The organism is Flavobacterium sp. RSP49 (assembly GCF_003968735.1).
Classification (GTDB): domain Bacteria; phylum Bacteroidota; class Bacteroidia; order Flavobacteriales; family Flavobacteriaceae; genus Flavobacterium.
Genome location: NZ_RYDN01000003.1, coordinates 57,672 through 115,342 on the forward strand (window position 1 = coordinate 57,672; position 57,671 = coordinate 115,342).

At 36.2% G+C, this 57,671-nt stretch carries 50 protein-coding genes and 2 tRNA genes (2 of these 52 cut by a window edge); 21 read left to right on the plus strand and 31 right to left on the minus strand.

The genetic code is table 11. The features are described 5' to 3' along the window. Positions 1 to 2,254 carry the 5' portion of an efflux RND transporter permease subunit gene (locus EKM02_RS02795; protein ID WP_126451951.1) on the minus strand. It extends 164 nt beyond the left edge of the window, so 2,254 of the gene's 2,418 nt are visible here — the first part of the coding sequence; it begins with the start codon at positions 2,252 to 2,254; its stop codon lies off the left edge, out of view. A gap of 198 nt (positions 2,255 to 2,452) precedes the next feature. Here EKM02_RS02795 and EKM02_RS02800 point away from each other — a divergent pair, with 198 nt between their 5' ends. Together EKM02_RS02800 and EKM02_RS02805 are read left to right on the plus strand one after the other, a co-directional pair. After that, positions 2,453 to 4,723: a cation:proton antiporter gene (locus tag EKM02_RS02800; RefSeq protein ID WP_126451952.1), complete on the plus strand. Its 2,271-nt coding sequence runs from the start codon at positions 2,453 to 2,455 to the stop codon at positions 4,721 to 4,723. Between the two features lies 1 nt (position 4,724). Continuing rightward, positions 4,725 to 5,054 (plus strand): DMT family transporter, encoded by a 330-nt coding sequence (locus tag EKM02_RS02805; RefSeq protein WP_126451953.1) that lies wholly within the window; start codon positions 4,725 to 4,727, stop codon positions 5,052 to 5,054. Here the strand turns inward: EKM02_RS02805 and EKM02_RS02810 are convergent. The 4 genes from EKM02_RS02810 to EKM02_RS02825 all read right to left on the minus strand — a co-directional run bounded on the left by EKM02_RS02810 (position 5,051) and on the right by EKM02_RS02825 (position 9,850). After that, on the minus strand, positions 5,051 to 7,549 hold the full coding sequence (locus EKM02_RS02810) for a DUF5686 family protein (protein WP_126451954.1): 2,499 nt from the start codon (positions 7,547 to 7,549) through the stop codon (positions 5,051 to 5,053). The genes EKM02_RS02805 and EKM02_RS02810 overlap by 4 nt on opposite strands. A 111-nt stretch (positions 7,550 to 7,660) precedes the next feature. After that, the gene (gene frr, locus EKM02_RS02815) at positions 7,661 to 8,224 is read right to left on the minus strand and encodes a ribosome recycling factor (RefSeq protein ID WP_126451955.1); all 564 of its coding nucleotides are present in this window, start codon (positions 8,222 to 8,224) and stop codon (positions 7,661 to 7,663) included. A 70-nt stretch (positions 8,225 to 8,294) separates the two neighbouring features. Beyond that, complete coding sequence (pyrH, locus tag EKM02_RS02820) at positions 8,295 to 9,002, minus strand: UMP kinase (protein ID WP_126451956.1); 708 nt, start codon at positions 9,000 to 9,002, stop codon at positions 8,295 to 8,297. Positions 9,003 to 9,070: 68 nt separating this feature from the next. Further along, positions 9,071 to 9,850 carry a patatin-like phospholipase family protein gene (locus EKM02_RS02825; RefSeq protein WP_126451957.1) on the minus strand — a complete coding sequence of 260 codons (780 nt, stop codon included), beginning with the start codon at positions 9,848 to 9,850 and terminating at the stop codon, positions 9,071 to 9,073. Positions 9,851 to 9,955: 105 nt separating this feature from the next. Between EKM02_RS02825 and EKM02_RS02830 the strand changes: the two genes are divergently transcribed. Then, on the plus strand, positions 9,956 to 10,561 hold the full coding sequence (locus EKM02_RS02830; protein WP_126451958.1) for a thioredoxin family protein: 606 nt from the start codon (positions 9,956 to 9,958) through the stop codon (positions 10,559 to 10,561). Between the two features lie 420 nt (positions 10,562 to 10,981). Here the strand turns inward: EKM02_RS02830 and EKM02_RS02835 are convergent, their stop codons facing one another. After that, complete coding sequence (locus EKM02_RS02835; RefSeq protein ID WP_126451959.1) at positions 10,982 to 11,572, minus strand: thymidine kinase; 591 nt, start codon at positions 11,570 to 11,572, stop codon at positions 10,982 to 10,984. Positions 11,573 to 11,820: 248 nt separating this feature from the next. Between EKM02_RS02835 and EKM02_RS02840 the strand changes: the two genes are divergently transcribed. From EKM02_RS02840 to EKM02_RS02865, 6 genes are all read left to right on the plus strand, one after another. Next, entirely contained in the window at positions 11,821 to 12,897 is a 1,077-nt protein-coding gene (locus tag EKM02_RS02840; RefSeq protein WP_126451960.1) for a hypothetical protein, read from the plus strand. A gap of 77 nt (positions 12,898 to 12,974) precedes the next feature. Beyond that, entirely contained in the window at positions 12,975 to 13,688 is a 714-nt protein-coding gene (gene rsmI, locus EKM02_RS02845; protein WP_126451961.1) for a 16S rRNA (cytidine(1402)-2'-O)-methyltransferase, read from the plus strand. 13 nt (positions 13,689 to 13,701) lie between these two features. Continuing rightward, positions 13,702 to 14,046 (plus strand): HopJ type III effector protein, encoded by a 345-nt coding sequence (locus tag EKM02_RS02850; RefSeq protein ID WP_126451962.1) that lies wholly within the window; start codon positions 13,702 to 13,704, stop codon positions 14,044 to 14,046. A 106-nt stretch (positions 14,047 to 14,152) separates the two neighbouring features. Next, entirely contained in the window at positions 14,153 to 15,844 is a 1,692-nt protein-coding gene (gene recJ / locus EKM02_RS02855; RefSeq protein ID WP_126451963.1) for a single-stranded-DNA-specific exonuclease RecJ, read from the plus strand. 10 nt (positions 15,845 to 15,854) lie between these two features. Beyond that, a complete protein-coding gene (locus tag EKM02_RS02860; RefSeq protein WP_126451964.1) occupies positions 15,855 to 17,123 on the plus strand; it encodes an MFS transporter in 1,269 nt (422 codons plus the stop codon). Positions 17,124 to 17,378: 255 nt separating this feature from the next. Next, entirely contained in the window at positions 17,379 to 17,735 is a 357-nt protein-coding gene (locus tag EKM02_RS02865; RefSeq protein WP_126451965.1) for a hypothetical protein, read from the plus strand. A gap of 148 nt (positions 17,736 to 17,883) precedes the next feature. Here the strand turns inward: EKM02_RS02865 and EKM02_RS02870 are convergent, their stop codons facing one another. The 4 genes from EKM02_RS02870 to EKM02_RS02885 all read right to left on the minus strand — a co-directional run bounded on the left by EKM02_RS02870 (position 17,884) and on the right by EKM02_RS02885 (position 20,672). Next, on the minus strand, positions 17,884 to 18,189 hold the full coding sequence (locus EKM02_RS02870) for a superinfection immunity protein (protein WP_126452036.1): 306 nt from the start codon (positions 18,187 to 18,189) through the stop codon (positions 17,884 to 17,886). A gap of 231 nt (positions 18,190 to 18,420) precedes the next feature. After that, a complete protein-coding gene (locus EKM02_RS02875) occupies positions 18,421 to 19,173 on the minus strand; it encodes a UDP-2,3-diacylglucosamine diphosphatase (RefSeq protein WP_126451966.1) in 753 nt (250 codons plus the stop codon). Between the two features lie 4 nt (positions 19,174 to 19,177). Beyond that, on the minus strand, positions 19,178 to 19,642 hold the full coding sequence (locus EKM02_RS02880) for a 6-pyruvoyl trahydropterin synthase family protein (protein ID WP_126451967.1): 465 nt from the start codon (positions 19,640 to 19,642) through the stop codon (positions 19,178 to 19,180). 262 nt (positions 19,643 to 19,904) lie between these two features. Then, on the minus strand, positions 19,905 to 20,672 hold the full coding sequence (locus EKM02_RS02885) for an enoyl-CoA hydratase/isomerase family protein (RefSeq protein WP_126451968.1): 768 nt from the start codon (positions 20,670 to 20,672) through the stop codon (positions 19,905 to 19,907). Positions 20,673 to 20,797: 125 nt separating this feature from the next. On the opposite strand from EKM02_RS02885, the gene EKM02_RS02890 reads away from it, so the two are divergent. Then, positions 20,798 to 20,874, plus strand: a tRNA-Ala gene (locus EKM02_RS02890). Positions 20,875 to 21,032: 158 nt separating this feature from the next. On the opposite strand, the gene EKM02_RS02895 is transcribed toward EKM02_RS02890, so the two are convergent. The 3 genes from EKM02_RS02895 to EKM02_RS02905 all read right to left on the minus strand — a co-directional run bounded on the left by EKM02_RS02895 (position 21,033) and on the right by EKM02_RS02905 (position 24,653). Continuing rightward, positions 21,033 to 22,445 (minus strand): AAA family ATPase, encoded by a 1,413-nt coding sequence (locus EKM02_RS02895; protein ID WP_126451969.1) that lies wholly within the window; start codon positions 22,443 to 22,445, stop codon positions 21,033 to 21,035. Positions 22,446 to 22,794: 349 nt separating this feature from the next. Further along, positions 22,795 to 23,541 (minus strand): monofunctional biosynthetic peptidoglycan transglycosylase, encoded by a 747-nt coding sequence (gene mtgA / locus EKM02_RS02900; RefSeq protein WP_126451970.1) that lies wholly within the window; start codon positions 23,539 to 23,541, stop codon positions 22,795 to 22,797. Then, a complete protein-coding gene (locus EKM02_RS02905) occupies positions 23,541 to 24,653 on the minus strand; it encodes an NAD(P)/FAD-dependent oxidoreductase (protein WP_126451971.1) in 1,113 nt (370 codons plus the stop codon). The genes mtgA and EKM02_RS02905 overlap by 1 nt, the downstream gene beginning before the upstream one ends. Positions 24,654 to 24,896: 243 nt before the next feature. Between EKM02_RS02905 and EKM02_RS02910 the strand changes: the two genes are divergently transcribed. Both EKM02_RS02910 and EKM02_RS02915 read left to right on the plus strand, forming a co-directional pair. Further along, entirely contained in the window at positions 24,897 to 26,810 is a 1,914-nt protein-coding gene (locus EKM02_RS02910) for a S9 family peptidase (RefSeq protein WP_126451972.1), read from the plus strand. Positions 26,811 to 26,920: 110 nt separating this feature from the next. Further along, positions 26,921 to 29,353: a hybrid sensor histidine kinase/response regulator gene (locus EKM02_RS02915; protein ID WP_126451973.1), complete on the plus strand. Its 2,433-nt coding sequence runs from the start codon at positions 26,921 to 26,923 to the stop codon at positions 29,351 to 29,353. On the opposite strand, the gene EKM02_RS02920 is transcribed toward EKM02_RS02915, so the two are convergent. The 9 genes from EKM02_RS02920 to pdxA all read right to left on the minus strand — a co-directional run bounded on the left by EKM02_RS02920 (position 29,350) and on the right by pdxA (position 36,698). Continuing rightward, positions 29,350 to 30,696, minus strand: a complete 1,347-nt coding sequence (locus EKM02_RS02920; RefSeq protein ID WP_126451974.1) for a sigma-54-dependent transcriptional regulator — start codon at positions 30,694 to 30,696, stop codon at positions 29,350 to 29,352. The two genes, EKM02_RS02915 and EKM02_RS02920, sit on opposite strands and share 4 nt — an antisense overlap. Positions 30,697 to 30,811: 115 nt before the next feature. Then, positions 30,812 to 31,108, minus strand: coding sequence for a hypothetical protein (locus EKM02_RS02925; protein WP_126451975.1), 297 nt, complete (start codon positions 31,106 to 31,108; stop codon positions 30,812 to 30,814). A 34-nt stretch (positions 31,109 to 31,142) separates the two neighbouring features. Beyond that, positions 31,143 to 31,439, minus strand: coding sequence for a hypothetical protein (locus EKM02_RS02930; protein ID WP_126451976.1), 297 nt, complete (start codon positions 31,437 to 31,439; stop codon positions 31,143 to 31,145). A 265-nt stretch (positions 31,440 to 31,704) separates the two neighbouring features. Next, the gene (gene accC, locus EKM02_RS02935; RefSeq protein ID WP_126451977.1) at positions 31,705 to 33,051 is read right to left on the minus strand and encodes an acetyl-CoA carboxylase biotin carboxylase subunit; all 1,347 of its coding nucleotides are present in this window, start codon (positions 33,049 to 33,051) and stop codon (positions 31,705 to 31,707) included. Positions 33,052 to 33,142: 91 nt separating this feature from the next. Continuing rightward, positions 33,143 to 33,622, minus strand: a complete 480-nt coding sequence (gene accB, locus EKM02_RS02940; protein ID WP_126451978.1) for an acetyl-CoA carboxylase biotin carboxyl carrier protein — start codon at positions 33,620 to 33,622, stop codon at positions 33,143 to 33,145. 23 nt (positions 33,623 to 33,645) lie between these two features. After that, on the minus strand, positions 33,646 to 34,644 hold the full coding sequence (locus EKM02_RS02945; RefSeq protein WP_126451979.1) for a beta-ketoacyl-ACP synthase III: 999 nt from the start codon (positions 34,642 to 34,644) through the stop codon (positions 33,646 to 33,648). Positions 34,645 to 34,816: 172 nt separating this feature from the next. Then, a complete protein-coding gene (rpmF, locus tag EKM02_RS02950; protein ID WP_007137315.1) occupies positions 34,817 to 35,011 on the minus strand; it encodes a 50S ribosomal protein L32 in 195 nt (64 codons plus the stop codon). Between the two features lie 9 nt (positions 35,012 to 35,020). Beyond that, entirely contained in the window at positions 35,021 to 35,563 is a 543-nt protein-coding gene (locus EKM02_RS02955; protein ID WP_126451980.1) for a YceD family protein, read from the minus strand. 85 nt (positions 35,564 to 35,648) lie between these two features. Beyond that, positions 35,649 to 36,698: a 4-hydroxythreonine-4-phosphate dehydrogenase PdxA gene (gene pdxA, locus EKM02_RS02960; protein ID WP_126451981.1), complete on the minus strand. Its 1,050-nt coding sequence runs from the start codon at positions 36,696 to 36,698 to the stop codon at positions 35,649 to 35,651. Positions 36,699 to 36,755: 57 nt separating this feature from the next. Here pdxA and EKM02_RS02965 point away from each other — a divergent pair, with 57 nt between their 5' ends. Then, positions 36,756 to 37,343, plus strand: a complete 588-nt coding sequence (locus EKM02_RS02965) for a riboflavin synthase (protein WP_126451982.1) — start codon at positions 36,756 to 36,758, stop codon at positions 37,341 to 37,343. A 36-nt stretch (positions 37,344 to 37,379) separates the two neighbouring features. On the opposite strand, the gene EKM02_RS02970 is transcribed toward EKM02_RS02965, so the two are convergent. The 3 genes from EKM02_RS02970 to mce all read right to left on the minus strand — a co-directional run bounded on the left by EKM02_RS02970 (position 37,380) and on the right by mce (position 38,387). Next, on the minus strand, positions 37,380 to 37,601 hold the full coding sequence (locus EKM02_RS02970) for a hypothetical protein (RefSeq protein ID WP_126451983.1): 222 nt from the start codon (positions 37,599 to 37,601) through the stop codon (positions 37,380 to 37,382). A gap of 167 nt (positions 37,602 to 37,768) precedes the next feature. Then, a tRNA-Ile gene (locus EKM02_RS02975) sits at positions 37,769 to 37,842 on the minus strand. 143 nt (positions 37,843 to 37,985) lie between these two features. After that, a complete protein-coding gene (gene mce, locus EKM02_RS02980; protein ID WP_126451984.1) occupies positions 37,986 to 38,387 on the minus strand; it encodes a methylmalonyl-CoA epimerase in 402 nt (133 codons plus the stop codon). A gap of 218 nt (positions 38,388 to 38,605) precedes the next feature. On the opposite strand from mce, the gene EKM02_RS02985 reads away from it, so the two are divergent. Next, positions 38,606 to 40,258 carry an Ig-like domain-containing protein gene (locus tag EKM02_RS02985; RefSeq protein WP_126451985.1) on the plus strand — a complete coding sequence of 551 codons (1,653 nt, stop codon included), beginning with the start codon at positions 38,606 to 38,608 and terminating at the stop codon, positions 40,256 to 40,258. 3 nt (positions 40,259 to 40,261) lie between these two features. On the opposite strand, the gene EKM02_RS02990 is transcribed toward EKM02_RS02985, so the two are convergent. Next, positions 40,262 to 41,032 (minus strand): amidohydrolase, encoded by a 771-nt coding sequence (locus EKM02_RS02990; RefSeq protein ID WP_126451986.1) that lies wholly within the window; start codon positions 41,030 to 41,032, stop codon positions 40,262 to 40,264. A gap of 73 nt (positions 41,033 to 41,105) precedes the next feature. Here EKM02_RS02990 and EKM02_RS02995 point away from each other — a divergent pair, with 73 nt between their 5' ends. Next, entirely contained in the window at positions 41,106 to 41,669 is a 564-nt protein-coding gene (locus tag EKM02_RS02995; RefSeq protein ID WP_126451987.1) for a hypothetical protein, read from the plus strand. Between the two features lie 80 nt (positions 41,670 to 41,749). Here the strand turns inward: EKM02_RS02995 and EKM02_RS03000 are convergent, their stop codons facing one another. From EKM02_RS03000 to EKM02_RS03015, 4 genes are all read right to left on the minus strand, one after another. After that, positions 41,750 to 42,496 (minus strand): succinate dehydrogenase/fumarate reductase iron-sulfur subunit, encoded by a 747-nt coding sequence (locus EKM02_RS03000; RefSeq protein WP_091253757.1) that lies wholly within the window; start codon positions 42,494 to 42,496, stop codon positions 41,750 to 41,752. A 73-nt stretch (positions 42,497 to 42,569) separates the two neighbouring features. After that, positions 42,570 to 44,570: a fumarate reductase/succinate dehydrogenase flavoprotein subunit gene (locus tag EKM02_RS03005; RefSeq protein ID WP_126451988.1), complete on the minus strand. Its 2,001-nt coding sequence runs from the start codon at positions 44,568 to 44,570 to the stop codon at positions 42,570 to 42,572. 13 nt (positions 44,571 to 44,583) lie between these two features. Further along, a complete protein-coding gene (locus EKM02_RS03010) occupies positions 44,584 to 45,249 on the minus strand; it encodes a succinate dehydrogenase cytochrome b subunit (protein ID WP_126451989.1) in 666 nt (221 codons plus the stop codon). Positions 45,250 to 45,628: 379 nt separating this feature from the next. Beyond that, positions 45,629 to 47,110 (minus strand): helix-turn-helix domain-containing protein, encoded by a 1,482-nt coding sequence (locus EKM02_RS03015; RefSeq protein ID WP_126451990.1) that lies wholly within the window; start codon positions 47,108 to 47,110, stop codon positions 45,629 to 45,631. 161 nt (positions 47,111 to 47,271) lie between these two features. Between EKM02_RS03015 and aceB the strand changes: the two genes are divergently transcribed. Beyond that, positions 47,272 to 48,873, plus strand: a complete 1,602-nt coding sequence (gene aceB, locus EKM02_RS03020) for a malate synthase A (protein ID WP_126451991.1) — start codon at positions 47,272 to 47,274, stop codon at positions 48,871 to 48,873. 62 nt (positions 48,874 to 48,935) lie between these two features. Then, entirely contained in the window at positions 48,936 to 50,216 is a 1,281-nt protein-coding gene (aceA, locus tag EKM02_RS03025) for an isocitrate lyase (RefSeq protein WP_126451992.1), read from the plus strand. Positions 50,217 to 50,289: 73 nt separating this feature from the next. Here aceA and EKM02_RS03030 read toward each other — a convergent pair whose 3' ends face one another. Next, positions 50,290 to 53,127, minus strand: a complete 2,838-nt coding sequence (locus tag EKM02_RS03030; protein ID WP_126451993.1) for a glycosyl hydrolase — start codon at positions 53,125 to 53,127, stop codon at positions 50,290 to 50,292. 215 nt (positions 53,128 to 53,342) lie between these two features. Between EKM02_RS03030 and EKM02_RS03035 the strand changes: the two genes are divergently transcribed. The 4 genes from EKM02_RS03035 to bioA all read left to right on the plus strand — a co-directional run. Beyond that, positions 53,343 to 54,635, plus strand: a complete 1,293-nt coding sequence (locus EKM02_RS03035) for an aminopeptidase P family protein (protein WP_126451994.1) — start codon at positions 53,343 to 53,345, stop codon at positions 54,633 to 54,635. A 370-nt stretch (positions 54,636 to 55,005) separates the two neighbouring features. Further along, complete coding sequence (locus EKM02_RS03040) at positions 55,006 to 55,806, plus strand: TIGR00266 family protein (protein ID WP_126451995.1); 801 nt, start codon at positions 55,006 to 55,008, stop codon at positions 55,804 to 55,806. A gap of 564 nt (positions 55,807 to 56,370) precedes the next feature. Next, positions 56,371 to 56,988, plus strand: a complete 618-nt coding sequence (gene bioD, locus EKM02_RS03045) for a dethiobiotin synthase (protein ID WP_126451996.1) — start codon at positions 56,371 to 56,373, stop codon at positions 56,986 to 56,988. 57 nt (positions 56,989 to 57,045) lie between these two features. Beyond that, a protein-coding gene (gene bioA, locus EKM02_RS03050) for an adenosylmethionine--8-amino-7-oxononanoate transaminase (protein ID WP_126451997.1) crosses the window boundary here: on the plus strand, positions 57,046 to 57,671 show its 5' end (the start). It continues 646 nt past the right edge of the window; the window shows 626 of its 1,272 coding nt (coding positions 1-626); its start codon is at positions 57,046 to 57,048; the stop codon falls past the right edge of the window.

A 57,671-nucleotide genomic window follows, 5' to 3' on the forward strand; every position in this document is an offset into this window, starting at 1 on the left:
AAATCAATCCGCCAAGTGCTATTGTTCCCCCAAAACTGGACAACATAAACACCGAAAATCCAAAGAACAACACGATAGAAGTATAAAACATGCTCAGGCCGGCATCCGTAAATGTGGCGTAAACGGATTTGCGAATTTTCCAATTATTTTTCTTTAATTCCTCGCGGTATTGCGACAGAAATCTTACGGTGTCATCCACCGAAAGACCAAACGCAATTCCGAAAACCAATATCGTCGACGGTTTCAGCGGAATGTCCAGAAAGCCCATGATTCCTGCGGTTAGCATTAGCGGCAATAAATTAGGAATGATAGAAACCAACACCATTTTGAACGAACGGAACATAAAACCAATCAAAAGTGCGGTCAGGAAAAAGGCGAAAGCCAGCGACGAAAGTAAGTTGTCCAGTAGGTAACCAGTTCCTTTCTGGAAAACTAAAGCTTTTCCGGTGATGGTGACTTTATATTGATCTGGCGGGAAAATTTTATCAGCTTTCTTGCGAATTTCAGCTTCAATTTTGGCAATATTATCGCCATTTTCATCGCGCATAAAAGTCGTGATTCGTGCAAATTGCCCCGTCGAATCCACATAGCTTTTCATCAGATTATCTTTGGAGTTTTTCGTGGCATTTTTAGCATACGACAAAATAAACGACTGTTCCTGTGACGTTGGCAATTCGTAGTAATCGGGATTTCCATTATAATACGCTTGCTTAGAATATTTTACCAGATTCACAATCGAAATGGGTTTTGATAATTCCGGGATTTCGTCAATGGTTTCCTCCAATTCGTCCATTCGCCTCAGCGTAGACAATTTCATAACTCCTTTTTTGCGTTTGGTGTCAATCATGATTTCGAGCGGCATCACGCCATCAAATTCTTTTTCGAAGAAAACAATGTCTTCAAAAAAGGCTTCTTTTTTAGGCATATCTTCAATCAAACTGCCGGAAATGCGCATTTCATAGATTCCTATAATGCTAATGACAAGTAAAATAATGGAAATAACATAAATTGAAAATCGATTGTATTTTACGTTTCTCAGAATCCAATTCATAAAAACCTTCACATAATTGCGGTCTAGGTGTTCGATGTGGCGCTCTTTGGGTGCTGGAATGTAACTATGAAAAATAGGAATGACAATAATGCACAAAAAGAAAAGTGCCATGATATTGATGGATGTTACAACTCCAAATTCTAATAACAATTGATTATTTGAAGCCACAAACGTAGCAAAACCTATAGCCGTGGTGAGATTCGTCATCAAGGTTGCCATTCCTACTTTGGTCGTGACACGCTGTAATGCTTTGGCTTTATTGTGGTGAATTTTGTATTCCTGATGGTATTTATTGGTCAGGAAAATACAGTTGGGGATTCCGATTACGATGATTAATGACGGAACTAGGGCGGTCAAAACCGTAATTTCGTAGTTTAATAATCCTAAAAACCCAAAAGACCACATCACGCCAATAATGACAATTACCATTGATATTAACGTCGCCCTAAAACTTCTAAAAAAGAAAAAGAAAAGCAATGAGGTGATTAATAAAGAGGCTCCAATGAAGATGCTAATCTCATCAGTGACAGTTTTTGCATTTAGTGTTCGGATGTAAGGCATTCCTGAAACGCGCAGGTCGATTCCGGTTTCTTTTTCGAATGTTTCGACTGCAGGAACTAATTTATCAAGGATAAAATCTTTTCGGGCTGCTGTGTTTACAATTTTTTTATCCATATAAACGGCAGAGCGAACGCTTCCGGATCTTTTGTTGAAAAGTAATCCTTCGTAAAAAGGCAAATCATTAAAAAGTTCTTTTTTAATTTTTTGAAGGTATGCCGGATCAAGAGTTTTGCTTTGGTCCACAAAAGGAACAAGTTCAAAGATTGCCAACGAATCATTTTTTTGTAATTTCTTTAAGTCATTTAACGAAATTACTAAATCAACCGCTTTTTCACCTTTTAACGTATTCATCATTTTGCTCCAGGAAGCAAAGGCTTTCGGGGTATATATGGCGTCATCTTTTACCCCGATGATGACTAGATTTCCCTCTTCCCCAAATTTATTTAAAAAGGCATTGTACTCAATGTTTACAATATTGTCATCCGGTAATAAATTGGCTTCAGTAAAAGCGAAGTGAATATTTTTCCATTGTAATGCTAAAAGTGCTGTTATCACAACAATAATAGATAACATTAAAACTCTGTTTCTAAGGACAATTCGCGCTATTAATTCCCAAAATCCTAAACTAAACCACTTAATCATAAATCAATATTAAAGGCGGTAAAGGTAGTCAAAACCACTATAAATCATTTATTTTAAAGGAAACTTTTTGTTGTTTTACTGGGCTAATAACACCCATTTTTTATTTTACAATAAAATAATTTTGTGGCATATAAATTATATATTTGAATTTCTCATCTTTGTTTCTTTAAAGTGGGGAAAGTCCATATAAAAATAGATATGAAGAATTATAAAAACACACTATTTTATTTAAGTGTTACTGGCGGTTTTATAGCGCTAATGTATTGGATCATAAGTAAAGGAAAGCATTTAGAAGTGGCAGAAACGATAGTGACACCAGAGAGCGGAAACGGTTCGTGGAGTGATTTTTTAGTGTCGATTCAGCATAACTTCCAAGATCCTTTGGCTATCCTTTTGGCACAAATTATTACGATTATTCTAGTTGCTCGTGTTTTTGGCTGGATTTTCAAGAAAATTGGTCAGCCTTCAGTAATTGGGGAAATTATTGCGGGTATTGTTCTAGGACCATCTTTGCTGGGATTGTATTTTCCAGAATTTTCAATTGCTTTATTTCCTGTTGAATCGTTGGGGAACTTAAAGTTTTTGAGTCAGATAGGACTGATTCTTTTTATGTTCGTGATAGGGATGGAACTCGATTTAAAAGTGCTGAAGAACAAAGCTAATGAAGCGGTGGTAATCAGTCATGCGAGCATCGTCATTCCCTTTACTCTCGGGATTGGTCTGGCTTATTTTGTGTACAATCGTTTTGCTCCTGAAGGCGTTAAGTTTCTTTCTTTCAGTTTGTTTATGGGAATTGCGTTGAGTATCACTGCTTTTCCTGTGTTAGCCAGAATCGTTCAGGAAAGAGGTATTCATAAAACTAAATTAGGTTCTATAGTTATTACATGTGCTGCTGCTGATGACATTACGGCTTGGTGTATACTGGCAGTGGTCATTGCAATCGTTAAAGCAGGAACGTTCGTGAGCTCCCTATACATTATTATGTTGGCGGTGCTTTATGTTGTAGCTATGATTTTTATTGTAAAACCATTTCTAAAAAGAATTGGAGATTTATATGGTTCTAAAGACAGTATTATAAAACCAGTTGTGGCGATCTTTTTTCTGGTACTTATTATTTCCTCGTATGCTACTGAGGTTATCGGTATTCATGCTTTGTTTGGAGCGTTTATGGCGGGAGCCATTATGCCAGATGTTCCAAAATTCAGGACCATATTTATAGAAAAAGTAGAGGATGTGGCGTTGATCCTTTTACTGCCTTTATTTTTTGTATTCACAGGTTTGAAAACTGAAATTGGGCTGATCAATGATCCGTATTTGTGGAAAGTGACCGGTTTTATTATTCTGGTAGCCGTAGTAGGAAAATTTTTGGGAAGTGCATTGGCTGCCAGATTTATAGGGCAAAGTTGGCGGGATAGTTTGACAATTGGTGCCTTGATGAATACCAGAGGTTTGATGGAATTGATTGTGTTAAACATCGGGTTGGAGCTTAAAGTGTTGACTCCTGAAGTCTTTACCATGATGGTCATTATGGCTTTGGTCACGACTTTTATGACCGGTCCGGCCTTAGATCTCATCAATTATATTTTTAAAACTAAAGATGGGGTTGAAATTTTGGAACCATCAAATGATAACAAATACCGAATTTTAATTTCATTTGGAAACAATGAAAAAGGAAAATCGTTGCTTCGATTGGCCAATAGTTTGATAAAAAAACAGAAAAACACGTCGAGTGTTACCGTTATGCATTTGTCTTTAAGTGATGAGGTACATACTTTTAACATGGAAGACAAAGAAAAAAATAGTTTTTATCCTATTGTTGAAGAATCCCATCTCCTGAAGCAGGACATCACCACGATTTTTAAAGCAACGATGGATATTGAAACTGAAATTGCCGATGTAGCCAATCAAGGCGACTATGATTTGTTATTGATAGGTCTAGGAAAATCTATTTTTGAAGGGACTATTCTTGGAAAAGTAATTGGCTTTACCACACGGATCATCAATCCGGATCGTTTGATTGATAAGTTTACCGGCAAAGAAGGCTTGTTTGAAAACTCGCCCTTTGATGAAAGAACCAGACAGATTATTTCTAAAACCAAGATGCCAATAGGGATTTTGATCGATAAAGATTTACAGCACGTAAACCATATTTTTATTCCAATTTTTAGCCCTGAAGACTCTTTTTTGATTGATTATGTGCAAAAATTAATTTACAACAACAATTCTAAAATTATTCTTTTGGATGTAAATGGGCATCTTACGACTAATTTTGTCATGAAGAGCGCTATTGATTCTTTGGAGCAAAAATACCCAAATAACATTGGTTTGATAACCGATAAAATCATTAAAAAGGAATTTTTAGATCAGCAGGATTTAATGGTAGTCAGTCTTGAAAGTTGGAAAGACTTGGTGGACTCCAGAAGCACTTGGCTGAGCGGAGTTCCTTCGGTATTAATTTTAAAACAATAATATGAACTGGATTTTATTAATTTTAGGAGGTCTTTTTGAAGTGGGTTTTGCCACTTGCTTGGGCAAAGCCAAGGAAAGTTCCGGAATGACAGCCACATTCTGGTTGTGCGGATTCTTGATTTGTCTGGCAATAAGCATGGGATTACTTTACAAAGCCACACTCACTTTGCCTATAGGCACCGCATACGCGGTTTGGACTGGGATAGGAGCAGTGGGAACCGTATTGGTTGGAATTTTTGTCTTTAAAGAACCAGCTGATTTTTGGCGAATATTTTTCATCACCACTTTGATCAGTTCTATTATAGGATTAAAATTTGTGTCGAGTCATTAAAGGCCTATATTGAGGACGAAGCTTATTTTGACAGCAATATTATCTTGAAATTTACTCAACTGATTGGGTCCATACCGGTAAAACCCACCTAATCCAAGTCCTTTGTAAATTTGATTCAGTTCGATTCCCGATTCGAAATACCCTTTGTTCAGTGTCTTATAATCCAGTCCGATGTGCTGCTCCGGGTTTTGTAAATTACCCCAAGCCACGCGGGATACAATGACTAAAGACGGTTTTATTTTTTTGAATAATGTGACACGGCTAAACCCGTGCTTGAATTGAAAATAGGCATATTGACTGGAGAAAAACTCATTGAAAAACATGGTTTCAAAACTGTTTTTGCCTGAAAAAGTAATCCTTTGAATGATAGTTTCTTTGGTAATATTATTAGGCGAGGTGTTGTACAAATGAGTTAAGGGTATTGCACCAAAAGAATATCCTGCCTCGAAAAGTAAGCTTGTTTTTTGACCGTTTAAATATTTTTTTTCATACTCTGTTTTAAAATCTATTTTGCTGAACTCAAAATCATTTTGCCAGATTTTGGGGAGGGATTGGGTGTATTGAAACGTAAATTTCGGAAAACGTTTTTCAACCTCAATTCGTCCCGTAGGCGTTTGCATATAATCACTAAATGGATTCCAGCGCAAAGAAACCATTGCGGTAGTCATCACGTAATTGGGGTATAATTTTCCGTTTAAATTGAAAATATAATTGAATTGTGGTTCCACAGCCGTTCTAGAGAGTTCCCATAAACTTTCGGTTTTTGGAATGACTTTAGTCTCTATAAATGTTTTCCAAGTTACATAATTATAAAAAGTACTGATGTTTATTGGTCTGGGATCATAAATTTTAAAAGGCTTTTTGTCAATTGCAAATACGGTACTGGCAATTTCTCGAAGATCATCCGTATAGGAAACTCCTATCCAGGAATTAGTAAATTTCCCTACACGTGCTGCTATTCCTAAGTTATACTTAAAATCATTATCTTTTGTTCCGTAAGCGGTGTATCCTTCGACTCTAAAATTTTTTGAAAATCGTTCGTTTGTAGTGCCTCCAATTCCCAATCTAAATCCTTCGTAGTTATTATAGCTAAACAATTTACGTAAGTCTAAATCGAATTTTCCTATAGGTAAATACCCATTGATGATTTTCCTGCCAAAACGGAGGCGGCTTTCAATTCTTTTTTTGATCGAAAGACTGTCGAGTGCCAGATAGGTCTTTTGGCTTCGGCTGTCTAAGCTGTCTTTTCTGTAGGTGTCCCAAAAAGCCTCTGGTTTATTAACTGCATCGTCTTTGATTTCGATAGTGACGGCTGATTTTTTTATTTGGATCGGTATGTTATACTGGATTTCAAAATTGTTGGTTTGCGATAATAAATAGGTGAAATCCGAGGCTGTTTTTTTTCGTTCTTTAAAATCGTTTTCTACATCACCATCAAATTGAATCGTTCCGCCAAGGATTTTTATATCGTCATCATTTTTGCCCTTTACAATTTTAAAGGTTTTGTCCGTTGGAAACCATAATTTTTCACTGGGAATGTACTTAAAGTTATGAATTCCACTAATGTCAAGAACGCCTTTTATGCGCATTACCGCTTTGGCGACAGCAAAATTATTTTGGTCAATATAAAGTACGCCTTCCAGTCCTGACGCTCTTCTTTTTTTCTTGTTCTTGAAGTAAATCATGTAGGTGTTTCTGCCGTCAATGATCAGGGAATCCAACAGTTTATAGTTGTAATCTTTTAGGGCATCATTGGCAATGGGACTGTTGTACTTGGTCTCAAAAAGTTCGTAACGGGAATCGTAAATAGAGAAGGACTGTAAATTAAATGCAATGATTTCATAAACAGGTTGCTTGAAACCCGCCATTTTGGTACCTAATATAGTTTCTTTTAATGTGCTATTAGCAAATTGATATTGTGATACTTTTTCAGTTTGAAACAGATGTTGCTGACGTACGATATCTTTAAACTTATACTCGGAAGAGTCAATTTTTGAGAACTGATCACCGCTTGATTTTTGGACAAAAACAGAATCGATTCTCCCGTCAATGGAGTCAGGATTTGCGCTTACAATGAGTTTTTTGTAGGATTTAAACTCGAAACTGTAGAGTTTTTTTTGGGGGTTATTATTGTCTTTATTTTCGATCGCCTTTCGGATAATTGCCAAAGCTGGGTTTTCGTCTGGAACCACCACTTCATTCAGATCATCTGTTTTTTGAGATAGCATGACCACATAATAATTTTTGTTTTTTTCAAGGGTAATTCTGGCTTTGGTGAAACCAATATATGAAATATCAAAGGCTGTAAAGGGAATTGGAGTAACGATACTAAACTTCCCATCCACATCAGAGATGGAGTTTATACCGTCAGTTGTAGTAATCGTAGCAAATGGTAATGGTTTATTGGTTGTAGACTCTTTCACAATTCCATTGACTTGAAACTGCGCCTGTAGCGAAAGCGTTAAAAAAAAGAAGAACACACACAATTGCTTCATAAATAGGGTTTACTGCAAAACGGGTATAATCTCATTTTGGTACCGCAAAAATAACAATAAAAAAATCCGTTCCCCTAAGCGAACGGATTTTTAATAGGATTTGAAAGGGAATTACACCTTCATGATTTCAGCTTCTTTAACCACTAAAAGTTCATCTATTTTACGGATATAACTATTGGTTAAGTTTTGAACTTCTTCTTCGGCACTTTTGCAAATGTCTTCTGATGTTCCTTCTTTTTCTAATTTTTTGATCTCAGTGTTAGCATCTTTTCTGGCATTTCTGATACCCACTTTAGCGTCTTCGGCTTCAACTTTGGCTTGTTTGGCAAGATCACGTCTTCTCTCCTCAGTTAGTGCAGGAACACTGATGATAATTACATCGCCGTTATTCATAGGGTTAAAACCAATGTTGGCCACCATAATTGCTTTTTCAATCACGTGCAGCATGTTTTTTTCAAAAGGTTGTAACGTAATTGTTCTGGCATCAGGTACACTTATTTTTGATACCTGCGAAAGCGGTGTTGCGGATCCGTAATAATCAACAAAAACACTTCCCAGCATGGCAGGAGATGCTTTTCCGGCACGAATATTCAAAAATTCTTTTTCTAAATGCGCAATAGAACCGGTCATGGATTCTTTGGTGCTATCTAATATAAATTCAATTTCTTCAGTCATTTTTTTAGGTTTTGGGTTTTGGGTTTTAGAAATTTGGAGCAATCCAAAAGCTATAACCAGGAACCATTAACTATATATTTACTACGGTTCCTATGTTTTCTCCTTCGCAGATTTTTAATAAATTGCCTACTTTATTCATATCAAAAACCACGATTGGTAATTTATTTTCCTGGCTTAATGTAAAAGCGGTTGTGTCCATTACATTCAATCCTTTTTTGAGGACATCTTCAAAGGAAATAAATTCGAATTTCACGGCAGATGGATTTTTTTCCGGATCACAATCATACACACCATCCACGCGAGTTCCTTTTAGAATCACATTAGCATTGATCTCAATACCCCGTAAAACGGCTGCGGTATCTGTTGTGAAATAAGGATTTCCTGTTCCGGCTCCAAAAATTACAATTCTTCCTTTCTCCAGGTGGCGGTCTGCTCTTCTTTTGATATAGGGTTCCGCAATGGATTCCATTTTTAACGCCGTTTGCAAACGGGTTTTCATTCCTTTTTCTTCCAGTGCACCCTGTAAGGCCATTCCGTTGATCACAGTGGCCAGCATTCCCATGTAATCTCCTTGCACTCTGTCCATTCCTGCGCTGGCTCCGGCAACTCCTCTAAAAATATTTCCACCACCTATTACAATCGCTATTTCTACTCCTTTATCATGAATTAGTTTAATTTCGTCAGCGTATTCAGCTAGTCTTTTTGGGTCAATTCCGTATTGCAAGTCGCCCATTAAAGCTTCTCCACTTAGTTTAAGAAGAATTCTTTTGTATTTCATGTGTGTGTTGAGTTGATTGGTGCAAATATAGACATATTCTGTTTTCTAAAAAATGCGTTATTTAAATTTTATAAATTTAGTTTTTCGTACGATTTTTTTGCGGCTTCATAGCCAATGTTAAATACGGCATCCATTTTAATTCGGTTGGTTTCAAACGTACTGTACAGGCATAAATCCTTTGGTTCTATGATCCAATCGCAGATGTTAAATTTATGCATATTAGAATTTGCCGAAAGAATATCAAAAGCCCGAGTCGTTACCGCTTTGATCGTATTCAAATCTTTGGCGTCTATTTTTTGAATAGGACTCACGTAAACACCAATCAGGGTATCGCATTGTCCTTGCAGGATATCTGTTGGAAAATGATTTAGGATCCCTCCGTCACTATAAATGCTTCCTTTTATTTCATAAGGGGACAAAATACCCGGAAACGCCGAGGAAGCTAAAACAGCATCTGTAATTTTTGTTTCGGGGGCAAATATTTTTAGTTTTCCTCGAACCATATCGGTAGCTGTAATTTGAATTGGAATTTTTAAATCGCCCAAAACAGCCTCTCCAAAAATAGTATGAAAATAACTTTTGAAGGATTCTGAATCAATCAACCCCGCCTTTTTAAAGGTCAAATGTTTCCAATGAAAAAGATAGATCGACTTGAAAAACTCCAGAATTTCCTCCGGTGTCTTTCCCCAGGCATACATTGCACCAACAATAGCACCTGCGCTCGTACCCGCTATCTGAGACGGGCGGATGTTTTTTTCTTCTAAAAATTTGATCACGCCAGCATGAGCAATACCCTTAGAACCGCCTCCGGAGAGAACTAATCCTATCGATTTTGTTTTTAAATCCATCTTTGTAATTTAGGATAAAAATACACTTTTTGTAGAATTGAAACTGATATAAGTCATCTTTATAGGCCAATTTTATGCTAACTTTGTGTAAACAACTTACGTATTATGAAAATTCCTGTAGCTAAAGCATTATTTAACAGTCATTCCTATACCGATTACAGAAAACTTATTTCAGATTTAATATTGGAAGGAAAATCCACAGGAAAGGAACAATCCGAAAATTTGACGCAGTATAGCACCCTGAATGAAACCCGTATGCATCGTTTGGACAAAACCATTACAATTACGGAAGAAAATCAGATTAAGTTAAAGAATCTAAAAAGTGAAAACATTTGGGTGGTAATTTCAGAAGGTTGGTGCGGAGATGCTGCTCAGTTGTTGCCAATCATGAATACAATGGCAGTGCAATCTGGCAAAATTGACTTGAGAATTGTGCTGCGTGATGAAAATGAAGAACTAATGAACTTATATCTGACGAACAAAAAAAAATCAATTCCTATATTGATCGTTGTCGCTAAAACAACAGGCGCTATACTCGGTAGTTGGGGACCAAGACCTAAAGCTGCTGCTGATTTGGTTGCGGATTATAAAAAAGAATTTGGCGTTATTGACGAAACTTTAAAAACCAACTTACAACTCTGGTATTTGCACGATAAAGGGATAACAACCCAAAACGAGTTGATTGGTTTGATGGTTAATTTAGAGGTGTAATTTTTAAGTCAATACGCATCAAATTTTGAATAGTCTAACCTATTTTGTTTAAAAAGTGATTATTGGGAGTCAGGCATGTACTTTTATGGTAGCATGTCTTAAACCAATATTTAAAAAAATATCTGATATTTATCAAGTTATTGATACCACAACACCTGTTTTATTGCTATCAGAGTTGCAGATTTAGGATTATTGGTCTCAAATATAGTTTAACCGTGCAGACTAAATTCTATTTGCCAGTTATAGCAGGAATCAATTTAACAAAGTTATTCCACGAGAATCCTTTTTTTGTAGTTTTGTTAAAAAGGAATAGTTGTGATAACAGACATTAATTTATTGGATTTAAATAAAACCTATTCGTATGTGAATTATCTAACTTGGGAATTTCAGAAAAAAATGGAATTAAGAAGGGGAGAGGATTTACTTCTCCTGATCTTTCCGCATCGCATGATAATACGCAGCACGGCTCAATGGCTCGTATTCTTCGGTTTCGCCCAGCATGACGAGTTTGTCATTGTCGGTTTTGCGGAAACTGTAATTCGCGAGATTTCCCGTGCGGGTACACACGGCATGGACTTTGGTTACATATTCAGCAGTTGCCATTAAAGCAGGCATCGGGCCAAAAGGATTTCCCTTGAAATCCATATCCAATCCGGCCACGATAACACGGATTCCCTGATTGGCCAAATCGTTACAGATCTTGACAATTTCGTCATCGAAAAACTGTGCTTCGTCAATGCCCACTACATCACAACCTTGTGCCAAAATTGCAATATTTGCGGCAGCGGGAACGGGCGTAGAACGGATTTCATTAGCATCATGAGAGACCACCATTTCATCATCATAGCGGGTGTCGATTGCTGGTTTGAAAATTTCGACTTTTTGCTTGGCAAATTGCGCTCTTCTCAAACGACGGATCAATTCTTCGGTCTTACCCGAAAACATGGAGCCACAAATGACTTCGATCCAACCAAATTGTTCTTTATGATTTACTGTATTTTCGAGAAACATTTTGTATTTTTCTGACTTAAAAAATGAATAGTTTTTATTGCTTTATAATAAAGAAACCGACTTAAAAATTGTATACTTTTACGTCGTTTCAAAAGTATAAAATTTATATCAAATGGGAGATTCGAGAGCACTTATTTAAAAAAATAAAAATCGTGTTCACAAAGATTCCCTTTTCTTGGGACGATATCAAACGGAATACGAAAACGCATCAAAAAAGACCCGCTTAACACCCTATAATTTCAACAGACATGAAAAAAAAATTGGAAGCCGATTTAATCAGCATTGCACACAGAATATTACAGCTAAAAAATAAATCTGATATCAATCAATTATATCTGGAAACACAGAAGTTATACGAAAAACTTTCTGTCTTACGATTTGTGGAAGAACATTTCAGTGAAGCAAAACCAACCATTGGTATAACGGAAATCAGCAGAGAAATCGCAGCTGTTTTTGATACAACTGATTCCGTTCAACCACAAACAGTTCCGGTACTAGAAGAAACAATAGTTGAAGAAACAGTAGAAACGACTTTGGAACAAACCGAAGAAATAACTCCTTCAGAGGAACCGGATCCAGTTGCAACGGAGGAAGAAAGTGCCGTGGAAGTCCAAGAAACTGAAGCTGATAAAATTCCTGAAGAGGAAATAATTATTGAGGAAGCAGCTGCTGAGAAAACTATCGAAATGCCTTTAGAGCAAGCCGAAGCGCTACTTGAGGAGCATGAAAAAGAAGAGGAAATGGTAGTCGGCGAAACAGTTGTTGCTACGGAAACGGAAGCGGTGGATGAGACAGCAGAACCGGAAGCGCCTTTTGAACCTGCTTTTGAATTATCACAGGAAGAAGAAACGCAGACGGAATTGGAAATGCCAAAGAAAGCGCAAGCGGTCCAAATCTCTTTTGAGGATTTATTAGGAGGCAATTATCACGACACGCTTTTTGTAAAAAAACAGCAAGTAGATAACATTCCAACAGCAATAGTTATTGAAACTCCAAAAGAAAATCTACAACCTGAAGAACCGGAATCAGAAAGTACTCCCGCAGCACCAACCGAAAAAGTAGAGCCAAAAATAGTTTCGCTGAACGAAAAATTAGCCAAAGGAATCAATATCGATTTAAATGACCGCATTGCTTTTATAAAACATCTTTTTGGAAACAGCAGCGAAGATTACAACCGCGTTTTAAATCAATTAATCACATTTGATACCTTCTATGAAACCAGAGATTTTATCCAGGAAATGGTAAAACCGGACTATAAGAACTGGGAAGGAAAACAAGAGTATGAAGAACGTTTTATGGATATTATAGAGAAAAAATTTTTGTAAATCGCCTTGAATTGTTCTGAATATACATTTGAACAAATACAGACTTTCTTTAAATTTTGTATTTAATTATTTTATCTATGTCAAAATTATACATCGTTCCTACGCCTATTGGCAATCTCGAAGATATGACTTTTCGGGCGATTCGGATTCTTAAAGAAGTCGATTTGATTCTCGCCGAAGATACGCGTACAAGCGGAAAATTGTTAAAGCATTTCGAAATTGGCACTCACATGTACAGCCATCACATGCACAACGAACACAAAACCATCGAGAATTTAATTTCGAGGTTAAAAGCCGGAGAAAATATCGCCTTAATCTCAGATGCAGGAACGCCAGCGATTTCTGATCCTGGTTTTTTACTGACCCGCGCTTGTGTTGAAAACGGAATTGATGTGGAATGTTTACCGGGTGCAACGGCGTTTGTTCCGGCATTAGTCAACAGCGGTTTACCCAATGATAAATTTGTTTTCGAAGGTTTTTTACCTGATAAAAAAGGACGGCAAACTAGATATTTAGCGTTGGCAGAAGAAACCAGAACGATGATTTTATATGTTTCTCCACATAAATTAGTAAAAACTTTAGCGGAATTCATTACCTTTTTTGGTGAAGACCGCCAAATATCGGTTTCTAGAGAATTATCTAAACTACACGAAGAAAATGTTCGCGGAAGCGTGAAAGAAGTGGTCGATCATTTTAATAAAATAGCGCCAAGAGGTGAAATTGTCGTCGTGATCAGTGGAAAAACTATCACTAAAGAACCTAAAAAAAGTAAATTTTCGGAAGAAGAATAACCCATAAAAAACTATGAATTTAGAATCCTTTATAGATAAATTAAAGCAAACGCCAGAAATGATCACGTTTGCAGAAACCATCGCAACAATTGAAGATAACTACGATTTTACTCCTACGGCATTTGAGAATGGTTTGCAACACAATGCAGCTGGAGAAAATTCAGGATCTTGCAAGTTGTTTGCTTTCGCTGAAATTCAAAGTTTATCAGAAGCAGCAACATTAGCCTGTTTTGGAGCGTATTATTACGAAGATGTTTTGCAAAATCCAAACGGAACAGATCACCAAAACATCCGCAATTTCATGAAAACCGGATGGGATGGAATTGCATTTTACGGAAGTGCTTTGGTTTCAAAATAAAATTACAATCCGATCTCAGGTCGAGCGCAGTCGAGACACATCAGTTGGTCTCGACTGCGCTCGACCTGACAAAATTCCTAATACAATTTTATAATTCCTAATCAATATGCGTTGGACCCTAAAACCAAAACCTTCCGAAAATGCCGTTCAACATTTGGCGAAAGCATTGAATGTAGAAGATTTTGTGGCCACTTTATTAGTACAACGCGGCATTGAAACTTTTGAAGATGCCAAACGATTTTTTCGTCCGAGTTTAGCTGATTTGCACGATCCGTACTTGATGAAAGATATGGAAAAAGCAGTAGCCCGAATCGAAAAAGCGATTGAAAACGAAGAAAATATTCTTGTTTTTGGCGATTATGATGTCGATGGTACCACCGCAGTTTCTCTCGTTTCTTCCTATTTAAAAACCTATTATCCAAACGTGGCGACCTACATTCCGGATCGTTATGGAGAAGGTTATGGCATTTCATTCAAAGGTATTGACTTTGCTGATGACAATGGATTTTCACTTATCATCGCTTTGGATTGTGGTATAAAATCCATTGATCATGTGGGGTATGCCAAAGCAAAAAACATCGATTTTATCATTTGTGACCACCATAGACCAGGAAATTCTCTGCCTGAAGCCGTTGCTGTTCTCGATCCAAAACGTGATGATTGTAATTATCCTTATGATGAGTTGTGTGGTTGTGGAATAGGTTTCAAATTGATTCAGGCTTTGGGTGTCAACCGAAACCAGACAATTGAGGATTTGGTTCCGTATCTGGATTTAGTATCGGCTGCCATTGCCGCTGATATCGTTCCGATGACCGGAGAAAATCGGGTGCTGGCTTACTTTGGACTGCAAGTCATCAACACTGACCCAAGACCAGGAATCAAAGCCATCATTCACCAGATAAAAAAACAAACCTTAGACATTACCGATGTTGTTTTCATCATCGCTCCCAGAATAAACGCTGCCGGACGGATCAAACACGGCAATCATGCGGTAGAATTACTAACCGAATTTAATTTTGAGCAAGCCCAACAATTTGCTTCTGAAATTGAGGCATATAATTCTGAACGAAAAGATTTAGATAAATTAATTACCAAAGAAGCGTTGCAACAGATTGAGGAAAATAATGAAAAAGAACGTTTTACTTCCGTAGTTTTTCAAGAAGATTGGCACAAAGGAGTAATAGGAATTGTTGCTTCCCGTTTGATTGAAACGTATTACCGTCCAACACTTGTTTTCACCAAAAGTGGCGATAAATATGCTGCTTCGGCACGATCCGTAAAAGGATTTGATGTGTATAATGCACTCGAAGCGTGTACAGAATATTTGGAACAATTTGGCGGTCACATGTATGCTGCGGGAATGACATTGGCGGCAGAAAACTATCAAGTCTTTAAAGAAGCTTTCGAAAAAGAAGTGGAAAGAACCATTCATTCGGATATGTTGACACCCGAAATTGCAGTTGATGCCGAGATTGATTTTGCGGATATTACTCCAAAATTAATCCGGATTCTGAAACAATTTGAACCGTACGGACCACAAAATATGACGCCAATTTTCCTGACTAAAAACATCAAAGACACTGGTTATGGAAAACCTATGGGTCAAGATCAGGAACACCTAAAACTTTTTGTCAAACAAAATAATTCCGAGGGGATTGCTGCAATTGGTTTTAATTTAGGTGACAAAATGGAACTGACTACGCATCAAAAACCTTTTCAAGCGGTCTATTGCATTGATGAAAACGAATGGAAAGGTAAAATAAGCTTGCAATTGCGATTGCGAGATATTAAAGAATGATTATTTTGTTATGAAAAAAAAAGACCCGTATTCGGCACTGCGGTATAAAGAATTCAATATTTTTTTGTTATTGCGTTTTGCTATGGTTTTTGGCTGGTCGATGCAATTTATCGTCATTGAATGGGAAGTCTACAGTTTAACCAAAAACCCGTTGTCCTTAGGAATTATCGGATTAATGGAAGTTATTCCAGCCATTTCAATGGCTTTATTTGCCGGACATATAGTCGATCAAAAAGAGAAAAAAGGATTGCTATTTAAATGCATATTAGGATTTTCAATTATTAGTTTGGGCTTGTTTTTATTTACATGGCCACCCTTTATAAAAGACTTTTCTACCCAAACTATTTTATATTCTATTTACTTTTTCGTGTTTTTAGGCGGATTGGTTCGTGCTTTTCTTGGCCCGACGATATTTTCTCTTTTGTCTTTGATTGTTCCTAAAAAATTATATCCCAATGCTGCCACTTGGAGCAGTTCTGTTTGGCAAATAAGTTCCGTTTTAGGACCTGCGGTAGCCGGTTTTTTGATCAATTGGATTGGTGTTCATTGGTCCATGTCCATCGTTTTGGGGTGTTCACTTTTTGCGTTAATCGCTTTAACCCAAATTGCAACGAAACCTATTTTGAATCCAAAAATTGGCGAACCCATTATGGAAAGTTTGAAGGAAGGTGTGAAGTTTGTCTACAACAATAAAACGATTTTAGGTGCTTTATCACTAGATATGATTGCCGTCCTTTTTGGAGGAGCTGTAGCGCTGTTACCCATTTTTGCACAGGATATTTTGAAAGTAGGCCCTCAAGGATTTGGTGTTTTGAGAGCCGCACCGGCAGTTGGCGCATTTTTGATGCTAATAATATCCGCTTATATTCCTTTTACCAAAAATGCGGGTATGAAACTGTTGTCGGCAATTTTTGCGTTTGGGATTTGTATTATCGTTTTTGGACTTTCATCGATTTTTTGGTTGTCAGTTGCTGCTTTATTTTTAAGCGGTGTTTTCGATGGGATTTCGGTGGTGATACGCCAAACTATTTTGCAATTGAAAACTCCGGATCACATGAGAGGCCGAGTTGCAGCGGTGAATTCTATATTTGTGGGTTCCTCTAATGAATTGGGTGCTTTTGAAAGCGGATTAACCGCAAAGCTGATGGGAACTGTTAGCGCAGTGGTCTTTGGTGGAACCATGACACTGATTACCGTATTTATTACAGGAGCTGTATTCCCTACTTTTAGAAAACTGGACTTGCAAAAAGATATTGAGGAACATGAAAAGAGCGAGTAATATTGTCATTGCTTCGCCAGTTTGCTATCACTCGTGTCCGACAAGGGGGAATCACACAATTTGAATAACTTGATGTGATTTCTCCTTCGTCGAAATGACAAACTACACGGTTGTTTATTACAAAAGTAGAATGGCATTAAACATGCTATTTTAAAAAAATCTCAAGATTATTTTACCAAACTTTTATACTTTTTTATGTTTTATTATTTAGAACAAATATAAATAATACTTATATTTGCTTCAAACTAATGAAACATGCAAGAAATAAAACAAATATATCATAACAATTTAGGCACTGCTTTCTACTGGAGAAAAGATAATGACGTTGTACTGGACAAAGTCCAATTGGTTTTTAGAGAAATTGGTTTTTATTTTACCCAACAGGAACTGCAACTATTTAAACGTTGTATTGAAGACAGCTATATCCAAAACAGATGTTGCGATGATTGTGAACTGAAAAACAAATGCCACAAATTTTTACTAAAAACACCTTGTTCCCAAATTGATTTGGCCGTTTCCATGGAAGAATTAGATGCCGTAAAAGATTTGGTAGAAGGCACTTTGTTTAAAATAAATCTAGATGATTATTTGTATGGAGAGGGAATGAATTAGGGATTGGTTTATTAATTTCAACTTCAATCTTTTATAAACAGTTTGTAATTTTAGACACGATCGAGACGCTCGTGCCAGCTGGGGGAATCACGTTTTAAATATTCAATCTCTCTTTTTGCTAATTCTAAATATTTTTCCATATTATTTTTTAAGTATATTGGTTTTTAAGTATATTGGTTTTTTGTGCGTCAAATTCTTCTTTCGTCAAAACTCCATCATCAAAAAGTTTTTTCAATTGGGTTAATTCATTTGATGCGCTATTTGTTGGTTTAACTACAATATTCTTGTTTTTATCGTTTGAAACAGACCATATTAAAGCTACTATCCAACCAATAACAGTCCAACCTAATAGAAGGTTTAAAATGATTATTGAACCCGCATTTCTTAATTTATAACCTAAAATACTGGGTAAAAAATAAAGAGCTATTAATGAAATTATAATGATTGTTTGCATATTTTCTATTTAAGATTAATTTCTACTAAACTGTACACCAACTCGTTTATAGATATGACATGATCAGCACAATCCTGCCAAATTTATAGAGATTGAAAATCGAATCAATCAAATATTACCTAAATCAAATATACAAAAAAAGAAAACGTCAACGGAGAAGCATTCGCATATTTATAAGTTTTTTATGCAATAAAAAGAAAGGAGGTCAATACTAAAATACTCGAAAATTTCTTAATACTTTTTAATCTCAAAATTCTCGCCATCAAAAACGCCATAAGTAAAATACGTAATCCAATCGCCTAAATTCACATATTCGGCATTTTCTCCTACTGTTACTTTCATAGGCAAATGGCGGTGGCCAAAAATAAGGTAATTGTAGTGTTTGGTTTCTAATTTTCTTTTGGAATACAGAATTAACCATTCATTGTCTTCACCCAGAAAAGTCACATCTTCATCACCAGAGATCAGTTTGTTTTTTACGGACAGGTATTGCGCCAGTTTAACTCCAATATCCGGATGAAGCCATCTAAAAAGCCATTTGAAAAACGGATTTGTAAATATCTTTTTCATGCGTTTGTATCCTAAATCACCTGGACCTTTTCCGTCGCCGTGGCCAATAAGGAATGTTTTATTTCCAAAAGTATATTCTTGATTGTCATGAAAAACTGGAATGTTCAATTCCTTCTGAAAATAATCTTCCATCCATAAATCATGGTTTCCCACGAAGAAATAAATAGGGATGCCACTGTCTCGGATTTCGGCCAATTTACCTAAAATACGGATAAACCCTTTTGGAACTACGGTTTTGTATTCGAACCAAAAATCAAATAAATCGCCCAATAGAAAAATAGCTTCAGCATCGTCTTTTACTTCGTCGAGCCAAGCTACGAATTTTTGTTCTCTCGGGAAACTCAATTCGGGTGTCGGTGCCCCAAAATGCTGGTCGGAGGCAAAATATATTTTTTTGTTATTGTGTAATTGCATGAAGTTACAGTATGGATTTCACATTATCACTGGCAAACCATTCCGCGAAAGAAGATTCGGTTTCTTGTAATTTCAAAGAGAAAAGGGTGATTCCTTCGGGTAATCTTCTGATGATTCTTTGAGAAAAATCAACTACCATATTTTCGCTTGTTGGTTGGTATTCTACTAAAATAACATGGTGTCCGCGAACTATTAATTCGTTTGCCAATTCGATATGCGGGGTTGTTCCGTTGAAAACAGTCGCATGGTCAAATTGATCTACTATTTCTTCTTTTACAATTTTCTTTAAATCCGTGAAGTCAATCACCATTCCAAATTTCACATTAGAGCGATCTGAAATTGGGGTTCCAATTACCGTTACTGACAATTTATAACTATGTCCGTGGACATTTTTACATTTCCCATCATAGCCATATAAGGCGTGTCCGGTTTCGAAACTAAATTGTTTTGTAATTCTGATATAGCTCATTGGAGTTTAATTTTGATGCAAATTTAGCAAATTGATATGAGAAATGGGATGTAAATATTTTCCCTCCCCAACCCTCCCCAAAGTGGAGGGAGATAGGATGAAATTATTTTGTTTATAATCCGAATTTGATAATCCACAAATGTTCTAGCCCTGATGGAAACGGCATCCTTTTTATAAGGTGATTTTTTTTCACCTTATAAAAAGATATAGTGTACAGCAGGAAATAGCTCCTGAAATAAATTCAGAATAAATCCTGAGAAAATCACTTTTTGAATTGGGACAATGCTTTTCTGGTAAAATCAGACAACACCAATTTACCCGAAATCGCGGCGCGTTCTAGCAACAATGTATCCCAATGTTGCGTTCCTTCCCAGAAAACCTTTTTCATCTCCAATAAAGCTTCTGGATTGTAACCGGATAATTTACCAGTGAAATCAGCTATTGCGGCATCCAGTTCTGTTATGGTTTCAAAAGTATTAGCGTATAATCCTTTGGCTACCGCCCAATCAGCGGTTTTCCATTCATGGGCTGCGAGGGTCATTTCGGCCATTGCCGTTTTTCCGATTTTCTTCGAAACGACAGGTTCTATTACAAAGGGACCAATTCCGATGGCCAATTCTGATAGTTTTATTGATGCATTTTTTGTCGCCAATGCATAATCACAGGCGGAAGCAATTCCTACGCCTCCACCAACTGCTTTTCCATGAATGCGCCCGACGATAAGCTTGGAACATGAACGCATTGCATTGATCAAATGCGCAAATCCAGAAAAAAATTGTGTTCCTGCTTCTTCATTGGAAACAGCTAAAAGTTCATCAAAAGAAGCACCCGCGCAAAAGGCACCCGAGCCTTCACTTTGTATAACTATCACCGAAACGGCTGGATCGGCACTTAAATTATTGAATTCAGTAGTGAGTCGATCTAACAATTCTCTCGGAAAAGAATTACTTGAAGGATGAGCAAATGTAACGGTTGCAATTTTATTATCAATAGTTGTGAAGAGCGAACCTATTGGGTTTTCTGATACCATAGTGGGGATTTTGATGTAAAGTTAAAAAAAGTAAAGGAGGATTTGACTTTTTTTCAAATAGAATGGATTTGTATTTTGAAATTTGCTTTTTGGGAAATTTATATGTTATATTTGCGAACTAGTTTGGGGGATTAGCTCATTTGGCTAGAGTACTTGCCTGGCAGGCAAGGGGTGACCGGTTCGAATCCGGTATTCTCCACCAGTAATACCAAGCCTTACAGCAATGTGAGGCTTTTTTTATGGAGTCTAAGTGTACTTATTGAGTGTGCTTTCTTCATTAGTGAGTATGAGAATGGATTTTATTGGTAGCCAAAAATGTATTTTAATCATTACTTTTGGCTGCTAATAATCATTGAAAAGCTATATTTTTTCAAATAAACTATCCATCGTAACTTCATTATCCATAACTTCATTGCTATAAGCATTATTTTTAACCCCAAAAGTTGTAACGAATGTGATAAATAAATTATTCCTTGTTAATGTTTCTTTCTTAAATTCGCTTTTCTTTTTTCGAATATTTTCAGCATAAGATTTGTCAATAACAAATTCATTTACAGAAAATTTCATTTCACAAATATTAATACTACGGTCACTTCTTGCTATAAGTAAATCAATTTGAGCATTTTTATTTCTCCAACTGGAGCTTTTACTATCGATGCCTATTAATCCTAGTTTTTTTAATATTTGGTCAATATGTTTAAGACATAACGTTTCAAATGCAAAACCTCCCCATGATATATAACTCCTAGAAGTAAAAAGACTTGTCCAACTTGAACTTAAGTTGTTTTTAATAAATTTAAAATAGAAAAGAGAGTATTCATCTGACAGCCTATAAAGGGTGTCTTTTGTTTTTTTATCGTAGGGAAAATATTCAGAAATGAATCCAGATTCAATTAGTTCTTGAATCGTTTTTGATAGAGTACCGCCAGAAGGAATTTTTGACTTATCTATCAATTCCTGTCTTAACATCCCTTTTTGGGTTGAGGCTAAAGCTTCAATTATTCTCATGTGATTTTCAGAATTCTCAAATAAAGAAGCAAAAATTTGATTAAATTCATTTACTAAAACACCATTTTTTTGGAAACATAGCCTATCAATTGCTACAGGAACACTGTCCCCTGGGTTAATTTTTTCTAAATAATGAGGAATGCCTCCAATAGCCATATACAATTGAAGATAGGAATATCTATCTAAATTAATTTTTTTGGATTTTAGAAAAAGTTCAGTTTCATAAAGATTAAAAGGCAACAATCTTATCGGTATTGTTATCCTATTATGTAAGCCTTTTTTATCATTAATTACTTTATTAACCATAAACGAAGCAGAAGAGCCACATATTACAACAATCAAATCATTTCGTTTTGTGCAATAGCTATTCCAAAAGTGGCTAAACATTTGTATAAATTTTGACTTGTGAGTATAAATCCAAGGGAATTCATCTATAAAAATGACTTTTTTGGTTGATTTTTTTAAAGTGTCAATATAGTCTCCTAATAGTGCAAAAGCTTCCATCCAATTTATTGGTATGCTTGTCTTGGTTGGATGTGTATATTTTTTAGAAAGTTCAATATGAAAGTTCATCAATTGTTCTTTAAAACTTCCATCAGGAATTCCCGAAACTTCAAAAATCATTTCTTTAGAAAAGGTTTCACGAATTAAAAAAGTTTTTCCAACACGTCTTCTTCCATATATCGCTATTAACTCTGACTTATCAGAACCGATAGCGTGATGTAATAATTCTATTTCCTTTTCTCTTCCTATAACTTTTTTCATAAAAGTGTTTTTATTGTTAGCCAAATGTATTAAATAATATTGAGATTTGGCTAACAATAGATATTAATTGGCAATAATTTTTAATAGTTATCTCGATTTACAACACATTAATCTAAGTGTACTTAATGAGTGGCAAAATGCTTGAAAATGTATGATTTTGCATTACTTAAAAAACATTAACCCCAGTAAAATAAGGTATTCTTAAAATATAGATTCTACTGGCAGGCAAGGGGTGACCGGTTCGAATCCGGTATTCTCCACAAAATAAAACCGTAAAATCTTTTAAGTAAGAGTTTACGGTTTTTTATTTTTTAGAAATTGTTTGATTGCTTTATAAGACTGCTAAAAACTATTTTGGATATTCAATTTTTCCTACTTGTCGCATCACGCGTACAATTTTAGCTTTTCGCCTGTTGATATACGTGGAAGAACTAGTCGCCGAATATTTTCTTGGATTGGGCAAAATCGCGGCTATTCCTGCAGCCTGGATTAGTGTTAAACTGGAAGCATCTTTTCGATACCAATGTTCGGTGGCTGCTTGAGCTCCATAGACACCATTCCCCATTTCGATACTGTTCAAGTAGACTTCCATAATGCGTTCCTTTCCCCAAATGATTTCAATCAGAAGAGTGAAATATGCTTCCAATCCTTTTCTCAAATAACTGCGGCCTTGCCAAAGAAATACGTTTTTGGCCGTTTGTTGTGATATTGTGCTTCCTCCTTTTATTCTTCGGCCTCGTTCATTGCTTTTATACGCTTTTTGCATGGCTACAAAATCAAAACCATTATGTTTCAGGAACGTTCCATCTTCACTGGCAATCACGGATTTTTGAAGATTCATCGAGATGTTTTCAATAGGTTCCCAGTCGTGGCTGAAGAAAACTTCTTTTCCTGCAGTTTTATTTTCAATTGCACGAATCACCATTAATGGGGTAAACGGAACGGGTACAAATTTAAAAAATACCACAAAAAATAAAGAGAGTCCGATGAACCATAACAATATTTTGAATAAAAAACGAATTAGTTTGCTCATAAAAGAGGTTGTTTCTTTTTTAATGGGTTGTTTTGATTTCCTGGGTGTTATTTTCGTTGCCATTATACTAAATCTGCTAATTCTGTTCCAATTAAACTTCCTATTGCCACTCCCATTCCACCCAATCGTACACCGCAGTAAACATTATCGGACAGTTGTGAAACGATAGGACTTTTGCTGTTACCAACACCCATAATGCCGCTCCAACGGTGCGCAATTTGGAAATCCTGATTCGGCAAAATTACTTCTTTTAATAATTGTTCCAATTTATTTTGGACAATTTCTGTTTGTCCAAATTCAGTTGTATTTTCCGTTTCAAAATCCAGATTTCTTCCTCCGCCCAGTAGTATTCTATCGCCAATATTCCTAAAATAATAATACCCTCTATCCAAGTGAAAAGTTCCTTTTATATTTAAGTTTTTGATAGGCTCCGTAATTAAAACTTGTGCTCTGGCCGGTTTAACCGCACCATTTGTCAATGTATTAGCAAAACCATTTGTAGCAAACAGTATTTTCTGGGTACTAAAACTAAAATCAGCAAGTGCCACTTCCACTTTATTACCGTTGTCGAAATAGGAGGTAACGGTTTGTTGATTCAGGATTAAAATATTTTTAGAAACTGCTTCTTTCAACAACGCCTGCATCATATTTCCGGTATCTATTTGTGCTTCAAACGGATTGAAAACTAAATATTCCTCTATCCCGCTAAACCCAAAACAGTTTACTTCCATGGCGAAAACATCGGCTTTGAAAAGTGGTTTTAAGATTTCATTGATAAATGGTAATTTTCCAGCACATTCATTATAGCTACTTTCATCTGCCTTTAAAAACAACTCATATCCGCCGTATGGCTTGAAATCTATCGTGTCATCACCCAATCTTTTTCGCAACAAATGCAAGCCTTGCCACCGTTTTTGAACGAGATGAATGACTTCCTCTTCCGAGTGGGATTTTAAATCGTCTATAATTTCTGAAAGACTTCCGAAACACGCAAAACCGGCATTTTTAGTACTCGCGCCTTGCGGTAACATTCCTTTTTCTAATACTAAAATTTTGCTTTTAGGGAATCTTTCGCGCAAGCGTAATGCAGCATGCAAGCCCACAATCCCACTTCCTACGATGGTATAATTTACATCAGTAAACCAGTTTTTCAACTCCCAATAGCTCAAATCCATGTTTAAATATTTTTATAAAAATAATAATTTTTTGGAGCTAATACCGCTATCCGTTCTAAATAAATTCACTGAACTCCAATTAAAATAAAAGTAGTGTGAAGTAATCTTTTATTTTTTAAAGAAAAAAACAAAAGGATTTCTCCTGAAGTTTCGGGATAATGGGGACTAAAAAGTAAGTGTTAAAAACTAAAATCATCAAATTAAATTGGCTAATTTTAGTGTTTGAAAAAATCAATTATTACAATGAAGAAAACACTACTGATACCCTTATTAATGATAAGTTTAACTGCTATGGCACAAAATGTAATGACTCCAGAACTGCTCTGGAAACTAGGAAGAGTAACACCATTAGGCATTTCCAAAGATGGAAAAAATGTAGTGTATAAAGTAACAACTCCTTCTGTTCAAGAAAATAAATCGGATACAAAATTCTTCACTTTACCCGTAAATGGCGGAAATCCAACCGAAGTAAAAGATACCGCAGCCCTGTTAAAAGATAAAAACAGTTCTCCTGACGGGAAATATATCGTTTACAATGAAGAAGTAAAAATGGAGAACGTTCATGGAAAAGATTTTTATCCAGAATTAGTAAAATCAGATGTTCAAATCTATGACGGATTGAATTATCGTCATTGGGATACCTGGAATGAAGGCAAATACAACCATGTTTTTTATAAAGAAAACAAAGAAGGCGCCATGGGAATTGACATTCTGAAAGGCGAAAATTTCGACAGTCCACAAAAACCTTTTGGTGGTGATGAAGATTATATTTGGTCGCCAGATAGCAAAAGTATTCTGTACGTAAGCAAGAAAAAAGCAGGAACTGACTATGCTCTTTCTACCAACACCAATATCTATGAATACAACCTGAAAACTGGGAAAACCAGCAATAGAACGGAAGAAAACCTTGGATATGATACCGCTCCACAATTTTCTCCAACCGGAAATTTGACTTGGTTGCAAATGAAACGAGATGGATATGAGGCAGATAAAAACGACCTGATAGTTAGTTTCAAAGGAATGAAAATGAACTTAACAGCCAATTGGGATGGAACAGTAGACAATTTCATCTGGAGTAGTGACGGGGAAAAAATATTTTTTGTTGCCCCTGTAGACGGAACAAAGCAGTTGTTTGAAGTTAATTTTCCTGGTCTGACCAATCCAGAAGCTTCGGGAGCAATTACCGTTCGCCAAGTTACCAATGGAGAATTTGATGTCAATGATTTAGTTGGGTTTTCCGGTGATAATATCATCGTAACGAGAACCGACATGAATCATGCGGCAGAACTTTTTTCTTATAATCTGAAGAAAACGACTTGGAAACAACTGTCTAATGTCAATACTACAATTTATAATTCTTTGGCGCTAAGCAAAACCGAAAGAAGATATGTTACGACAACAGATGGCAAAAAAATGTTAGTTTGGGTGGTTCTTCCTCCTAATTTTGATGCTTCAAAAAAATACCCAACGCTTTTGTATTGTCAAGGCGGACCTCAATCTCCATTGACACAATTTTATTCCTTCCGATGGAATTTACAACTGATGGCTGCCAACGGCTATATTGTTGTGGCTCCTAACCGTCGTGGAATGCAAGGTCATGGCGTGGAATGGAATGAGCAAATCAGCAAAGACTGGGGTGGACAAGTAATTGATGATTACCTATCAGCGATTGATGCTGTTGCTAAGGAAAAATATGTTGATGCCACTCGTTTAGGATGCGTTGGTGCCAGTTACGGCGGGTATTCTGTTTTCTATCTGGCCGGAATGCACAACAACCGATTCAAAACCTTCATTGCCCATGATGGTGTTTTTAACACCCAAAGCATGTTTGGAACTACCGAAGAAGTTTTCTTCAGCAATTGGGATTTTGGCGGTGCGTACTGGGAAAAAGACAATGCTGTAGCGCAAAAAACTTACACGACATTCAACCCAATGACTCTGGTAGAGAAATGGAACAAACCTATTTTAATTATTCAAGGCGGAAAAGATTTTCGTGTACCAATAGGACAAGGACAGGAAGCGTTCCAAGCAGCACAATTACGAGGAATAAAAAGTAGATTTTTGTATTTCCCGGAAGAAAATCACTGGGTACTGAAACCTCAAAATGCGCAGGTTTGGCAAGGTGAATTTTTCAAATGGCTCAAAGAAACCTTGTAGAAATCATTTTAAAAATAGGAAGCCTCACTTTTTCGTGGGGTTTTTTGTTCGTGTCAAAATATTTTGAATACCTTAACTGGAAAATATTTTGTAATTTTTATCTTTGAAAAATGAATAACAAAAAAAGTTATATTCCGATAAAAGTTTTCCTGAGTTATCTGGTTTTGGCGGTGCTTTTTGCCAGTGTGGGCTGGTTTTTATACTCCGAGAACAAGAATTTTTCAAAAACCGAAGAAAGAATTACCGAGGAAAGCAATACTATTTTACGGGTTAGCAACTTGCTCTCTGATACGTATGAAACGGAAAATTTAGCTCGAATAGCCATTCAATCAGAATCAGAAAAAGATTTTAACAACTATATAAAGAAAAATACGCTGTTAAAAGCAGAAATTGATTCCTTGAAATTGTTTGTCTCCACACCACACCAAATCACTTTACTAGACAGTGTCAAGCAATTGCTATCTAAGAAAACGATAAATATCCAGCAACTAAAACTTATTAAAAATAAAAGTGAAAATGAAGATGCGGTGGACGACGCGATTGGTGATTTGACTAAAATGGAGTCTTCTTTGCGGAAACTGGAATTAGAAGATTTTGTAAAAGATCCCGCCAGAATGGGAATTTATCAACGAAATGTCCTTCAGAAATATGTTGCCTACTTAAATCAAAACATTCCGGATGATAGTACCAATACGTTAAGTAAAAAAGCAACCGATTCTATTTTGACGGTTTCTAAAAATTTATTAAATGAGGTAAAAAGAGAAACATCCCGAAAGAAAAAATTATTGAATTTTGAGGAAAATAAATTATTGCAAAATGAACTTTCAATCTCTGACCAGCTAAGAAAAGTCCTTAACACTATAGAACGGGAAATTATAATAAACACCACAAAAAATTATTCGGATAGAGAGAATTCCTTAGCAAAAACGAATCAAATTGTAACCTCTGCGGCTATAATTGGATTATTGCTTACTTTGTTTTTTTTGATTATAATTCTAAATGATTACTCGAAAACCCAATCCTATAAGAAACAATTGGAGGAGGCAAATCTAAAATCCAAAAAATTACTTATTAGTCGGGAGCAACTCATTGCAACTGTAAGCCACGACCTGAAAACCCCTTTAAGCACGATTATTGGCTATACGGAATTATTGGGAAATTCCGATTTAAGCAGTAAACAATGCTATTACACCAAGAACATCAAAGGTTCCTCCGATTATATTTCACAATTGGTTCAGGATCTATTGGATTTTACTCAAATTGAAGCCGGGAAAATCACGATAGAAAAAATCCCGTTTTCGCTGTACGAGATGATTCATGAAGTGGCAAATAGCATTCAATCCGTTTATGCACAAAAACCAATTCAACTGATTGTTGAAATTGACCCTAATCTCGAAAAAAAAATCATTGGGGATCCTTTTCGTTTAAGACAAATAGTATCAAACCTTATTGGAAATGCGTTCAAGTTTACTGAAAAAGGATTCATAAAAATTAGCGTTGAAATCTACTTGGAAACACAATTGATAGCGATACAAATAGAAGATTCCGGGATTGGAATAGCAGAAAAAAACCAAGAACTCATTTTTGAGGAATTCATTCAAGCCGATAAGAATATAGAGAAAAAATATGGCGGGACAGGATTAGGACTTACCATTTCTAAAAAAATGACAGCGATTCTAGGCGGTGCTTTGCATTTGAAAAGTGAATTAGGAAAGGGAAGTTTGTTTACAATCCAAATCCCCTTACTTTTTGATGTCACGGTTTCCGAAAAACAGACTACTGCGAATCCGTCAAAAAAGCACTATACAGCCATACTGATAGATGATGATGAAAGCTTGTTGAAATTAACAACTGAAGTTTTAAAACAAAACCAATATATTGTATTCCCTTTTGCTAGTGCAAAAGAAGCTCTTGATGCGCTATCAAATATTACCTTTGATTTGATTATCACCGATATTCAAATGCCAGTTATGGACGGGTTTTTATTTTTGAAAGAACTCATAAATAATCCGAAATACGAGTATAAAAGACAACCTGTGGTAGCGGTCACCGGAAGAAATGATTTAAATCTGGACAACTACACAACCGCAGGATTTACCACTGTAATCAGCAAGCCTTATTCTCCTAAAATACTGCTTAAAACATTACAGTCTATTTTGAACAATGACGCAGTTCCCTTTGAAGCAATTCTAAAAAGCAAGCAAACAAAGGGGGAAAGGCCTTATTCATTAAAAGTCTTGAACGCTTTTTTATCTAATGATATAGTTGCTTTAAAAGAAGTGTTACTCTCATTTATAAAAAGTACGGCAAAGAATTTAGAAAATTTAGATCGGTCAGTTTCAAACATTGATTTTATGGAGATTAAAAATACAGCTCATAAAATGGCTCCCATGTTCAAGCAAATTAGCGCATCAGAAATCAGTGTTATTCTAGATGTATTAGAGCAAGAAGACTTAACACTTGAAGAGGTAAAAATGGCTACAATTAATTTGAAGCTCAAAATAACAGCTCTTTTTGTCCTGTTAGAAAAGGAATTAAACTAATTGATGTTGTATAATTTTAATTTATTATACAGTGTTTTTCTGTTGATTTTCAATAATTTAGCAGCTTCTGTTTTGTTGTTATTGGTTTTAGCTAAAGCTTCCTGAATGACTTCTTTTTCGTTTTGAGACAAAGACAGATCAGAGGTGTCTAGGTTTTCATTTTGAAAGAATTCTGTGGGTAGTGCTGATTTTTCAATGAAATCTCCTTGCGACAAGAGCGTGGCCCTTTTGATGCAATTTTGAAGCTCACGCAGATTTCCCGGCCATCTGTAGTTTTGAAAAATTGTAACTACTTCAGCAGAAAGCCCAATGATTTTTTTGTTTAATTCCTGATTTGATTTTTCAAGAAAAAAATCAGAAAAGAGCATCAAATCTTCGTCACGATCTACCAAAGAGGGGGAATGTATAGAGAACTCATTTATTCTATGGTACAAATCCTCTCTGAATGTCCCATTTTTGACTGCTTCCCGTAAGTCTTCGTTTGTGGCGGTGATGATTCTGATGTCTACATCAATTTCTTTATTGCTTCCTACGGGCTTAATTTTTCTTTCTTGGAGTGCTCTCAATAGTTGGATTTGATTTTCATAGGAAAGATTCCCTATTTCGTCAAGAAATAATGTACCTCTGTTTGCTGCCTCGAAAAATCCAATTTTATCATTTATGGCTCCCGTAAAAGATCCTTTTACATGGCCAAAAAACTCACTTGCAGCTAATTCTTTTGGGATCGATCCACAGTCTACGGCAATGAAATTATTGTTTGTTCTGAAACTGTTCTGGTGAATGCTTTTGGCAATAACTTCCTTTCCCGTTCCGCTTTCGCCGATGATTAAAACTGACATATTTGTTGGGCTGACGAGTTGGATATATTCTGCCAGTTTTTGAGATGCTTTTGAGATCCCCTTCACAAATTTACTAGTCGGTTTTTTGTTTTTTTTATTGTCAGTTTTAGGTTCAGAAATTACTTTATCAGAATTAGTGTGCGTTTCCATTTGAAGAGAATTTTGAATAACCAATAAAACTTCTTCGGGATTGAATGGTTTAGAGATATAATCTGCCGCCCCGTTTTTCATGGCTTTTACAGCAGTATTCACATCAGAATATCCCGTCATTAACAGTACGGGAACATTGGGATGGGTACTCTTGATTTCTGACATAAGTTTAATTCCATTATAATTTGGAAGTCTTAAATCCGTAATGATGAGGTCAAATTCAGTGTTTTTTATTTGAGATTTGGCTTCTTCAGCTGAAAATGTAGCCGTTACTTCATAGTTGTTTTTTACTAGAAATTTTTCTAATAACTTACAAAAAGCAACATCATCTTCAATCAATAAAATTTTAGCCATTGTATTTTAACTTTACGGCTAAAATAAAGGTATTAAATTTGTATTTAGCTAATTTTTTGCAAAAAAAAGAGAGACTGTTAAAACAATCTCTCTTTTTAAACAAAACTCACCTAAATTATTTATTTATCCAGTTTCCTTCAGCATCCGCATAAACAGTAGCATTCTGGTCTCCAACTGTAATTTCTAGTTTGTATTCTTTATTTTTATTGATGTATGCTTTTCCCAGAATTGCTCCGGGATATGCTTTTTCCATAGCTGTTTTTATTGCTTGAGGAACTGCTTCTGCTTGTACTTCAGTATATTCCTCTTGTAGTAAAACCGATTGATTTTGTGGGTTTTGAACGGGAAGTATTGTCGCAAATGCGGACATGCTTCCTAAAATAATCGCTGCTGATAAAATTAACTTTTTCATAGTGTTTTTTTTAAATTGTTATTGTTTTGATGCTTTATTTTTGAATCCATTTCCCAGTTGCATCTGCAAAAAGATTTCCTTTTTTGTCCCCAACAGTCACATCCAGTTTATATTCTTTATTAGCATTTGTATATGCTTTGTCTAGAATTGCATCTGGGTAAGCCGTTTTTAACGCTTTTGTTACAGCTTCTGGGACTTCTTCATTTTTCACTTCAATATATTCTTCTTGAATTGAGACTGTTTCCGCTGGTGTAGTTGTTCCTTGAGCTGTAGCTGTATATGTTGAAAAACTTGCTATTAAGATTGCTGCTGTTACCATTAACTTTTTCATACTATTTTATTTTTAGATTATTATTGTTACTTATTATTGATTAAGTAATTGAAATAATTATACCAGAGTTACAAAGGAAGGTGTTGCGTTATTAAGTTTCTGAAATAGAGGTGTTTAATAAAATCTGTTTTTTCTAATAAGGAGAAATGTGGGTAATACATAGGGTGTTATGGGTATAAATTACCCGCTTTGTCTTCGTGTAGTGGTTCTAAACAAGAAAACCTTGCATCGCTGCAAGGTTTTTTATTATGGATATGTAAATCTGCTATTCTGGGTCGTTCATTTTGAACGTATCCATAAACGCGGTTGTGTAATCACCTGCAATATAACGAGGATCGTCCATTAATTGTCTGTGAAAAGGAATAGTCGTTTTTATTCCTTCTATCACAAATTCATCTAAGGCTCTTCTCATTTTACTTATTGCTTCTTCACGTGATTGAGCAGTTGTAATCAACTTTGCAATCATTGAATCATAATTAGGTGGTATGGTATACCCGGAATAAACATGGGTATCTAGACGAACACCATGTCCTCCCGGCATATGTAACGTTGTAATCTTTCCTGGAGACGGACGAAAATCATTATAAGGATCTTCCGCATTAATACGGCATTCAATGGCATGCAATTGAGGTAAATAATTTTTTCCTGAAATGGCAACTCCGGCAGCAACAAGAATTTGTTCCCGAATCAAATCATAATCTATCACTTGTTCTGTAATTGGATGTTCTACCTGAATACGAGTATTCATTTCCATAAAATAGAAATTACGATTTTTATCCACCAAAAATTCTACCGTTCCGGCACCTTCATATTTAATATATTCGGCCGCTTTTACAGCCGCTTCTCCCATTTTCTGACGCAATTCATCAGTCATAAACGGCGATGGAGTCTCTTCAGTCAGTTTTTGATGGCGTCTTTGTACGGAACAGTCCCTTTCAGAAAGGTGACAGGCTTTTCCGTAGGAATCTCCTATAACCTGAATTTCGATGTGACGGGGTTCTTCAATTAATTTTTCTAAATACATACCATCATTCCCAAAAGCAGCTGCCGATTCTTGACGTGCACCGTCCCATGCTTTTAAGAGTTCTTCTTCTTTCCAAACTGCACGCATTCCTTTTCCACCACCACCAGCGGTTGCTTTGAGCATCACGGGATAGCCAAAATCTCTGGATAGTTGCAGGGCTTGTTCATAGGATTCTAAAATCCCTATTGATCCCGGAACGCAAGGAACGCCCGCTTCAATCATGGTTGATTTTGCAGAAGCTTTATCTCCCATTCTATCAATCATTTCTGGCGAAGCTCCAATGAATTTGATTCCATGTTCTTGACAAATCTTAGAAAACTTAGAATTTTCAGAAAGGAATCCATATCCTGGATGTATTGCATCTGCATTGGTAATTTCTGCGGCGGCAATTATATTTGACATTTTCAAATAGGACAAGTTGCTTGGAGGTGGTCCTATGCAAACGGCTTCATCAGCAAACCTTACATGAAGACTTTCAGCATCTGCAGTAGAGTAAACCGCTACTGTTTTTATACCCATTTCCTTGCAGGTTCTAATTACGCGTAACGCAATTTCTCCTCTATTTGCAATTAATATTTTTTTAAACATCTTGTTTTGAAATTTTAAATGTTGAATTTTAAATTTTAAATTATTTCAAATAATGAAAAAACATCATTCAAAATTTATAATTTATAATTTCTTATGATGGATCTACTAAGAATAAAGGTTGGTCAAATTCGACTGGCGACATATCGTCAACCAATATTTTTACGATTTTACCAGAAACTTCAGATTCAATTTCGTTAAATAATTTCATAGCTTCAATAACGCAAAGAACGTCACCTTTAGCAATGCTTTTACCTACTTCAATAAACATTGGTTTATCTGGAGATGGTTTTCTATAAAAAGTTCCAATAATAGGAGATTTTATAGTGATGAAATGAGCGTTTTCTACTACTGGTACTACCGGAACAACTGCAACGGGAACTACTTGTTGGGGAGCTAAGGGTTGCTGATGTACCCCTTGAGCAGGCAATTGTTGCACATAAGTAGTTTCAGTAACATTTCCTTCTAAGGTTGTTCTGATGGTGATTTTCACATCATCCATCTCTAGCTTAACTTCTGCAACTCCTGAATTTGCGACAAACTTGATTAGATTTTGAATTTCTTTTAAATCCATAATTATTTGTTTTTAGTTTAAATTTATTTTTTGTCGTATGCCCATTTTAGATAAATAGATCCCCAAGTGAATCCACCTCCAAAAGCGGCCAAAATTATCGTATCTCCTTTTTTGAACTGATGTTCAAAATCACTGAGCACCAATGGCAAAGTGGCAGAGGTTGTATTTCCGTACTTTTCGATATTCATTAATACTTTAGATTCTTCTAAATTCATTCTGTTGGCTGTCGCATCAATTATACGTTTATTGGCTTGATGCGGAACCAGCCAATCGACATCTTCATTTGTCAGATTATTTCTTTTCAAAATTAATTCGCTTGAATCTGCCATATTGGTTACGGCGTATTTAAACACCGTTTTTCCGTCTTGTATAATGTTGTGTTTGTTGTCTCTTACCGTTTCAAAAGAGGCAGGGTTAAGTGATCCGCCGGCATCAATTTTAAGAAAATCTCTGCCAATTCCGTCACTGCGTAAGTATTCATCCTGCAATCCTAATCCTTCGTAATTAGGTTCAAAGAGTACTGCACCTGCGCCATCTCCAAAAATAATACAAGTCGATCGGTCTTTATAATCCACGATCGAAGACATTTTATCAGCACCAATTAAGAGTACTTTTTTATACCTTCCGGATTGAATATAAGCAGCAGCTGTTGACATCCCAAACAAAAAACTGGAACAAGCAGCCTGCAAATCATAAGCAAAAGCATTTGTGGCTCCAATTTGGGTTGCGACATACACGCCTGTTGATGCTACTGGCATGTCTGGCGTTGCGGTTGCCATAATTAGTAAATCAATCTCTAAAGGGTCAATGTTCGCTTTGGCCAATAAATCCTGTGCGGCTTTTATGGCCAAAAAAGAAGTTCCCTTGTCCTTGTCTTTAAGGATTCTTCTTTCTTTTATTCCTGTACGAGAGGTGATCCATTCGTCATTGGTGTCGACCATGGCTTCAAGAGCTTTGTTCGTTAGTACAAAGTCTGGAACATAGGCTCCAACAGCGGTTATTGCGGCTGTGATTGTATTCATTGTATGCGTTTATTTCTAGTCAAATGGTGCCATTTGAAAATTTTTAAAAAGATTGAAAATTACAAAAAAAATTCCATTCTCTTTGAATTAGAACTTCTTATTTAACGAAAATTACAAACAACAAAAAAACTCTCACGATGTGAGAGTTCGAATATCATTTACAAAAAATGTATTATGCAACAGCTACAGATTTATCTATAACAACTTGCCCTCTGTAGTACATTTTACCTTCATGCCAGTATGCTCTGTGGTATAAATGTGCTTCTCCAGTAATTGGACAAGTAGCAATCTGTGCTACAGTAGCTTTGTAATGTGTTCTTCTTTTATCTCTTCTTGTTTTGGAGATTTTTCTCTTAGGATGTGCCATTTTACTATATTATTTATCCGTTAATAGTTGCTTTAACTTGTCCCAACGCGGGTCAATATTTTCTTCTTCTTTGCTTTCTTCTTTTTCTTCCTTTACCGCCAATTCATTGAGTTTAGTCAATGCTTCTGTCTTTAAACTCCCATCTTGTATGCCAGGATGAACGCGTCTTAGAGGGACTGACAGCACAATCATTTCATAGATATATTGTGCAATATTTATTTCAAACTCTCCGTGGGGCAAAATCAATAATTCGTCGTTATCATTATTGTAAACCTCATCAAAACGAACGATTAATTTCATTTCTCCCTCAATTGGCAGATCAAAATCTTCGCTGGTAAGATCACAGGGTACATTTACAACTCCTTTGTGATTAAAACGCAACTCTAAGAGTGTGCTTTTTTTCTCTAAAACTACATTTACTTTGATCTTTGAATCTTGATATTCATCATAATCAAAGATTTCAAAGAACGCATTACTGATTTGATACTCAAAATGATGTTTACCTAGCTTTAATCCTATAAAAGGAATTAAATATTCTTTTGTGTTCTTCATTTCAACAACAATTTTCCCCTAAACTTCGGGAGTGCAAAGATATAAAATTATTGCAAATCTAATACTGTTATTCACTTTTTTTTGTTCACAACTGCTTTTCTTTTGTTTTCAATGGTTTTTTGCTGATTTCCGCATATTGATTTCTGGAATGATAAATGTCTATTGCCAGATATACCGCCTCTTTGAAGGAGTTAAAATCAGCTATTCCCTTGCCTGCTATATCATAAGCGGTGCCGTGATCTGGAGAGGTTCTTATTTTATGCAAGCCTGCAGTATAATTTACTCCTTTTCCAAAAGATAATGTTTTGAAAGGAATCAATCCTTGATCGTGGTAGGTTGCTATAACGGCATCGTATTTCTCGTATTGATTACTGCCAAAGAAACCATCTGCAGCAAATGGACCAAATACTAAGATCCCTTTGTCGAACATTTTTTTTAATGTAGGTTTTATAATCAAGTCATCCTCTGTCCCTATGACTCCGCCATCTCCACAATGCGGGTTTAAACCTAAAACTGCTATTTTGGGTTTATTAATGCCAAAATCTTTGATCAAAGTCTGTCTGACCGTTTCGATTTTTCGCACAATCAATTCTTCCGTTAGCTGCGAGGCGACTTCACTAAGCGGAATATGATCTGTCAGCAATCCTATTCTCAAAGTATCCTGAACCATCAACATCAGGGCATTGCCTTCTAGTTCTTGGTCTAGGTAATCCGTATGGCCCGGGAACTTAAAATCGTCTGATTGTATATTGAATTTATTTATTGGTGCGGTTACCAGAACGTCTATGACACCTTCTTTGAGTGCTTTCGTCGCTGCAATAAATGATTTTATAGCATATTCCCCTGCCTTAGTATCATCCATGCCAAGATTTAAATCCACACTTTCTTTCCAGAGGTTTAATACATTGATTTTGCCCACTACAATTTGATCTAATTTGTCGATCCCGTGGAGCAAAGATGTTGATGGAAAACTTTTCTTAACAAAAGACAACAACTTAACATTAGCAAAGATAACTGGAGTGCATAACTCTAACATGCGAGAATCCTCAAATGTTTTTAGAACAACTTCGCTTCCAATACCGTTTAAATCTCCAATAGAAATTCCGACAATTATATTTTCTGCTTTTTTCATAATGACATACCGTTATTTATTGCTAATTTTGAAGTGCAAATTTAGTAAAAAAAACAAGAAATGTTTACAGGAATCATAGAAACCCTTGGTGTCATCCAAGAAATAAAAAAAGAAAAAAATAACGTTCATATTACCATAAACGCATCAATTACCAGTGAACTTAAGATAGATCAAAGCGTGGCTCATAACGGGGTCTGTCTTACGGTTGTTGCTATCAACGACACTTTCTATACCGTAACAGCCATTGCCGAAACCATAAAAAAAACAAATTTATCGGATTGGAAAGTTGGGGACAGTATCAATCTGGAAAGAGCAATGAAACTGGGAGACAGGCTGGACGGACATATTGTTCAGGGACATGTAGACCAAACGGGCACCTGCATCACTGCCGAGCAGACTAACGGTAGCTGGCTTTACACCTTTGAATACGAGGAAAATTGGAACAACATTACCATTGAGAAAGGATCCATTACGGTAAATGGTGTTAGCTTAACGGTTGTGAACTCAAAGAAAAATCAGTTTAGTGTCGCCATTATTCCATATACATACGAACATACTAATTTTAAAACCTTTGAAGTTGGCACAAAAATAAATCTTGAATTTGATGTCATTGGTAAATACGTTTCCAGATTGTATGCCAACAAATAAGAACTCAATAGTATTATAAACAAAAAAAACTCCAATCTAGTTTGGAGTTTTTTGTTTTAACCTAAAGCTATAAATGATGTAAATCCCAAATAACAAGGCAAGTGCCATCATGCTGTTAATATTTTCGTCTACAGACAGTCCTGGCGGAGGCACATTTGTTGTCCTTGCCTGTGGCGGTGGTGGATCTTTAGCTACTACATTAAAAATACAAAACACAAATAAAATCAGAGTAATAAAAAACCTTTGAATAAATTTCATATTTAAAATTGAATTATTCTTTAAAAAATCAGAGTATTTATGGTGTAAAATAAATACATCCTTTTAATATAAACAAGACTAACGCTGACAAAAGGCGGTTTTTATAAAATTTTAGATATAAAAAAAGAAAAGCCTCACAGTACTGCAAGGCTTTTAAACTTAAACTGTGGTCCCACCTGGGCTCGAACCAGGGACCACCTGATTATGAGTCAGGTGCTCTAACCAGCTGAGCTATAGGACCGGTTAAGAGTGTGCAATATTACTACTATTTTTCATGTACTCCAAATATTTTGACTTAGATTTCAATAATATTTCAATGATTCATCGCTTTTAAAGAGAAACGTGCTGAATTGTAGAATACTAAATGAATTATCCTGAAAACACTTATTTTATTTCCTGACACAACTCAATCAAAACGCCATTCGTACTTTTTGGATGCAAAAAAGCAACTAGCTTGTTATCAGCCCCTTTTTTAGGAATTTCATTTAATACAATAAAACCCTCTTTTTTTAAACGCGCAATTTCTAAAACTATATCTTCTACGTCAAAGGCAATGTGGTGTATGCCTTCTCCCTTTTTATCAAGAAACTTAGCAATAGGACTTTCTGGATTGGTAGCTGCTAAAAGCTCAATTTTGTTCGGCCCATTCATAAAAAAAGAAGTTGTTACTCCTTCACTTTCCACCGCCTCGAATTTGTAGGCCGGAGCGCCAAAAAGCTTTTCGAAAACTAAATTCGACACTTCTAAATCCTTAACTGCAATCCCAATGTGTTCTATTTTTCTCATTATTTATGTTTTGAGCGCAGCGCTACTTTAGTTGAAAAACTCTGGTACCACTGCGAATTATAACTGCAATTATTTTTCTGGGTAAAATTAAACATTAAAAAGAAAAAACAACATTCCCACAAAAAGGAAGTTGAATTTATTGCTCATAATAATTTTATAAAAAATAGCAATCACATGAATTATAATTGTTATTTTGTACAATCTAATTATGATTTGATATGTTGAAAAACAATTTAAAATACGCCTTCTTATTATTGCTTTTTATTGTAGCTGGTTGTGCCAAAAGAGGCTCTATCACCGGGGGATTAAAAGATACTATTGCGCCTGTTTTGAAAATGAGTTTGCCGGAAAACTTCAACACAAACTTCAAAGGAGATGAGATTAAGTTGGTATTTGACGAAAATATCAAAATAAAAAATCTGAACAAACAATTGATTATTTCACCACCAATGAAGAACGATCCATTGGTTTTACCCACAACGGCAAGTAAAACGATCACCATAAAAATTAAAGATACACTACAGCCCAACACCACGTACAGCTATAATTTTGGACAAAGTATTGCTGATAATAATGAAGGAAATCCGTTAAATCAATTTAAATATGTATTTTCTACCGGCGATTATATTGACTCTTTAAGCCTTGGTGGTACTCTGAAAAGTGCGTATGAAAAGGAAGTGGAATCATTCGTATCAGTTATGCTTTACGAAGTCAATGACAGTTTCAAGGACTCCGTTGTTTATACTGAAACCCCAAGATATGTAACCAACACACTGGACAGCTTGAAGACGTTTCGTTTAGAGAATTTAAAAGCAGGGAAATATCTTCTTGTAGCCATGAAAGACTACAACAGCAACAATAAATACAACCCAAAAACAGATAAAATTGGATTTAGCAAAGACTTTATTACGATTCCAAATGACACTATTTATGAGTTAGAATTATTTAAGGAAACACTTCCTTTCAAAACATTTAAGCCTAGTCAAGCCTCAGGAAACCGCTTGTTAGTAGGGTATGAGGGACTAATAAATTCTCCTGATGACAGTCCCAAAATAATTTTAAAAAACAACAACAATCTTCTGCCTACTGTCATTACTAAATTTCCAAAAAAAGATTCCCTTCAAATCTGGTACAAGCCCATTAAAGCTGATTCACTAAATTTGGCTGTAGCCAAAGGTCAATATGAATCGAAATTCAACTTTAAAATAAAAGACCAGAAAAAAGATACTTTAAACGTCATAGCCCTGCAAAACGGAACCTTAAAATTTAGAGAGCAATTTACATTAGAAAGTAATACTCCTTTAACCCGTTTCGAAAATTCGAAAATAAAACTAACCAATAACGCAAAAGATACAGTGCCTTTTACCACTAAATATGACGAATTCAATCAAAAGCTATTTTTTGATTTCATAAAAGAACCTTCCGAAAATTATACATTTAAAATTTTACCTGGAGCGTTAACTGATTTTTTCGAACAAACAAATGATACTTTAACGTATAAATTAAACACTCAAAGCACTGCTGATTATGGGAATCTGACCGTGCAGTTGCAAAATGTAAAACAATTTCCCGTCATTGTTGAACTCACAAATGCGAAAGGGGATGTTTTAGTTACGGAATATACCGAAGAAAACACCACAATAAATTTTAATTTAATTGACCCTGGGCTGTACACCCTCCGTATTATTTATGATGCCAATAAAAACCGGGAATGGGATTCCGGTAATTATTTAGAAAAACGTCAAGCCGAGGAAGTGATTTACTTTTCCAAAGAAATTGATGTTCGGGCAAATTGGGACGTCAATCAGGCATTTGATTTAAGTCTTCCCTACATTCCGGAACCTAAAAAGAAAACCGACAAGAAGAAATAAATGTTACCTGTTTTCTATTTCAAAAGAATCTCTGTCATTCAAAAAACCCAGTTTTTGTCGGGTTTCCAGCATTTTTTCTTGGTCTAATTCTACTAAAAATAAACCTTCTGTTGCTATTGGCTCTTGAATGTAATTCCCCAGAAAATCGACTGCTTGTGAGTGACCAATGTATTCGTGTCCATTGGCATCGGTTCCTATTCTATTGACACCAATGGTATAACACATGTTTTCTATCGCTCGTCCTTTCAATAAAGCATCCCAAGCATTGGTTCTAATTTTTGGCCAATTCGCCACATAAATCACCAAGTCATAATCCTCTGAATTTCTGGAAAATACAGGAAATCTCAAATCGTAACATATTTGAAGGCAAATTTTCCAATCTAAATAATTTACAATCGTTTTTTGGGTGCCACTAGTATATACTTTATCTTCGCCAGCTAAGGTAAACAAGTGTTTTTTATCATAGCACTGAATTGTCCCAGAAGGAAATACAAACACCATTCTGTTGTAAAAACTTCCGTTTTCCTTAATAACTAAACCTCCTGCTATAGCACTATTTGTAGCTTTTGCCAATGATTGTAACCATACAATAGTTTCTCCTTGCATTGTTTCAGCAACATCTTTTGGATTCATTGTAAAACCCGTTGTGAACATTTCAGGAAGCACAATCAAATCTACCTTTTCAGTAAGTGCATTAATTTTTTCTTCGAAATAGTTTCGGTTGGCTTTTGGGTTTTCCCAAACTAATGGAGCTTGAATTAGGATAATTTTCATTTTACTTTATTTTTTATAAAAATAAGAAATATCTGCGTACCATAAGTTTCTTATATTAGCAAAAAAGAACTTTATGAAAAAGACACTTCTTGTGTGTACACTATTATTTTCTGTTTTGATTTTTGGACAGGAAAAATCGGGAGCGAAACAATTTTGGGAAAACCTACAAAAACAATGTGGGAAATCCTTTGAAGGAACAGTCACAGAGGGTGCAACCAATGACACTTTTCGGGATAAAAAACTGGTGATGCATGTCCGCAACTGCGATGAAAACACGATTCGGATTCCGTTTTTTGTAGGAGACGACAAGTCAAGAACATGGGTGCTTGCTTATGAAAACGATCGCATCCAGTTGAAACACGACCACCGCCACGAAGATGGCTCGGAGGATAAAGTGACACAATATGGAGGGACAACCACTAATGCGGGGTCAGCAACGCTTCAGTTTTTTCCGGCAGATGAGGAAACCTATGATTTGATTCCAAATGCTGCTGCAAATATCTGGTGGATTACTCTAGACGAAACTTCTTTCACGTACAACCTCAGACGCATCGGTTCTGACCGACTGTTTACCGTGAAATTTGATTTGACAAAAACAGTAGGTACGCCTGCTGCACCTTGGGGATGGAAAGATTAGTGTATAATAGATTATTTTACATAAAAAAACGCATTCAACTTTGACATTGAATGCGTTTTATAAATTTATATATTACGGTTTTATCCTTTCAAACTTGCAGACAAATATTCTCTATTCATTCTAGCGATATTCTCCAAAGAAATTCCTTTTGGACATTCTACTTCACATGCTCCAGTATTGGTACAGTTACCAAAACCTTCTGCATCCATTTGAGCAACCATATTCATTACACGGTCAGCAGCTTCAACTTTACCTTGTGGTAATAAAGCAAATTGAGACACTTTTGCAGAAACAAATAACATAGCCGAGGAGTTTTTACAACTTGCAACACAAGCTCCACAACCAATACAAGTTGCAGCATCAAAAGCTCTATCTGCATCATGTTTAGGAATAGGAATTGTATTTGCGTCGATCGTGTTTCCAGATGTGTTTACAGATACAAAACCACCAGATTGCTGGATTCTGTCAAATGCACCTCTGTCTACTACTAAATCTTTAATTACTGGAAATGCTTTTGCTCTAAAGGGCTCGATAAAGATAGTATCTCCATCTTTAAATTTACGCATGTGCAATTGACAAGTTGTAACCAAACGGTCAGGCCCATGCGCTTCGCCATTGATGTACAACGAACACATCCCGCAAATTCCTTCGCGACAATCGTGATCAAAAGCAACAGTATCTTCTCCTTTTACGATTAATTCATCGTTCAAAATGTCAAGCATTTCAAGAAAAGACATATCTGGTTCAATTCCATCAATTGGATATTCAACTATTTTTCCTTCTGCAGCGGCATTTTTCTGACGCCATATTTTTAATGTAAGTTTCATATTTTGAGTTTGAAAGTCTTAAAGCCGAAAGTCGAAAGTCGATTGACTTTAAGACATTAGCCATTAGACTAAATTATTTATAACTTCTTTGAACTAGTTTAACATTTTCGAATTTCAACTCTTCTTTGTGCAATACCGCATCGCTTGGTTTTCCTTTGTATTCCCATGCTGCAACGTATGCAAAATTTTCGTCGTCACGTTGCGCTTCTCCTTCTGGAGTTTGATATTCTTCACGAAAGTGACCTCCACAAGATTCATTTCTATGCAGGGCATCTTTGGCAAACAACTCTCCTAATTCAAGGAAATCAGCAATACGAAGTGCTTTCGCCAATTCTGGGTTAAAACTATCCGCTGTTCCAGGAATCTTTACCTCTTTATAAAATTCGTCTCTAATTGCGGCAATTTCATTTTGTGCCTCTGTTAAACCTTCGGCATTACGAGCCATTCCTACTTTGTCCCACATGATTTTTCCTAATTTTTTATGGAAATAATCTGCTGGTTTAGTACCACCATTATTCATCAATTCCTCAATCTGTTGTTGAACATTTTTCTCAGCTTGCTCAAACTCAGGAGAATCAGTAGAGATAGCACCCATCTTAATATCTGGGGCTAAATAATCTCCAATAGTATAGGGAAGAACAAAATATCCATCAGCCAAACCTTGCATCAGTGCCGAAGCTCCCAACCTGTTGGCTCCGTGATCTGAAAAGTTAGATTCTCCAATAGAGAAACAACCTGGAATTGTAGTTTGTAAGTTATAATCAACCCAAGTTCCTCCCATCGTGTAATGCACGGCAGGATAAATCATCATTGGAGTTGAATATGGATTCTCATCCACAATTTTCTCATACATTTGGAACAAGTTACCGTACTTATTTGCTACAATTTCTGTTCCTAACTTAATAACCAAAGCTTTATCATTCTCGTCTAAATGCTTTAATCTCGCTTGATCCACTCCGTATCTTTCGATTGCGGCAGCAAAATCAAGATAAACAGCTTCTCCCGTTTTGTTAACACCAAAACCGGCATCACATCTTTCTTTAGCCGCACGAGAAGCAATATCTCTGGGTACCAAATTTCCAAAAGCAGGATATCTTCTTTCTAAATAATAATCTCTGTCTGTTTCTGCAATTTGAGTTGGTTTTAATTTTCCCTCACGAATCGCTTTTGCATCTTCTAATTTTGCAGGAACCCAAATACGGCCATCATTACGCAACGATTCAGACATCAAGGTCAATTTTGCTTGGTGATCTCCGGATACTGGAATACAAGTTGGGTGAATTTGTGTGTAACATGGATTAGCAAAATACGCGCCTCTTTTGTGAATTTTCCAAGCTGCTGTTACGTTACTTCCCATTGCGTTAGTCGACAAGAAAAATACGTTTCCGTATCCTCCGGAAGCAATAACTACAGCATGAGCAGAATGTCTTTCGATTTCTCCTGTAACCAAGTTTCGCGCGATGATTCCCCTTGCTTTACCGTTTACAATTACTAAATCTAGCATCTCGTGACGGTTGTGCATTTTTATTTTTCCACGACCTATTTGGCGATTCATTGCTGAATACGCTCCAAGTAATAATTGTTGACCTGTTTGTCCTTTGGCATAAAAAGTTCGAGAAACTAATGTACCTCCAAAAGAACGGTTATCCAATAATCCACCATATTCACGAGCAAAAGGAACACCTTGAGCCACACACTGGTCAATAATATTAGTGGAAACCTCAGCTAGACGGTGTACGTTTGCTTCACGCGCACGATAATCGCCGCCTTTTACAGTATCATAAAACAAACGGAAAGTTGAATCTCCATCTCCTTGATAATTTTTTGCAGCGTTAATCCCCCCTTGTGCAGCAATAGAGTGCGCACGACGTGGTGAATCTTGAAAACAAAACGCTTTTACATTATATCCTAACTCTGCTAATGTTGCAGCTGCAGAACCTCCAGCTAATCCAGTACCTACTACAATAATATCTAAATTACGTTTGTTAGCAGGGTTTACTAAATTAATATGATCTTTATAATTTGTCCATTTGTCCGAAATTGAACCTCCTGGAATTTTTGAATCTAATGCCATTTATAATTTAATATTAATGATTAAAATGATGAAATAATGCAATGAAAATGAAACCAAAAGGAATTACGATTGCAAAACCGTATCCGAAACCTTTTAACGATTTTGAATACTTATTATTAAATCCAACGGATTGAAAAGAAGAACTGAATCCATGCCATAAGTGCAATGACAATAAAAGGAACGATAAGCAATACAACCCCGTTCGTATTGGACTCTCAAATTTTTCAGCTAATTCATGAAAATATCTAGTTTCATTCAATGGACTAACATCTACGTATTTGTAAACCATTTCGGGAACCCAAAAATCATAAAAATGAACTAATAAAAAAGCCAAAACTACTGATCCAGAAATAATCATATTTCTTGAAGCCCAAGAAGAATTAGCCGCTCCGTTATTCTTAGCATAAGAAATTGGTCTTGCACTGTTATTTTTAAATTCCAAGACAAAACCCATGATAAAGTGAAATATTACCCCTACAATCAATATAGGCTGTATAACAAATTGAACCAATGGATTATTTCCCATAAAGTGGGAAATGGAATTAAAAGTATCGGCACTGAAAACCGATGTCATATTGATAAAAAAATGCTGTGCTAGAAACAACACCAGAAAAAGGCCTGAAAGTGCCATAGCTACTTTTTTTGCTATTGACGATTTCAATAATGCAGATTTTGCCATAAGATTTAAATAATTGATTTTAAAGAATTGTACAAAAATAGAGCAATTAGACAGCAACTACAACCTTTTCGCTGTTATTTATAATGAATTTAAAGTGTTTTACACAAAACACCAAGAAATCCTTAAATATCAAACACAAATCTAGAAATGACCTAAAAATGATTCAACAAAAAAGAAAAAAAACTTAAATAAAAAATGAAAAAGACTGAAAATCAATCTTACTATTGAAGAGCAAAAATAGTATTTAAGCACTCGATATTAATAATTTATACATCAATTTCCAAACCTTTAATTACTCTCGCGCGAAATTAAAATGTTTAAAACATAATAAAAAGCACTTCCCAGACTAAAATTTATTTTACTAAAACAGGACTCTATATTAACTGAATTTTGTCATGTATTGCTGCACGATTAAATCCGTATTCTCGTTTCGCATTTTTTGCTCTAACTGAATTGGTGGAGAAGCCCGTTCCAAACAATTTTTTACCGCACAGGTCTCACAGGTAACCCCCACAATTTGTTTTTTAATGGAGTCGTTTTCCATAAACTTAAATTTTTTCTTCACGGCCGGAGTGATTAAAATCCCTACCGAAATACTGCGGATACAATCTACTTTGAACGGATCCGGTGTTGCGGATGAAAAAACAAGATATTCATTTTTACTGTTTTCATAACTGGAGATTTGTGCATCAAAAAAGTGGTTTTTCTTTTGCTTCAAAGACTCCTCAATTGTGCGTATCGAAACCCATCTTCGGCAGTAATGCTCATTCATTTCATTCGCATGCGGCTCCTGCTGATTGGTGATGTGTAATTCTTTCTTTATCTGATAGGTGTCCGTTCCTTTTTGATGGGACAATCGCAGGAAAAAAAGATTTTTTAACTGAAAATCTTTTGGTAAAATATTGGTCAGCCTTTGGTAGAAAGATTCTGGAGAAACATTAAACCCGCTCATCAAAGCAATCATTTCCTGAGGTTTCGGATCTGTTTTGGACAAAAATAAATTCAGTTCGTCTATCAGTTTCTGCCTCGGAATAAGCAATGCTCCCGCAAAGTATGAAGCATAAAAATTATTCAGAACTTGGTCGAAATTATCAAACTTAATCCAACTGAACGTATACAGCCTATCGGTGATTGCGAGATAATTATACGCAATTTCTTTGGCCAGAATAAATGCTTTTTGAGGTTCGTCAATATCTAATGAAAGTAACAAAGTCTTGCTTTTTGGCACAAAAATCGATCTCAAATCCCCCAATTGTTCTTGTTCCGAAAAAACAAGTTCTTTTATCGTATATCCGTATTCCTCCATTAATATTGCTGTGAGTTCTTCAATCGAAATTTTAGTGTCAATATTTACGTAAAACGCTTTGGAAAACTGCAAAACCTTCAGCTCTAAATCTTCAAAATAATTGGTGTGCGCTTCCTGATACGAACGCAATGAAGCCAAGAAGAAACTCTCTCTGGTTAAATTATAATGTTGCGCAATCTCAATAATCGTACTGATAAACGCATTGACTTTTGCAGGAGCGTTAGCAATAATGTCGATAAGATCATTTTCCTGAATCCCGAAAATATCCAACGGGATCTCTTTCAGAATACCAGATTTTAGGATTTCTCCAATGGGGGCGAGATTATTATCCAGTTTCAAGGAAACCATATTGTCATAGGAAATATCGAGTTTTTCGGCTAACAGAATAATTTTATCCGTTTTAGGATACTTTTTCCCTTTTTCAATTTCGTTCAAGTACGATTTTGAAAGGTCCGTGATTTTTGCCAAACCAAATAAAGACAGTTTTTTATTGGTACGAGCCTGCTTCATTTTAAGTCCAAAAATTAACTTGATATAATCCTTTTCTATATTCATATTTCAAAGATAATGTAAAAAATATTTACGCCAAAAAAAATATTTTTAATTTTTAGCGTACGTTCGCTTGTTTTGTAAAAAACTTTTTGTAGTATTGCAGTGTTGAATAATTAATAATTATCAGCAAAAGTTTAATAGTATCAATTTAAATGTGTTAAAAAATGAATTTTAAAGAAGTATATTCGAAAAATTTGTTAAATTTTTCAGAAGAAACCACCGAGCAGTACCCGGAAATCTTAACTGATGAAGCCATGACTTTTTTGTCTTTACTTCATGAAAATTTCAACAAAAAAAGACTCGACCTTTTAGAAGAACGAAAAAAACAACAGGATTTATTTGATCAGGGGGTCTTACCCACTTTTCCTGCTGAAACAAAAAGCATCCGAGAAAGCAATTGGAAAACAGCGCAAACACCCAAGGATTTATTAGACCGAAGAGTCGAAATAACAGGACCAGTCGACAGAAAAATGGTGATCAATGCCTTGAATTCCGGAGCAAAAACCTTCATGGCTGATTTTGAAGATAGTACTTCGCCTACGTGGAGCAACCTAATGTCAGGACAGCAAAACCTGAAAGACGCGGTGAATAAAACCATCACTCTTGAAGACAAGATAAAAAATAAAAAATACAGTCTGAACGACAAAACTGCCGTTCTGCTTGTCAGACCACGAGGATTGCATTTGCCGGAAAAAAATATTTTGATTGATGGAGAACAAACTTCGGGATCGCTAATTGACTTTGGTTTGTATGCTTTCCATAATTACAAACAACTTATTGAGGATGGAACGGCGCCCTATTTTTACATTCCAAAACTGGAACATTATCTGGAAGCGCGATGGTGGAATGAGGTTTTCGAATTCACGCAGGAATATTTGGGTGTAAATAACGGAACATTCAAAGCTACAGTTTTGATAGAGACCATTACGGCCAGTTTTCAATTGGATGAAATCATTTTTGAACTGAAAGAGCATATTGTAGGCCTTAATTGCGGTCGATGGGATTACATTTTTTCATACATCAAAAAACTAAGAAAAAATCCAGCTTTTCTTGTTCCAAATAGAGATCAGGTGACTATGACTGCCCCATTCATGAGTGCGTATTCCCAATTGGTTATACAAAGATGCCATAAACGAAATATTCACGCAATAGGCGGAATGGCGGCACAAATTCCGATAAAAAACAACGAAGAAGCCAATAAAATTGCTTTCGATAAAGTAATTGCGGACAAAGAACGGGAAGTAAAAAATGGTCATGACGGCACTTGGGTTGCACATCCAGATTTGGTTCCGCTTGCCATGACGGTATTCGACAAATACATGCCAAACCAAAACCAAATTCAGGTAAAAAGAGAAGACGTATACGTTACCGAAAGTGATTTACTGGAAACGCCAAAAGGAACCATTACCGAGCAAGGTGTTCGAAAAAACATCAGTATTTCGGTTTTATATATTGCTTCATGGCTCAACGGACAAGGCGCCGCGGCCTTGCACAATTTAATGGAAGATGCCGCTACTGCTGAGATTTCAAGATCACAATTGTGGCAATGGCTGCAAAACAAAGTGGTTTTAGATAATCAAAAAGTCCTGACTGAAAAATACTATCACCGACTGGCTATGGAAGAATTTGAAAAAATAAGAAAGCTCGTTGGAGATGAGAATCACGAAAAACAAAAATACAGATTGGCAGAACAATTATTAGATATTCTGGTCGTGAACGACAATTTTATCGAGTTTTTGACTATTCCAGGATACAAATACATTTAAAATTTCAATAAAATCAATTTCAATAAAAAATTATTAAACACCATTAAACCTTTATAAACACTATGAAAACTACAGAAACAAGAATTCAAGAATTAGTTACCGACTGGATTACAAACCCAAGATGGAATGGCATTGAGCGACCATATACTGCTGAAGAAGTGGTGAAATTGCAAGGTTCGTATCAAATAGAACATAGCGTAGCCAGAATTGGAGCGAATACTTTATGGAATAAACTAAATGCTCAGGATTTTGTAGCCGGACTTGGCGCGCTTACCGGAAACCAAGCCATTCAAGAAGTAGAAGCAGGATTAGACGCCATTTATTTGAGCGGATGGCAAGTTGCTGCTGATGCAAACGTAGCCGGCGAAATGTATCCTGACCAATCTTTATATCCTGCTAACAGTGTTCCATTGGTTGTAAAACGTATCAATAACGCTTTATTGAGAGCAGATCAAATACAAGTGGTTAACGGGACTGCAGACAAAAAAGAATATTTAGTTCCTATTGTGGCTGACGCCGAAGCCGGTTTTGGTGGAAACCTAAATGCTTTTGAATTAATGAAAGCGATGATTGAAGCGGGAGCAGCCGGAGTTCACTTTGAAGATCAATTGAGTTCTGCTAAAAAATGCGGTCACTTGGGTGGAAAAGTATTGGTTCCTACGCAAGAAGCCATCAACAAATTGATTGCGGCTCGTTTAGCAGCTGACGTAATGGGAACGCCAACAATTGTTGTGGCACGTACCGATGCGGATGCAGCAAACTTATTGACTAGCGATATTGACCCAAGAGATGCTAAATTCATCACAGGCGAAAAAACAGGAGAAGGCTTTTTCTATGTAAATTGTGGTGTGGAGCAAGGAATTGACAGAGGATTGAGCTATGCGCCTTACGCTGATTTAATTTGGATGGAAACTAGCAATCCGGATCTGGATTACGCTAGAAAATTTGCTGAAGGAATTCACGCAAAATTCCCAGGAAAAATGTTGGCTTACAATTGTTCGCCTTCTTTTAACTGGGCTGCTAAATTATCCGTGGCTGAAATGGAAACTTTCAGAGAAGATCTTGCGGCAATGGGATACAAATTCCAATTCATCACTTTAGCTGGATTCCATGCACTAAATACCAGCATGTTCGAATTGTCTAAAGCCTATAAAGAAAGAGGAATGGCAGGATATTCTGAATTGCAGGAAAGAGAGTTTGCTTTGCAAAAACACGGTTTCAAAGCGGTAAAACACCAAGGTTTCGTAGGAACATCTTATTTTGATGCGGTACAAAATACTGTGACAATCGGGAAATCTTCTACAACCGCAATGAAAGATTCTACAGAAGCGGCACAGTTTTAAACAGAACAACAACTATAAAAAAACACGATTTCAGATGAAATCGTGTTTTTTGTTTTTAAAATAAAAGGACTGTTTATTTTGATTCGATAATTTCCAGATCAGTAACCACTTTCTCTTTTCCTTTTTGAATGCTTATTTTATTCACTGAAACCGGAAGGTAATAGTTGCCGTTTTTAGCTGGTTCCATTTTTAATTTTTTGTCTTTATTTTTCCAATTATCAGCAATTGCTTTGGTTATGGAAAGATCATATACGTGTTTGTTCAATCCTTTTACAGCTTTTACTTTCTGAGAATAAATTACTTCTTTCAAGCTGTTTTCAATTTGTAAAAGTACTTCTGCATCTCCATTCGAATAAAACCAAATCTCCGCTTTTGGCTCTGAAGCCTTAGCCCAAGAACTCCAGCTGTTTCCCCATTCTTTTGTTTTTTTTATCTTTTTAAGTTCGAAAACATGAAGATTTTCCGCTACAACTTTATCATTCAGTTGTTGCACTTGATCCAAATTGACTTTATAAATTGAACGACCGTGAGTTCCTACCACTAAATCTTTTGCTTTCTTTTGAATCACTAAATCGTGAACGGCCACGTTTGGAATTCCATTAGAAAAATCATCCCAAGATGTTCCTTTATTTAATGAAACATACAAACCGTTATCCGTTCCCACATATATAACATTCTCGTTTACATTATCCTCCACAATTGCATTCACAGGACTTGCAGGTAAATTATTGGCGATATTTTTCCACGTTTGACCAAAATCATCTGACATATAAACATAACTGGTAAAATCATCATTTCGATACCCGTTCAAAGTCGCATACACTCTTTCTTTCTTATGTGCCGAAGCCACGACTCTTGAAACCCATTTGTTTTGCGGTAAATTTCCCGAAATTTTGTTCCAAGTTGCACCGCCGTCTTTCGAAACATGAATCAATCCATCATCACTTCCTGTGTATAGTAACCCAAACTGCAAGGTACTTTCACTGATAACAGCAATTGTTCCAAAAGCAACATTTCCTTCTTTTGCTCCTTGCGTTAAATCCGGCGAAATAGCCGTCCAAGTTTCCCCTTGATTCATCGAACGATGCAAGAAATTAGATCCCATGTATAAAATATCCTGGTTGTGTGAAGACAATAAAATAGGCGTTTGCCAATTGAATCGAAAGGGCTTTTCGTCCTTTTTTGGCTTTGGCGAAATATACTCCCGCTTGTTAGTGGCGCGATCAATTCTGTAATAATTTCCAAATTGAAACCCTGTAAAAACAATATTGGGATTCCTTTTGTCAATTTGAGTCTGCATTCCATCTCCACCCATCAAATTTTCGTAAGGATATTTTCCGGTTTGGTACCATTCTGAGGAATATTTATAATCACTTGGACCAACCCAAACCCCATTATCCTGCATCCCACCATAAATATTATACGGTTCTTGCTCATCTACATTTACTGAATAAAACTGACTTACTGAATGCGAATTACTTTTTACCCAGTGCGCTCCATCATCATACGAAATATTTAGACCGCCATCATTTCCATTGATTAAATGCCCAGATTTATTTGGGTTCACCCAAACAACATGATGATCCGCATGAACATTCTCTTCGCTTATGGAGGTGAATGTTTTTCCGCCATCATTTGATTTTATAATGGGCACACCCGATAAATAAATTTTATTGACATCGTTAGGATCAACTGAAATAACACTGAAATAATACCCGTATGAATAAAAGAAATCATCGATAAAATCTTGATGGGTCTTCGTCCAATTTTTTCCTCCGTTACTTGATTTGTAAACTTCGGCTCCAATAACTTCTGTCTCGGCTAAACTATTAATCGCATCCAAAACTACTTTGGCAGCTTCGTTAGGTTGCAAATAGCCGTTTTGAACCCAGTGTTTGATATTTTCGGCTCTGTATTTTTCTGTCAATCCGTAATTCTTTAAAATAGAATTCAGACTTTTATTGGGTAATTTTAAGAATTCGTCTCCCGGAACAGAAAATGCAATTGGTAACGAATTACTTTTTTTGGATTGTAACGGTCTTTTAAATTGGTTGTCCAAAATGGCATACACATTTTCATCGTCATATACCGCTAAACCAATCCTTCCAACGCCTTCTCCAACCGGAAATCCGCTTTCAGCATTCGTGAAAAGTTTCCATGTCAATCCCGCATCTTCACTTTTATAAATTCCCGAAGTAGCACCGCTTCCTATAAAATCCCATGCTTTTCTGTCTTTACTCCAAGAAGCCGCATATTGAACCTTGAAATTTTTTGGTGAAACAGCCACATCTATTATCCCCGTTTCATCATTGATATAAAGTGTTTTACTCCACGTTTTTCCACCATTTGTCGTTTTGTAAATTCCTCTTTCTTCATTTTTTGAGTACAAATGACCCACGGCACCCACAACAACTTCATCTGGATTTGATGGATTTATCAAAATTCTGCTGATGTGATGGCTGTCGTGCAATCCCATATTTTGCCAAGTCTTTCCTTTGTCTTCGGATTTTAAAATTCCAATTCCGGCGTAAGACGATCGCGACGAATTGACTTCGCCAGTTCCTACCCAAATCGTGCCTTGTTTCCAGTCTATCGCAATATCACCCACATTTTGTGTAGGCGCCGCATCCATAATAGGCGAAAAACTCATTCCGTTATTATTCGTGTACCAAAGTCCGCCTGAGGCATAGCCCACATAAAACTCGGTTGGATTTTCGGGGTTTACATCTACATCTACCACTCTTCCGCTCATCACCGTTGGACCCACATTTTCGAAAGCAACATTTTGAAAAAGCGATTGTTTCTCCATTATTTTTTTGGCTTCCAATGCTTGCTGAATCGCTTCGGCAGAAACTTGTCCCCAAGAGATACTTTGTACAATAAGAGCCGAAAAAAGCACTATTTTTTTCATGTAAATTAATTTGAGTTGGAAAATTAATCATAAAAATAGTTATCTGAAAATTTTATTGAGTAATTAACATCCGTTTCTCTCAAAGTTAGTATTTTTGATTATTCAAGATATTAAACGATGTGTAATGAAATGAGTAGACCCAGAAATGGTATCAGAACCAATACTAGCGCTCTGCTAATTACGCTTATTCAATAAAAAACAATAAAAATCAACACATGAAATACCATCAAATTGACAGCGATTTATTTATAAAAAACAGAGCTAAGTTCATGGCTCAGATGAAGCCAAAAAGCGTTGCTATTTTTAATTCTAATGATATTTATCCCGTTTCGGCAGATAGTACGTTGCCTTTTGCACAACACCGCGACATCTTTTATCTGAGCGGAGTAGATCAGGAAGAAAGTATTTTATTGCTTTTCCCGGATGCGCCTTACGAGCACCAAAGAGAAATGGTATTCTTGAAAGAAACCAGTGAGCACATTGCCATTTGGGAAGGGGAAAAACTGACTAAAGAGCGTGCTTTTGAAGTAACAGGAATCAGAACTGTGTATTGGTTGCAGGAATTTGAAAAAGTCTTATTTGAGATGATGACGCACGCTGACACGATTTACATCAATACCAACGAGCATTACCGCGCTACTGTAGAAACCGAAACTCGCGAAGCCCGTTTTGTAAAATGGTGGAAAGACAAATATCCAGCACATGCAGTTGCCAAAAGCAATCCGATATTACAACGCCTACGTTCTGTAAAAGAAACCGAAGAATTGGATTTAATCCAAAAAGCCTGTACTATTACGGAACTCGGTTTTAGAAGAATATTACCTTTCGTGAAACCAAATGTTACCGAATACGAAATTGAAGCCGAGCTAATTCACGAATTCATTCGCAACCGTTCAAGAGGTTTTGCCTACACGCCAATTATTGCTTCCGGAAATAATGCTAATGTATTGCATTACATAGAGAACAATCAACAATGCAAACCCGGTGATTTGATTTTACTGGATGTTGCGGCTGAATATGCGAATTATTCCAGTGACATGACGCGTACCATTCCGGTTTCAGGAACGTATACCAAAAGACAAAAAGAAGTGTATAATGCCGTTTTACGCGTAAAAAATGAAGCGACTAAAATGCTGACAACAGGTACACTTTGGAAACAATATCATATCGAAGTGGGGAAATTAATGACTTCAGAATTGCTAGGTTTGGGTCTTATTGACACAGCCGATGTGCAAAACGAAAAACCGGAATGGCCCGCTTACAAAAAATATTTCATGCACGGAACATCACACCACATGGGATTGGACACGCACGATTATGGAATCCTCACCGAACCCATGCAAGCGAATATGGTTTTTACCGTAGAGCCTGGAATCTACATTCCTGCCGAAGGTTTCGGAATCCGTCTGGAGGATAACATTATCGTTCAGGAAAGCGGCGAACCATTCAACATGATGCGTAACATCCCAATTGAAGTAGACGAAATTGAAGAATTAATGAACAGTTAATTCCTTAAAAACGTATAAGGAAATCGGTTTACAGCAATGTGAACCGATTTTTTTTGGGCGCTACCCAGCCTCCGTAAACTCCGGCTGCGTCGGGCTATTCGCTGCAAATGAAATTCACTGAACTCCTATAAAAATAAATGTACGATGAAGTAATCCCTTGCGCACTTCAACGAGAAAATCTACAATTCCAAAACATCAATTCCAAAATCCATGGTAAAGCTGTAACTTTTTAATCATCTTACCGACCTATTCAAAAACAAAAAATATTTTAAACCATTAAGTAATTAAGAAAAATTAAGCTCTGTTTCTAAATGAAACTTAATTTCTTAATGGTAAAATCTTTTAAACAAAAACTTAAAGTACAGAAATCATGCAAGCACACGAAATAGACTACCACATTTACGGCGAGGAAATGCAATATGTGGAAATAGAATTAGACCCACAGGAAATTGTAATTGCCGAAGCCGGAAGTTTTATGATGATGGACAATAATATCCAAATGGAAACTATTTTTGGAGACGGTTCCGGACAAGAAAACGGATTGTTCGATAAACTTTTAAGTGCCGGAAAAAGAGTATTGACCGGCGAAAGTCTTTTTATGACCGCGTTCATCAATCAAAATACTATCAAAAGCAAAGTTTCCTTTGCCTCACCGTATCCCGGAAAAATAATCCCAATTGACTTAACGCAATTTAACGGCAAATTCATTTGCCAGAAAGATGCCTTTCTCTGCGCCGCTAAAGGTGTTTCAGTGGGAATTGAATTCTCTAAAAAACTGGGTCGCGGATTGTTTGGTGGCGAAGGTTTTATCATGCAAAAATTAGAAGGTGACGGTTTGGCGTTTGTGCATACCGGCGGAACATTAGCCAAAAAAGAATTAGCAACAGGCGAAATCCTAAAAGTCGATACTGGTTGCATCGTAGGTTTTACCAAAGATGTGGATTACGATATTGAGTTTATTGGCGGGATCAAGAATTCTATTTTTGGTGGTGAAGGTTTATTTTACGCCACGCTTCGTGGTCCGGGAACAGTTTACGTGCAATCGTTGCCTTTCAGTCGACTCGCCGACAGAATCATCGCATCTGCTCCTAGAGCTGGCGGAAACAGTCGCGACGAAGGTAGTTTATTGGGCGGTTTAGGCAGTTTACTCAATGGTGATAAACGATTTTAGTTTACAAAGTATTCTGTCCAATTGTCATCCCGACAAAGGAGGGGGTCTCATTATAAAAGTCAAGAATGTGATTTCTCCTTCGTCGAGATGACAAAACAAAAACACTTTTTGTTTACTAATTCTGCTCAAATATTTTTTTTAATTTTTATTGGCATTTTTTAGTCTAATCCATACAAGAATTCTAAAAAATAATATGACGCATCTGTTTAAAAAAAATTAAAGTCCTAATTTTGCAGTCGTTCGAAACAAACCCAAAAAAGGGAAACAAATTATCTTTAAAAACACCATCATCTCCTATTGCGATATCAGGAAAGGAACCGCTATTATTTTGCCTCATGGTTTTCTAGAGAACAAAACGATGTGGGGTTTTACACTCCGAAACGGAATGCTTGAATTACATACAAAGAATGAAATGTTCAAAAACTTCTGAGATTGATCTTGGATTGGTAATGTGCTTTGGGGAAAATCCAGAATTGAAACGTATTATACATACAAACAATAAAAAACATAACAAATAAAATTAGAGATAATCTGTAAAATCAGAATTGTCCGCAGGCTAAATTTATGAAACTATTCATCACAGGAATTGGTACTGATGTAGGTAAAACCATCGCGTCAGCCATTGTAACAGAAGCTTTAGAAGCTGATTATTGGAAACCCATTCAAGCGGGGGATTTAGACAACTCAGATAGTCATAAGATTAAATCGTTTTTGTCCAATAAAAAGACGGTAATTCATCCCAACGGTTATGCCTTAAAAACGCCTGCAAGTCCTCATTTTGCTGCAGAACGAGATGGAGTTGTTATTGATTTAAAGAAAATTAGTGAACCTCAAACACAAAACCACTTGGTTATTGAAGGTGCAGGCGGTGTTTTTGTGCCGTTAAACGCTAAGGATTGTGTTGTAGATTTGATTCAGCCCGATTACAAAGTGATTGTGGTTTCCCGACATTATCTGGGAAGTATCAATCATACGTTATTGACCATTGAAGCTTTGCAAAACCGAAAAATTAAAATCGCCGGAATTATTTTTTCGGGCGATGAAAATAAGGCTACTGAAGAAATAATTCTGAGTAAAACGGTTGTAAAGTGCATTGGACGAATAGCGCAAGAACCGTATTTTGATCAAAATGTAATTCAGGAATATGCAGCTTTATTTCGGGAGCAGCTATTGAGTTTATAAAATCTTTGGGAAACTCTGTGCTTTCTCTGTGTATCTTTGTGAAATATATTATTTAAAATGACTTTAACAGAAAGAGACCGCCAATATCTATGGCATCCGTATACCCAACACAAAACGGCAGCGTTACCAATTGCGATCAAAAAGGGGAAAGGCGCTTTGCTTTGGGACGAAAACAACAAAGAATATATTGATGCGATTGCCTCGTGGTGGGTCAATCCGTACGGACATTCCAATACATTTATCGCCGATGCGATTTACAAACAACTCACCACATTAGAGCACGTATTATTTGGCGGATTCACTCACGAACCAGCTATTTTGGTAGCAGAGAAGCTAATGGAAATTTTACCTAAAAATCAACAAAAAATATTCTTTTCCGATAATGGTTCTACAGCTGTTGAAATTGCGATTAAAGTTGCCCTACAATATTTTTTCAATAAAGGAGAAAAGAGAACGGTGATAATTGCTTTTGAAAATGCGTTTCACGGAGACACTTTTGGTGCTATGGCCGCAAGTGGAATATCGTTTTTTGTGGAAGCATTTAAGGATTCTTTGATTGAAGTGATTCGGATTCCGGTTCCTGTTAAAGGGCAGGAAGAGCAAAGTTATAACGCTTTACGTCATGTAATAAAAAACAATAATTGTGCGGGTTTTATTTTTGAGCCATTGGTTCAGGGAGCTGC

Coding starts and splice junctions, on each gene's coding strand:
- EKM02_RS02885 (WP_126451968.1), bottom strand. CDS start 20,672: ATGGTATCAGAAAACCCAATAGGTTCGCTCTTCACAACTATTGATAAT.
- EKM02_RS02920 (WP_126451974.1), bottom strand. CDS start 30,696: ATGGCTAAAATTTTATTGATTGAAGATGATGTTGCTTTTTGTAAGTTA.
- EKM02_RS02870 (WP_126452036.1), bottom strand. CDS start 18,189: ATGCAAACAATCATTATAATTTCATTAATAGCTCTTTATTTTTTACCC.
- EKM02_RS02840 (WP_126451960.1), top strand. CDS start 11,821: ATGAAAAAAAAATTGGAAGCCGATTTAATCAGCATTGCACACAGAATA.
- EKM02_RS02990 (WP_126451986.1), bottom strand. CDS start 41,032: ATGAAAATTATCCTAATTCAAGCTCCATTAGTTTGGGAAAACCCAAAA.
- aceA (WP_126451992.1), top strand. CDS start 48,936: ATGAAAACTACAGAAACAAGAATTCAAGAATTAGTTACCGACTGGATT.
- EKM02_RS02835 (WP_126451959.1), bottom strand. CDS start 11,572: ATGTTTCTCGAAAATACAGTAAATCATAAAGAACAATTTGGTTGGATC.
- EKM02_RS03040 (WP_126451995.1), top strand. CDS start 55,006: ATGCAAGCACACGAAATAGACTACCACATTTACGGCGAGGAAATGCAA.
- EKM02_RS02930 (WP_126451976.1), bottom strand. CDS start 31,439: ATGAAAAAGTTAATGGTAACAGCAGCAATCTTAATAGCAAGTTTTTCA.
- EKM02_RS02905 (WP_126451971.1), bottom strand. CDS start 24,653: ATGGATTTGAGCTATTGGGAGTTGAAAAACTGGTTTACTGATGTAAAT.
- mce (WP_126451984.1), bottom strand. CDS start 38,387: ATGAGAAAAATAGAACACATTGGGATTGCAGTTAAGGATTTAGAAGTG.
- recJ (WP_126451963.1), top strand. CDS start 14,153: ATGCGTTGGACCCTAAAACCAAAACCTTCCGAAAATGCCGTTCAACAT.
- rsmI (WP_126451961.1), top strand. CDS start 12,975: ATGTCAAAATTATACATCGTTCCTACGCCTATTGGCAATCTCGAAGAT.
- mtgA (WP_126451970.1), bottom strand. CDS start 23,541: ATGGCAACGAAAATAACACCCAGGAAATCAAAACAACCCATTAAAAAA.
- EKM02_RS02800 (WP_126451952.1), top strand. CDS start 2,453: ATGAAGAATTATAAAAACACACTATTTTATTTAAGTGTTACTGGCGGT.
- EKM02_RS02895 (WP_126451969.1), bottom strand. CDS start 22,445: ATGAAAAAAGTTATAGGAAGAGAAAAGGAAATAGAATTATTACATCAC.
- EKM02_RS02965 (WP_126451982.1), top strand. CDS start 36,756: ATGTTTACAGGAATCATAGAAACCCTTGGTGTCATCCAAGAAATAAAA.
- EKM02_RS03030 (WP_126451993.1), bottom strand. CDS start 53,127: ATGAAAAAAATAGTGCTTTTTTCGGCTCTTATTGTACAAAGTATCTCT.
- EKM02_RS02860 (WP_126451964.1), top strand. CDS start 15,855: ATGAAAAAAAAAGACCCGTATTCGGCACTGCGGTATAAAGAATTCAAT.
- EKM02_RS02850 (WP_126451962.1), top strand. CDS start 13,702: ATGAATTTAGAATCCTTTATAGATAAATTAAAGCAAACGCCAGAAATG.
- bioD (WP_126451996.1), top strand. CDS start 56,371: ATGAAACTATTCATCACAGGAATTGGTACTGATGTAGGTAAAACCATC.
- EKM02_RS03035 (WP_126451994.1), top strand. CDS start 53,343: ATGAAATACCATCAAATTGACAGCGATTTATTTATAAAAAACAGAGCT.
- EKM02_RS02830 (WP_126451958.1), top strand. CDS start 9,956: ATGAAAATTCCTGTAGCTAAAGCATTATTTAACAGTCATTCCTATACC.
- EKM02_RS02805 (WP_126451953.1), top strand. CDS start 4,725: ATGAACTGGATTTTATTAATTTTAGGAGGTCTTTTTGAAGTGGGTTTT.
- EKM02_RS02825 (WP_126451957.1), bottom strand. CDS start 9,850: ATGGATTTAAAAACAAAATCGATAGGATTAGTTCTCTCCGGAGGCGGT.
- aceB (WP_126451991.1), top strand. CDS start 47,272: ATGAATTTTAAAGAAGTATATTCGAAAAATTTGTTAAATTTTTCAGAA.
- EKM02_RS03005 (WP_126451988.1), bottom strand. CDS start 44,570: ATGGCATTAGATTCAAAAATTCCAGGAGGTTCAATTTCGGACAAATGG.
- EKM02_RS02915 (WP_126451973.1), top strand. CDS start 26,921: ATGAATAACAAAAAAAGTTATATTCCGATAAAAGTTTTCCTGAGTTAT.
- EKM02_RS02875 (WP_126451966.1), bottom strand. CDS start 19,173: ATGCAATTACACAATAACAAAAAAATATATTTTGCCTCCGACCAGCAT.
- frr (WP_126451955.1), bottom strand. CDS start 8,224: ATGACTGAAGAAATTGAATTTATATTAGATAGCACCAAAGAATCCATG.
- EKM02_RS02910 (WP_126451972.1), top strand. CDS start 24,897: ATGAAGAAAACACTACTGATACCCTTATTAATGATAAGTTTAACTGCT.
- accB (WP_126451978.1), bottom strand. CDS start 33,622: ATGGATTTAAAAGAAATTCAAAATCTAATCAAGTTTGTCGCAAATTCA.
- EKM02_RS02995 (WP_126451987.1), top strand. CDS start 41,106: ATGAAAAAGACACTTCTTGTGTGTACACTATTATTTTCTGTTTTGATT.
- EKM02_RS02925 (WP_126451975.1), bottom strand. CDS start 31,108: ATGAAAAAGTTAATTTTATCAGCAGCGATTATTTTAGGAAGCATGTCC.
- EKM02_RS03000 (WP_091253757.1), bottom strand. CDS start 42,496: ATGAAACTTACATTAAAAATATGGCGTCAGAAAAATGCCGCTGCAGAA.
- EKM02_RS03015 (WP_126451990.1), bottom strand. CDS start 47,110: ATGAATATAGAAAAGGATTATATCAAGTTAATTTTTGGACTTAAAATG.
- pyrH (WP_126451956.1), bottom strand. CDS start 9,002: ATGAAATACAAAAGAATTCTTCTTAAACTAAGTGGAGAAGCTTTAATG.
- EKM02_RS02985 (WP_126451985.1), top strand. CDS start 38,606: ATGTTGAAAAACAATTTAAAATACGCCTTCTTATTATTGCTTTTTATT.
- EKM02_RS02810 (WP_126451954.1), bottom strand. CDS start 7,549: ATGAAGCAATTGTGTGTGTTCTTCTTTTTTTTAACGCTTTCGCTACAG.
- rpmF (WP_007137315.1), bottom strand. CDS start 35,011: ATGGCACATCCTAAGAGAAAAATCTCCAAAACAAGAAGAGATAAAAGA.
- EKM02_RS02955 (WP_126451980.1), bottom strand. CDS start 35,563: ATGAAGAACACAAAAGAATATTTAATTCCTTTTATAGGATTAAAGCTA.
- accC (WP_126451977.1), bottom strand. CDS start 33,051: ATGTTTAAAAAAATATTAATTGCAAATAGAGGAGAAATTGCGTTACGC.
- EKM02_RS02865 (WP_126451965.1), top strand. CDS start 17,379: ATGCAAGAAATAAAACAAATATATCATAACAATTTAGGCACTGCTTTC.
- EKM02_RS02945 (WP_126451979.1), bottom strand. CDS start 34,644: ATGAATACAATCACAGCCGCAATAACCGCTGTTGGAGCCTATGTTCCA.
- EKM02_RS02880 (WP_126451967.1), bottom strand. CDS start 19,642: ATGAGCTATATCAGAATTACAAAACAATTTAGTTTCGAAACCGGACAC.
- EKM02_RS02970 (WP_126451983.1), bottom strand. CDS start 37,601: ATGAAATTTATTCAAAGGTTTTTTATTACTCTGATTTTATTTGTGTTT.
- EKM02_RS03010 (WP_126451989.1), bottom strand. CDS start 45,249: ATGGCAAAATCTGCATTATTGAAATCGTCAATAGCAAAAAAAGTAGCT.